54 protein-coding genes, 1 tRNA gene and 1 CRISPR repeat array (1 of these 56 only partly in view) are annotated in these 56,355 nt (G+C 67.8%); of the genes, 21 read left to right on the plus strand and 34 right to left on the minus strand.

Annotated features, from left to right (window positions below; genetic code table 11):
- Positions 1-400: 400 nt before the first annotated feature.
- The 3 genes from LP52_RS05005 to LP52_RS05015 form a co-directional block, all read right to left on the minus strand.
- A complete protein-coding gene (locus tag LP52_RS05005; RefSeq protein ID WP_040271197.1) occupies positions 401-1,333 on the minus strand; it encodes an SDR family oxidoreductase in 933 nt (310 codons plus the stop codon).
- A 229-nt stretch (positions 1,334-1,562) separates the two neighbouring features.
- Entirely contained in the window at positions 1,563-2,288 is a 726-nt protein-coding gene (locus LP52_RS05010) for an SdpI family protein (RefSeq protein WP_040271198.1), read from the minus strand.
- Between the two features lie 47 nt (positions 2,289-2,335).
- Positions 2,336-2,674, minus strand: coding sequence for an ArsR/SmtB family transcription factor (locus LP52_RS05015; RefSeq protein WP_052809442.1), 339 nt, complete (start codon positions 2,672-2,674; stop codon positions 2,336-2,338).
- Between the two features lie 178 nt (positions 2,675-2,852).
- On the opposite strand from LP52_RS05015, the gene LP52_RS28225 reads away from it, so the two are divergent.
- From LP52_RS28225 to LP52_RS05035, 4 genes are all read left to right on the plus strand, one after another.
- Positions 2,853-4,109 carry a sensor histidine kinase gene (locus tag LP52_RS28225; protein ID WP_052809443.1) on the plus strand — a complete coding sequence of 419 codons (1,257 nt, stop codon included), beginning with the start codon at positions 2,853-2,855 and terminating at the stop codon, positions 4,107-4,109.
- A gap of 65 nt (positions 4,110-4,174) precedes the next feature.
- On the plus strand, positions 4,175-4,804 hold the full coding sequence (locus LP52_RS05025) for a response regulator (RefSeq protein WP_052809498.1): 630 nt from the start codon (positions 4,175-4,177) through the stop codon (positions 4,802-4,804).
- Complete coding sequence (locus LP52_RS05030; protein ID WP_040271200.1) at positions 4,801-5,010, plus strand: methyltransferase family protein; 210 nt, start codon at positions 4,801-4,803, stop codon at positions 5,008-5,010. Before LP52_RS05025 ends, LP52_RS05030 begins: the two co-directional genes overlap by 4 nt.
- Positions 5,011-5,225: 215 nt before the next feature.
- Positions 5,226-6,206, plus strand: a complete 981-nt coding sequence (locus LP52_RS05035; RefSeq protein ID WP_202966044.1) for a DUF6994 family protein — start codon at positions 5,226-5,228, stop codon at positions 6,204-6,206.
- A gap of 648 nt (positions 6,207-6,854) precedes the next feature.
- Here the strand turns inward: LP52_RS05035 and LP52_RS05040 are convergent.
- The 12 genes from LP52_RS05040 to LP52_RS25600 form a co-directional block, all read right to left on the minus strand.
- A complete protein-coding gene (locus tag LP52_RS05040; RefSeq protein ID WP_040271201.1) occupies positions 6,855-7,607 on the minus strand; it encodes a hypothetical protein in 753 nt (250 codons plus the stop codon).
- Positions 7,604-8,392: an ABC transporter permease gene (locus LP52_RS05045; RefSeq protein ID WP_040271451.1), complete on the minus strand. Its 789-nt coding sequence runs from the start codon at positions 8,390-8,392 to the stop codon at positions 7,604-7,606. The genes LP52_RS05040 and LP52_RS05045 overlap by 4 nt, the downstream gene beginning before the upstream one ends.
- Before the next feature lie 5 nt (positions 8,393-8,397).
- The gene (locus tag LP52_RS05050; protein ID WP_040271202.1) at positions 8,398-9,111 is read right to left on the minus strand and encodes an ABC transporter ATP-binding protein; all 714 of its coding nucleotides are present in this window, start codon (positions 9,109-9,111) and stop codon (positions 8,398-8,400) included.
- 159 nt (positions 9,112-9,270) lie between these two features.
- A complete protein-coding gene (locus LP52_RS05055) occupies positions 9,271-11,157 on the minus strand; it encodes an ABC transporter ATP-binding protein (protein ID WP_052809445.1) in 1,887 nt (628 codons plus the stop codon).
- Positions 11,158-11,214: 57 nt separating this feature from the next.
- Positions 11,215-11,646 (minus strand): lasso peptide biosynthesis B2 protein, encoded by a 432-nt coding sequence (locus tag LP52_RS05060; RefSeq protein ID WP_040271203.1) that lies wholly within the window; start codon positions 11,644-11,646, stop codon positions 11,215-11,217.
- The gene (locus LP52_RS05065; protein ID WP_084722902.1) at positions 11,643-11,909 is read right to left on the minus strand and encodes a PqqD family peptide modification chaperone; all 267 of its coding nucleotides are present in this window, start codon (positions 11,907-11,909) and stop codon (positions 11,643-11,645) included. Before LP52_RS05065 ends, LP52_RS05060 begins: the two co-directional genes overlap by 4 nt.
- A gap of 50 nt (positions 11,910-11,959) precedes the next feature.
- Positions 11,960-13,846: a lasso peptide isopeptide bond-forming cyclase gene (locus LP52_RS05070; protein WP_084722903.1), complete on the minus strand. Its 1,887-nt coding sequence runs from the start codon at positions 13,844-13,846 to the stop codon at positions 11,960-11,962.
- Between the two features lie 90 nt (positions 13,847-13,936).
- A complete protein-coding gene (locus LP52_RS27045) occupies positions 13,937-14,062 on the minus strand; it encodes a lasso peptide streptomonomicin (RefSeq protein WP_103055249.1) in 126 nt (41 codons plus the stop codon).
- Positions 14,063-15,275: 1,213 nt separating this feature from the next.
- Positions 15,276-16,889: an endonuclease NucS domain-containing protein gene (locus LP52_RS05075; protein WP_084722904.1), complete on the minus strand. Its 1,614-nt coding sequence runs from the start codon at positions 16,887-16,889 to the stop codon at positions 15,276-15,278.
- A 782-nt stretch (positions 16,890-17,671) separates the two neighbouring features.
- A CRISPR array of direct repeats spans positions 17,672-17,995; the repeat unit is 37 nt; unit sequence GTGGCGGTCGCCGTGAGCGGCGGCCGAGGATCGCAAC.
- Between the two features lie 338 nt (positions 17,996-18,333).
- Positions 18,334-19,020, minus strand: a complete 687-nt coding sequence (locus tag LP52_RS27050; protein ID WP_169775343.1) for an MAE_28990/MAE_18760 family HEPN-like nuclease — start codon at positions 19,018-19,020, stop codon at positions 18,334-18,336.
- Positions 19,017-20,120, minus strand: coding sequence for a DUF262 domain-containing protein (locus tag LP52_RS26170; protein WP_169775344.1), 1,104 nt, complete (start codon positions 20,118-20,120; stop codon positions 19,017-19,019). Before LP52_RS26170 ends, LP52_RS27050 begins: the two co-directional genes overlap by 4 nt.
- A gap of 212 nt (positions 20,121-20,332) precedes the next feature.
- Positions 20,333-21,571, minus strand: a complete 1,239-nt coding sequence (locus LP52_RS25600) for a pentapeptide repeat-containing protein (protein ID WP_052809446.1) — start codon at positions 21,569-21,571, stop codon at positions 20,333-20,335.
- Here LP52_RS25600 and LP52_RS28695 point away from each other — a divergent pair.
- The gene (locus LP52_RS28695; RefSeq protein ID WP_274518783.1) at positions 21,570-21,704 is read left to right on the plus strand and encodes a hypothetical protein; all 135 of its coding nucleotides are present in this window, start codon (positions 21,570-21,572) and stop codon (positions 21,702-21,704) included. The genes LP52_RS25600 and LP52_RS28695 overlap by 2 nt on opposite strands.
- Positions 21,705-22,309: 605 nt before the next feature.
- Here the strand turns inward: LP52_RS28695 and LP52_RS05085 are convergent.
- The 3 genes from LP52_RS05085 to LP52_RS26175 are packed head-to-tail and all read right to left on the minus strand — an operon-like array spanning position 22,310 to position 26,216.
- Positions 22,310-23,977: a DUF262 domain-containing protein gene (locus LP52_RS05085; RefSeq protein WP_040271208.1), complete on the minus strand. Its 1,668-nt coding sequence runs from the start codon at positions 23,975-23,977 to the stop codon at positions 22,310-22,312.
- Between the two features lie 8 nt (positions 23,978-23,985).
- Positions 23,986-24,936, minus strand: a complete 951-nt coding sequence (locus LP52_RS27055; protein WP_157036210.1) for a hypothetical protein — start codon at positions 24,934-24,936, stop codon at positions 23,986-23,988.
- The gene (locus LP52_RS26175; RefSeq protein WP_040271211.1) at positions 24,936-26,216 is read right to left on the minus strand and encodes a DUF3696 domain-containing protein; all 1,281 of its coding nucleotides are present in this window, start codon (positions 26,214-26,216) and stop codon (positions 24,936-24,938) included. Before LP52_RS26175 ends, LP52_RS27055 begins: the two co-directional genes overlap by 1 nt.
- A 359-nt stretch (positions 26,217-26,575) precedes the next feature.
- On the opposite strand from LP52_RS26175, the gene LP52_RS29085 reads away from it, so the two are divergent.
- Positions 26,576-26,737, plus strand: coding sequence for a hypothetical protein (locus LP52_RS29085; RefSeq protein WP_449336603.1), 162 nt, complete (start codon positions 26,576-26,578; stop codon positions 26,735-26,737).
- A gap of 70 nt (positions 26,738-26,807) precedes the next feature.
- On the opposite strand, the gene LP52_RS29090 is transcribed toward LP52_RS29085, so the two are convergent.
- Both LP52_RS29090 and LP52_RS05105 read right to left on the minus strand, forming a co-directional pair.
- Complete coding sequence (locus LP52_RS29090; protein ID WP_449336604.1) at positions 26,808-26,984, minus strand: hypothetical protein; 177 nt, start codon at positions 26,982-26,984, stop codon at positions 26,808-26,810.
- 310 nt (positions 26,985-27,294) lie between these two features.
- Positions 27,295-27,365 (minus strand) — tRNA-Gly (locus LP52_RS05105).
- 117 nt (positions 27,366-27,482) lie between these two features.
- On the opposite strand from LP52_RS05105, the gene dcd reads away from it, so the two are divergent.
- Positions 27,483-28,079, plus strand: coding sequence for a dCTP deaminase (gene dcd, locus LP52_RS05110; RefSeq protein ID WP_052809448.1), 597 nt, complete (start codon positions 27,483-27,485; stop codon positions 28,077-28,079).
- Between the two features lie 141 nt (positions 28,080-28,220).
- Here the strand turns inward: dcd and LP52_RS05115 are convergent, their stop codons facing one another.
- Both LP52_RS05115 and LP52_RS05120 read right to left on the minus strand, forming a co-directional pair.
- The gene (locus LP52_RS05115; RefSeq protein WP_040271213.1) at positions 28,221-29,225 is read right to left on the minus strand and encodes an SDR family NAD(P)-dependent oxidoreductase; all 1,005 of its coding nucleotides are present in this window, start codon (positions 29,223-29,225) and stop codon (positions 28,221-28,223) included.
- 110 nt (positions 29,226-29,335) lie between these two features.
- Entirely contained in the window at positions 29,336-29,962 is a 627-nt protein-coding gene (locus LP52_RS05120) for a rhomboid family intramembrane serine protease (RefSeq protein ID WP_040271214.1), read from the minus strand.
- A 534-nt stretch (positions 29,963-30,496) separates the two neighbouring features.
- Between LP52_RS05120 and LP52_RS05125 the strand changes: the two genes are divergently transcribed.
- The 3 genes from LP52_RS05125 to LP52_RS05135 all read left to right on the plus strand — a co-directional run bounded on the left by LP52_RS05125 (position 30,497) and on the right by LP52_RS05135 (position 34,100).
- Entirely contained in the window at positions 30,497-31,834 is a 1,338-nt protein-coding gene (locus LP52_RS05125; RefSeq protein ID WP_193789953.1) for a quaternary amine ABC transporter ATP-binding protein, read from the plus strand.
- Positions 31,831-33,072 carry an ABC transporter permease gene (locus LP52_RS05130; protein ID WP_040271216.1) on the plus strand — a complete coding sequence of 414 codons (1,242 nt, stop codon included), beginning with the start codon at positions 31,831-31,833 and terminating at the stop codon, positions 33,070-33,072. The genes LP52_RS05125 and LP52_RS05130 overlap by 4 nt, the downstream gene beginning before the upstream one ends.
- A gap of 74 nt (positions 33,073-33,146) precedes the next feature.
- Positions 33,147-34,100 carry a glycine betaine ABC transporter substrate-binding protein gene (locus LP52_RS05135; RefSeq protein WP_052809449.1) on the plus strand — a complete coding sequence of 318 codons (954 nt, stop codon included), beginning with the start codon at positions 33,147-33,149 and terminating at the stop codon, positions 34,098-34,100.
- A 637-nt stretch (positions 34,101-34,737) separates the two neighbouring features.
- Here LP52_RS05135 and LP52_RS05140 read toward each other — a convergent pair.
- The 3 genes from LP52_RS05140 to LP52_RS05150 form a co-directional block, all read right to left on the minus strand.
- Positions 34,738-35,250 carry a hypothetical protein gene (locus tag LP52_RS05140; protein ID WP_394298183.1) on the minus strand — a complete coding sequence of 171 codons (513 nt, stop codon included), beginning with the start codon at positions 35,248-35,250 and terminating at the stop codon, positions 34,738-34,740.
- A 306-nt stretch (positions 35,251-35,556) separates the two neighbouring features.
- Positions 35,557-36,513: an alpha/beta hydrolase family protein gene (locus LP52_RS05145; RefSeq protein WP_084722907.1), complete on the minus strand. Its 957-nt coding sequence runs from the start codon at positions 36,511-36,513 to the stop codon at positions 35,557-35,559.
- A gap of 535 nt (positions 36,514-37,048) precedes the next feature.
- On the minus strand, positions 37,049-37,885 hold the full coding sequence (locus tag LP52_RS05150; RefSeq protein WP_040271217.1) for a pentapeptide repeat-containing protein: 837 nt from the start codon (positions 37,883-37,885) through the stop codon (positions 37,049-37,051).
- Positions 37,886-38,539: 654 nt separating this feature from the next.
- Between LP52_RS05150 and LP52_RS05155 the strand changes: the two genes are divergently transcribed.
- Both LP52_RS05155 and LP52_RS05160 read left to right on the plus strand, forming a co-directional pair.
- Positions 38,540-39,052 carry a hypothetical protein gene (locus LP52_RS05155; RefSeq protein WP_040271218.1) on the plus strand — a complete coding sequence of 171 codons (513 nt, stop codon included), beginning with the start codon at positions 38,540-38,542 and terminating at the stop codon, positions 39,050-39,052.
- 105 nt (positions 39,053-39,157) lie between these two features.
- Complete coding sequence (locus tag LP52_RS05160) at positions 39,158-40,213, plus strand: maleylacetate reductase (RefSeq protein WP_040271219.1); 1,056 nt, start codon at positions 39,158-39,160, stop codon at positions 40,211-40,213.
- Positions 40,214-40,364: 151 nt separating this feature from the next.
- Here the strand turns inward: LP52_RS05160 and LP52_RS25610 are convergent, their stop codons facing one another.
- Together LP52_RS25610 and LP52_RS25615 are read right to left on the minus strand one after the other, a co-directional pair.
- A complete protein-coding gene (locus LP52_RS25610) occupies positions 40,365-41,069 on the minus strand; it encodes an AMIN-like domain-containing (lipo)protein (RefSeq protein ID WP_052809451.1) in 705 nt (234 codons plus the stop codon).
- A 412-nt stretch (positions 41,070-41,481) separates the two neighbouring features.
- Positions 41,482-43,122: a serine/threonine-protein kinase gene (locus LP52_RS25615; protein ID WP_338011615.1), complete on the minus strand. Its 1,641-nt coding sequence runs from the start codon at positions 43,120-43,122 to the stop codon at positions 41,482-41,484.
- A 262-nt stretch (positions 43,123-43,384) separates the two neighbouring features.
- Here LP52_RS25615 and LP52_RS05175 point away from each other — a divergent pair, with 262 nt between their 5' ends.
- The 4 genes from LP52_RS05175 (at position 43,385) to LP52_RS05190 (ending at position 46,671) form a co-directional block, all read left to right on the plus strand.
- Entirely contained in the window at positions 43,385-43,939 is a 555-nt protein-coding gene (locus LP52_RS05175; protein WP_193789954.1) for a histidine kinase, read from the plus strand.
- Between the two features lie 80 nt (positions 43,940-44,019).
- Positions 44,020-44,814 carry a DUF4097 family beta strand repeat-containing protein gene (locus LP52_RS05180; protein WP_040271221.1) on the plus strand — a complete coding sequence of 265 codons (795 nt, stop codon included), beginning with the start codon at positions 44,020-44,022 and terminating at the stop codon, positions 44,812-44,814.
- A gap of 100 nt (positions 44,815-44,914) precedes the next feature.
- Complete coding sequence (locus LP52_RS05185; protein ID WP_040271225.1) at positions 44,915-45,883, plus strand: daunorubicin resistance protein DrrA family ABC transporter ATP-binding protein; 969 nt, start codon at positions 44,915-44,917, stop codon at positions 45,881-45,883.
- On the plus strand, positions 45,880-46,671 hold the full coding sequence (locus tag LP52_RS05190; protein WP_040271226.1) for an ABC transporter permease: 792 nt from the start codon (positions 45,880-45,882) through the stop codon (positions 46,669-46,671). The genes LP52_RS05185 and LP52_RS05190 overlap by 4 nt, the downstream gene beginning before the upstream one ends.
- Before the next feature lie 135 nt (positions 46,672-46,806).
- On the opposite strand, the gene LP52_RS05195 is transcribed toward LP52_RS05190, so the two are convergent.
- The 5 genes from LP52_RS05195 to LP52_RS05215 form a co-directional block, all read right to left on the minus strand.
- Entirely contained in the window at positions 46,807-47,457 is a 651-nt protein-coding gene (locus LP52_RS05195; protein WP_169775345.1) for a GPR1/FUN34/YaaH family transporter, read from the minus strand.
- 435 nt (positions 47,458-47,892) lie between these two features.
- Positions 47,893-48,174, minus strand: coding sequence for a type II toxin-antitoxin system RelE family toxin (locus LP52_RS05200; RefSeq protein ID WP_040271228.1), 282 nt, complete (start codon positions 48,172-48,174; stop codon positions 47,893-47,895).
- Positions 48,171-48,449 carry a type II toxin-antitoxin system Phd/YefM family antitoxin gene (locus LP52_RS05205; RefSeq protein WP_040271229.1) on the minus strand — a complete coding sequence of 93 codons (279 nt, stop codon included), beginning with the start codon at positions 48,447-48,449 and terminating at the stop codon, positions 48,171-48,173. Before LP52_RS05205 ends, LP52_RS05200 begins: the two co-directional genes overlap by 4 nt.
- Before the next feature lie 59 nt (positions 48,450-48,508).
- Positions 48,509-48,760, minus strand: a complete 252-nt coding sequence (locus LP52_RS05210; protein WP_040271231.1) for a Smr/MutS family protein — start codon at positions 48,758-48,760, stop codon at positions 48,509-48,511.
- Between the two features lie 202 nt (positions 48,761-48,962).
- Positions 48,963-50,261: an MFS transporter gene (locus tag LP52_RS05215; RefSeq protein WP_084722909.1), complete on the minus strand. Its 1,299-nt coding sequence runs from the start codon at positions 50,259-50,261 to the stop codon at positions 48,963-48,965.
- A gap of 73 nt (positions 50,262-50,334) precedes the next feature.
- Between LP52_RS05215 and LP52_RS05220 the strand changes: the two genes are divergently transcribed.
- Positions 50,335-51,261 (plus strand): LysR substrate-binding domain-containing protein, encoded by a 927-nt coding sequence (locus LP52_RS05220; protein WP_052809455.1) that lies wholly within the window; start codon positions 50,335-50,337, stop codon positions 51,259-51,261.
- A gap of 150 nt (positions 51,262-51,411) precedes the next feature.
- Here LP52_RS05220 and LP52_RS05225 read toward each other — a convergent pair whose 3' ends face one another.
- A complete protein-coding gene (locus LP52_RS05225; protein WP_052809456.1) occupies positions 51,412-52,422 on the minus strand; it encodes a hypothetical protein in 1,011 nt (336 codons plus the stop codon).
- 188 nt (positions 52,423-52,610) lie between these two features.
- Between LP52_RS05225 and LP52_RS05230 the strand changes: the two genes are divergently transcribed.
- Positions 52,611-53,798, plus strand: a complete 1,188-nt coding sequence (locus LP52_RS05230) for an FUSC family protein (protein ID WP_052809457.1) — start codon at positions 52,611-52,613, stop codon at positions 53,796-53,798.
- A gap of 140 nt (positions 53,799-53,938) precedes the next feature.
- Here LP52_RS05230 and LP52_RS05235 read toward each other — a convergent pair whose 3' ends face one another.
- Positions 53,939-54,385, minus strand: a complete 447-nt coding sequence (locus LP52_RS05235; protein WP_052809458.1) for a MerR family transcriptional regulator — start codon at positions 54,383-54,385, stop codon at positions 53,939-53,941.
- Positions 54,386-54,571: 186 nt separating this feature from the next.
- On the opposite strand from LP52_RS05235, the gene LP52_RS05240 reads away from it, so the two are divergent.
- The 3 genes from LP52_RS05240 to LP52_RS05250 form a co-directional block, all read left to right on the plus strand.
- A complete protein-coding gene (locus tag LP52_RS05240; RefSeq protein WP_040271233.1) occupies positions 54,572-55,174 on the plus strand; it encodes a class I SAM-dependent methyltransferase in 603 nt (200 codons plus the stop codon).
- A gap of 92 nt (positions 55,175-55,266) precedes the next feature.
- The gene (locus LP52_RS05245; protein WP_040271235.1) at positions 55,267-56,058 is read left to right on the plus strand and encodes an IclR family transcriptional regulator; all 792 of its coding nucleotides are present in this window, start codon (positions 55,267-55,269) and stop codon (positions 56,056-56,058) included.
- A 165-nt stretch (positions 56,059-56,223) separates the two neighbouring features.
- Positions 56,224-56,355: the 5' portion of a zinc-dependent alcohol dehydrogenase gene (locus LP52_RS05250; RefSeq protein WP_040271238.1), read on the plus strand. Its footprint extends 900 nt past the window's final position; 132 of the gene's 1,032 nt are visible here — the first part of the coding sequence; the start codon lies at positions 56,224-56,226; its stop codon lies beyond the right edge, outside the window.

Here is a 56,355-nt window from a genome sequence, read left to right on the forward strand (position 1 = left end):
GGGACTGACCACCTTCTCACTCACGGATCCATCACCAAGCGTGCTCCGGGGACGTTAGCTCCTTACCCCGGCAGTCCCGGGGAGTACGGCGAAGGTCATCGAACCACGCATCGGGGACGCTCGGAAGCGCGCCGACCGTTTCCGGACATGCACGGCCCGCACCGGAACCCCGCCACGTCGGGCAGCGTCGAACATCCCGATGGGCGGAGCACATGCTGGCCCCTGCCTGCCCAGTCCGCGGCCGCCTGGGCCGGCATCGGTACCGCCTACTGCTCTTGGGCGGCGGCTGTCGCGCGCCGTGCTCAGCGGAGCAGGTCCGGAAGGCCGGTCCCTCGCTACACAGTCCGAAGCCGAGCCTCAAGCGAGACATCGGCGTCCCCAGCCACCGGCCGGTCCCGGGTCAATACGTGCTCCACACGTCGGGCTGTGCGCCGTCGATGTCGGTGAACCCGTACTCCCGGGCGAGGAGAGCGGAACTGACCGAGCGCTGGTTCCACCGCGCACGTTCGGGGTCGGCGGCCAGGGCCGCCACGGCACGGCCGACGAAGCGCGGGGACTCCGAGTGCTCGAATCCGGCCGGGGCGCCGGGACGGTCGTCGCTGCGATCGGGGGCCAGGGACTCGCGCCACGAGTCCTCGGTCACACCGAAGTCGTCCAGCATCATCTCCGAGCGCAACCAGCCCGGTGTGAGCGCGACCGCGGTCGCGCCGTAGGGGGCAAGCTCGTGGCCCTGGGAGAACCCAAGCCGGTTCACCGCCGCCTTGGCCAGGTCGTAGTACACCGAGATCCGGTACCGGTCGGCGTTGAAGTCGGCCGTGCCATCGGTGACCTCGACCAGCAGCCCGCCGGGGCGCTCGATCAGCAGCGGCAGCAGGTGATGGGAGGTGATCAGGTGCGTATCGATCGCCAGCCGCAGGATGCGCAGGCCGGTGTCCAGGTCGTGCCGCCAGATCGGGGTGTTCCACGTCGGCGGCGGGCCCTTGAGCGCCTCGGCACCCCAGATGTCGTTCACCAGCACGTCAAGGCGCCCGTGCTCCTCGCGGACGCGCTCGGCCAAGTGCCGCACCTGCTCGGAATCGAGGTGATCGACCTGGTCGGCGACGCCGACACCGCCGAGCCGGGTGACGAGTTCGGCGGTCCCCTCGATCGTCTCGGCACGCTCATAGTCCGACCGGATCGCACCGGTCCCCGCCGTACTGGTGCGCCCGGTACACACCACCGTGGCGCCCGCCTCCCCCAACGCGGCGGCGATGCCGCGCCCGGCACCGCGGGTCGCCCCGGCCACCAACGCCACGCGGCCCCGCAGCGCACCGGAGTTCGGCAACCGATCCATGCGGACAGCCTCCCAGCGTCGGCCTCCGGACATCGCGACCTGATGCCAATGTACGCAGCGGAAGCCGGATGCGGGCAGTCGTCGAAGCCTCAGCGGGCACGTGGCACGCGGCCGAGGACCGCAACCGCCCGGTGGATCCGAGCGGTCCCGACCCCTTGAGCGAGGTGCCCGCCGCAGCGCCCGCCCCGTCGCCGCCCCGGCCTATCCGCCGACCGGGGCGCGGCGCTTCCTAAAAGCCTTCCGAGTCCGTCCCGGTGCCGTACTCGCCGTATTCTCCGTCGGCGCCGAGGAGCGTGCGCACGGTGCTCAGCGCCATCACCGCGAACGGCAGCAGGACCGACAGAGCAGCAGCGCCGCCGACCAGCACGGCTGCCGGACCGGACTGCGGGACCAGGGTGTGGGCGGCCGGTACCGCAACCAGCAGAGCCAGGCCGAGGGCGGACATGGCGCGCCCGCCCGGCCGATGCGCCTGCGCCCACGCCCACACCAAGCGGCGTGCCTGAGGGGAGCGGGGCAGGGACACGGCTCGGCCGATCGCGGGCATGGCGGCTCCGAGCGCGACCAGGAACGGGCCGAGTACCGCGAGCACCGCGGGCAGGACCGGTATCGGGGCGGATGCGAACAGCAAGGCGACGAGGATCTGCAGCGCCAGCAGCAGCCCTGACACCAGGACCAGGGTCAGGTCGAGCGCGCGCTGCTTGCCGACGTTGCTGTCGGCGCCGAACCGCAGATCGAACCGGCGCTCGAGAACGCGCTCTGTGCGGGGGGCCAGCATGAGCAGGCCGGTGATCACCACGCCGGCGGCGGGAAAGGCGCTCAGGATCACCCACCGCGGCACTTCGGTGGCGTCTCGCTGCTGAGCCGCTTCGCGGGTTGTCACGATCTCGGGCACCGAGTCCCATGCGATCCAGGAGACGGCGACCATCGCGAACAGGAGCACCGCCGTGCCGAGCATCCCCGCACGCGAAGGCTCAGCGGCGCGCGTCCGACTCTCTCCTGACGTCATCGGCGGCCCCCGTCCATCCGGATCCCTGCTGCGGCCGGCGCCCATTCGTTCCTCCCGCCGCCGTCGGGTGCGGTGCCGACGAGGTCGCAAAGGGCCGTGATCTCCCGGCGAATGCGTTCGGCGTCGATACGGTAGAAGACACGGATTCCCGAACGGCGTGCGCTGACGAGCCCGGCATTCTTCAGGATGTTGAGATGGCCGGAGAGAGTGGGCTTGTTCGTTTTCAATTGTTCGGCTATATCCCCGGCCGTGTACGCCTCTCCCGTGCGCAGCAGCGCGAGCACCGCCCGGCGGGTCGGGTGCGCGAGGGCGTCATAGAATCGATCGTCCTTCATCGGATACCTCCGATCACTGGAAACCACCCTCGATAAACCTAGACGGGGGCGCCCGCACGGTCATCTCCCGTACGCAACAGGGGCGGCACAAATCCGAAGGCGGTCCCTGTGACTCTGGGCATAGACCATTGTCATATAAGTGGTTGCGGAAATAATCCGAGAAAGCTAAGCTGACTCCATGGTCGCCGATGCGCACAATGCGGGCCTGCTCGGCTGGTTGGAATTAACGGAGAACCGCCCTCCGCGCATCCTCAGCTTATTCTTCTGGGGGGCGATCGGGGCCACGGTCCTCGTCGGTGCCGCATCCTTTATTTCCGAGAACCCGCTCACCTGGCCTCCGCGGTCCCCGCTGCTGGTGGTCGGCGTCCTCAGCACCGTGCTCGTGTGCGCCACGTGGCTGGTCATCCCGTGGACCCCTGCAGCCCCCGCCCGGCGCAAGGCCATGACGGTCGTCTTCCTCGCAGGAACGCTGTTCGCCATGCTGTGGGGCAACTTCACGGCATTCGTCCTGATGAGCCTGGCCATCGGCAACGCGCTCATCGTCCTCGGAGTCGCAGCGGCGTTCGGCTACATCGCGCTGGCCGCCCTCTTCCATCTCGTGGTCAGCCTCGCCAACCCCGCCCAGACACTCATGGACGCGGCCCTGAACACGTCTGTGGCGCTGATCCAGTCGGGAGCGGTTCTGCTCGTGTTCCTGGCACTGTTCGAGGCGTCCCGCACCGCCCGCCAGACCCGTCGCCTCTACACCGAGCTCGAAGAGGCCCACGCCGAGTTGCGGCACTACGCCGACCGGGTGCGCGAGCTCACGGTGACCGAGGAACGCGCCCGCATGGCCCGGGATATGCACGACTCCGTCGGCCACCACCTGACCGTGGTCAACCTGGGATTGCAGAACGCCCGGCGGTTCCGCCGGTCCCGCCCGGAGGAAGCGTGGCAGGAGGTGGCCGAGGCGCAGCGGCTGACCGAGGAAGCGCTGCAGGACGCCCGCCGGTGGGTGCGGGCGCTACGCCCGCTGCGCCTGGAGGGGCAGACCGTCCCCGAGGCGATGCGCCGCTTGACCGAGTCCCTTTCCGGAGCGGGTGTGGACGTCGGATTCACCGTCAGCGGCGTATGGCCGGGGCTGGCGCAGGACGTCGATACGGCGTGCTACCGGGCGGCGCAGGAAGGGCTGACCAACGCGCTGCGCCACTCCGGTGCCCGGCGCATCGACGTTTCGGTGCGATGCGGGGACAGTGTGGTCGTCAGCGTCTGCGACGACGGTCGCGGCGCGGAGGCCGAGGCGGTGCGCACCGGCCCCGGATTGCGTGGGCTGCGCGGCCGTATCGAAGCACTGGGCGGGGACATGGAGTGCCTGCCACAAGGGGCGCTCGGCGGGACGGAACTGCGCGTCGCGTTTCCGGTGAATGCCGGCGCGCAAGCAGAGGTGCCGCAGTGAGCCGCGAGCAGAGCGGGACCGAGCAGCCGCCCGTCCGCGTCCTGCTCGTCGACGACCAGACCCTGATGCGGCGCGGCCTGCGCCGACTGCTGGACGCCGAACCCGGGATCGAGGTCGCGGGGGAGCGCGGCGACGGTGTCGAGGCCCGGGAGTTCATCGCCGCGGCGCCGGTGCCGCCCGACGTCGCCCTGGTCGACGCCCGCATGCCGCGTATGGACGGCATCACCCTCGTCGAGCTGCTGGCACACGACCACCCGGAGGTGGCTTCGATCATCCTCACCACCTTCGACGAGGACGAGTACGTCTTCGGTGGGCTGCGGGCCGGGGCCCGCGGGCACCTGCTCAAAGACACCTCGCCCGACGACCTGGTAGCCGCCATCCTCCGGGCGCACCGAGGGGAAACCGTCCTGGGAGCCACCGCCGCCGAACGGCTGGTAGGCGAGTTGCGGAGGAGCCGGCCGCACGCGCCCGACCAACCGGGTCCCGACGCTCCCGCCGATCGCGGTTCCTCGCCTCTGTCCGAGCGCGAGTCCGAGGTGGCCCGGCTGGTCGGAGCGGGCATCGACAACCGGGGCATCGCGCGGCGCCTGCACCTGTCCGAGGGCACGGTCAAGAACCACATCGCCAACATCCGCCGCAAACTGGCGCTGCGCGACCGAACGCAACTGGCGGTGTGGGTCAACCGCTCGGATTGAGATATGGACCTGGACCGCAGCTCATCACGAAGTCGGCGGTCGGCGCCTGGGAATCGGAGGTCCTTTTCACCCTCGCGGAACTGGACATCGTCACCGTCCTCGCCGCCGAGTCCCTGACCGCCCCCGTCCTCGCCGACCGCCTTGGCACACACGCAGACGCCACTTCCGCGCTCCTCGACGCCGGAGTTGCGCTCCGCCTGTTGTGACCAAGGCGAACGGTCGCTACTCCCCACGCAGCCGGCCCTGGGCCGGGAGGGGGCGACAACGGCCCGATGTAGTGGTCCACATCGAGGGCATGCGACGCACGCACATGTGGTCGGCATCGCGGATCAGCAACGCCTTGGCCAACGACAGTAGACATAACCCTGGCGCCGCACCTCCGCAACACTGAGGCCAAGCAAAATCGAAGGGGAGCACAGATATGGACGATGAGCGGGACCTGATCGCATACGAGGAGCCCCGAGTCCTGGGCGAGGTCTTCCCCGACCGGAATGCCGACGATCCCGAGTACCGAATGTGCTCCACATGCAGGGTCGTCCTGCCCGCTGACCAGTTGACCGTCATCAAGCATCGTCACGCCGGGCAACCGAAAGGGCATCTACGGATCTACTGCCTCGACCATTTCGCCCGTGCCGACGAGCGGGCCGAAGGCAGTGACTCCGAACCTGCGACTGGCCCTCCAAGCAGGTCGCGCCCGCTGGACGACCGCGTGATCGACACAACGTATGACTTCCAGACCGACACTCCCCAGGGCAAGGACCCCGACGCCCACAGCGACACGCTGCACCGCTACCACCGAGCGCTCTGGAGCAAAGAACTTCCCGACGGGACGCGCCTCGACCTCGCCGATGGAAGGCCGGGAAGCTACCTCGACCACGAGTCGGAGAAAGGACGGTTCTGGCTCACCAGCGACGCCGTCATCCCCACGTTCCCGCACAAGGCGGGGGACATCGTCGCGAAGCTCGACGACGGCGAGTTCGAGGAGTTCCATAGCCTGGGCTACACGATCGGCGGGATGATGATCTGGCCGGGCAACAAGATCGGAAACAAGCAGACGATCAACGGCGCTCGCGGTTTCCACCCGCGGATCGCCGACCGGTTCGATCTCACAGTCGAGTGCATCCGTCGCCACTACGCAGGTCAGTCGAGTCCACTCAGCGACGTCCTCGCCCGGTACACCGACTTCTTCGCCCTGTTCGAAACCTTCGAAGGGTTCATCGACCACTTCCTCCTCCACGACCTGCTCGACGGCGGGCGGGTCCGGTTCGCGATGCCGTTCGACGAGTTCGGTGGGCCGTCGGTGCCGCAGGACCTGGCGACATACCGCCGCTATATGGAGGCGAGCATGGAGTTCGTCCACGCCAGGAACGCCCGCATCGCCGCGTCCACCAGGACTCTCTAGCCTCGGGCTCTCATGGAGGGCGAGACCGGGGCGCCGTCAGCGGGCGTGGGATAGCTCCGAGCCTCTGAAGGTCCTTAGGGCCGGCGCCCTGCGTCCGTGCACCCTGGTGCACCCTCGCCGCAGGGCTGGATGACGGGAGGGAGTCTGCACAGCGGCCCGTCGGCGCGAGGTCGTGCATCCTCGCGTGCACCCTGGGCAGCAAGAAAGCCCTGCCTGTTCGGTTCGGTACCGCAGGTTAGGGCTTTTTTCGTACAGAGCGGATGACGGGAATCGAAGGCTGCAGGGGGAGTTCGCTGACCTGCGAGTATTCGAGTATCCCCAGGCTGTGGACGAGGTGCGGGCCAGGTTGTGCGCGGATGCGCCGGGACGGATAGCGAGATGTGCACCCTGGTGTGTGCACCACCTCCGCAAATTCCGTGCACCCTCCGGGGGCACGAGCCCTTCGATCGCCTTGGGGGGATCCTGGACGATCGCCGGCATGGCAGCGCCAAACAGCGGGCCCCCAGTAGGCTGGGGTGTCGGCGCAGCCCGTTGTGTGGCGGGCTTCGGAACCGGAAGCTCATGGATTTCCGGGGGAGATTGCTGGGACCTACCTGAGTGGGTGCTCACGTTCAGGCGGGCCGACTCGCCGCGGTGCGAACCCCCGGCTCAGGCGTCGCGGCGAAAGAGGCAGTAGCCGCCCGCCGCCGCAGCGAGAATCCCCCATCCGACGAGGATGGCTGCGGCCGCGCCCGGGTGGAGTTCGGTGACGCTGTAGGCCGGGGTGCCAACCAGGCTCAGGCTCGCCTCGTGCGGGAGCAGCCGGATCACCTCCGGCACCTGGAATACGCCGGTGGCCACCAGCACGGGAGCCAGAACCAGGAGAGCCGGCGGCGCCACCACGGTGCGTGTAACGATCGCGAGCCCGAAACCGATCACCGGCAGCACGATGTAAACCGCGTACCAGCGCAGCAGTTCCACCGCGATATCCGGCTCGGACGTCTCCCCGAGCAGGAGAGCCAGGCGGCCGGGGGTCACCACTGCAACGGCTGCGGGCACTGTCACAGCCAGCAGTGCCGCGAGCTTCGCGGCGTACAGCCGCAGCCGGTCGGGCACCGCGGTGAGCGTCACGCGCAGTTGTCCATTGTGGTACTCGCTTCCGGCCGCGAAGACCGCGACCAAGACGAACACGTAGACCGGCGCCATCAGCACGCCACCGAGGTCGGAAAGTGCCACAGCGCCGCCACCGGTGCCGATGCGGATGGCGTCGGTCGCGGCGGCGGCGCCCAACCCGGTATTGAGCACCAGTGTGGCGGCGATGGCCAGCCACGTCACCGGATGCGTGACGATCTTGGTGGCTTCAGCGGCGAACAGGTCGCGTCGGCGCAGGGTCGCGACTGCTGTGGTGGCTTCGGCCGTCATCGGGCGTCTCGCAGGCGGATCGCGACCGCAGCCCCGGCAACGGTGGCCGCCGCCCAGCCGGTCAGTACGGTCGCTCCGTGCAGCGGGCTCGCGCTGAGGACATTGGTCGTGGGCTCCAGCAGCAGGTTGCGCGCGGCGCTCAACGGCAGTAGGGCGTCGATGGCCGGTACGGTGGCGAACACTTGCGCCATCGTCAGCGCGATGATGGCGGTAACGGCGATAATCCCCACCAGGGTGCGCCGGACCAGCAGTGTGATGGCGAATCCGACCAGGGTCACCGTGACCGCGTACAGCAGGAACCGCCCTTGCCCGGCCAGCGCCTCAGCGCTCCACAGGATGCCGGGATTCCAGTCGCGGACCCCCAGATACATGAAGAAGGTCGACAGCGCCGCGATGACGACACCGACGATGAGGGCGTACAGCGCGGTCGCGATCACCTTGCCGAGGACAAGCTTCCCCCGGCGCGGGACGACCGAAACGCTGACCCCCAGGTGGCCGGAACGGAACTCCTGTCCGGCGATGATGGCGCCGATGATCGGCAGAAACAGCCCTGGTTGCAGTGAGGACGCCACCAGCAGCCCCAGAACCACGGGCTCGGCCTGCTGGCGGTGGCCGGTGAAGAACTCGATAGTGCCGTCGGGGCGCATGCCGGCGAGGGAGTCGGCCAGCATGCCTAGCGGCTGGACCAGTACAACCACGGCGAGCAGCAACAGCGCCGCCGTGGCGATCAGGACGCTGGGCAGTGTGGTGATCTTTGTAAGTTCTGAGCGTACGACGCTGGTCACGGTCCTCACCACCCTTCGCCTGGCGTGCCACCGGTGAGCTCGAAGAACGCCTCCTCCAGCGAGGCGTTCCCGGCGGTGACGTCGGCGAGCGTCCCCTGGGCGATGATGCTGCCGCGGTTGATGATGACCACGTCATCGACGGTTTCGGCGGTCTCACCCATCAGGTGGCTCGACAGCAACACGGTGTTGCCTTCGGCCGCGTAGGACCGCAGAAACGTGCGGACCGTGCGGATGCCCTCGGGGTCGAGGCCGTTGGCCGGCTCGTCGAGGACGAGCGTACGGGGCTCGCCTAGCAGCGCAGCGGCCAAACCCAAGCGCTGCTTCATGCCAAGGGAGTACTTGCGTACCCGTGTCTTCGCCGCGTGGGAGAGACCGACCTGCTCCAAGACCTCCTCCACCCGCTTCCGCGGGATCCGGTTGGACTGGGCGATCCACCGCAGGTGGTCGGCGCCGCGCCGTTCGGGCACCGGCCCGGCGCCGTCGAGCAGGGCGCCGACGGACCGAAGCGGCTGGGCGATCCTGCTGTAGGGGACGCCGCCGATCAGCGCGGTGCCGGAGGTGGGGCGGTCCAGACCCAGCAGCATGCGAAGGGTTGTGGATTTGCCGGCGCCGTTGGGCCCGAGGAACCCCGTGACCCGGCCGGGCGCGGCAGAGAAGGACACGTTGTCGACGGCCTTGTTCGAGCCGAACCGCTTGCTGAGTCCGGTAATCGCAATCACGTTATTCCACGGCTCCTCAATACCGTTTCGCATCGTCAAGAGATCCCATAGCGCCCGATCCCCATCGGCTATAGATCGACTGCGGGACGCCGTCAGGTTCCTCTCCTAGCCGGCACCTCACACGGCCCCGAGTTTTGCACATCATCGGGGGGCGGTCCATCAGGCGTCCAGGAATTGCCGTTCCGCCAACCCCCGATACAGTTCTGAGCTGCGCAGAAGCCGAGAATGGGTGTCTTGGGCCACTACGTGCCCTTCGTCGACTACCACGATGGTGTCGGCCGACTGCACGGTGGCCAGGCGGTGGGCGATGATCACGATTGTGCGGTCGGGTCCGGATGCATTGAGCACCTCTTGTACGACTTCCTCATTGCGGCTGTCCAGATTCGAGGTGATCTCGTCCAGCAACAGGACCGGCGAACCCACGGCGAACGCGCGCCCCACGGCCAGCCGTTGGCGCTCGCCGCCGCTGAGTTGCTCGCCCAACTCGCCGACCTGCCGGTCCAGCAGCGCGACCGCGGCGTCGCGGTCGGCGGCCAGATTGACGCGCACCAGCGCCTCGGCGCAGGCGTCGTCGGACAGGGCATGATTGCCGATCGTCAGGTTCTGGCGCACGGTGCCCGACAGCACGGGAGCATCTTGCTCGACGTAGGACAGTTGGGAACGCAGTTCGTCCCGGGAGACGGTGCGCACGTCGCGGCCGTCGAAGAGGATGCGACCGGAAGTCGGCTCGTAGAAGCGCTCCAGCAGCGCGAATATCGTCGATTTTCCGGCACCCGAAGGACCGACGATCGCCGTCGTAGCACCGCGCGGAATGTGAAAGTCCACCCCTTCGAGCGCATTTTCTGGCTTGCCGGCTCCGTTCGTTCCGGGATAAGTGAAGTGGACCGCTTCGAACCGGAAAATCGCGTCGGTGGAGTCGTCATCGGGGCCTGCGGTGCCCATCTGGTCCGTAGAGGATTCGGGTCCTCCGGTGGAACCCGTTTCCGGCTTGTCCTTTTCTGTTTTGAGCTTAAGTACCTCCTGAATCCGGGTCAACGCGCCGAACGCTTCTCCCAGAAGAGAGAGGATGCTGCCGAACATTCCGATCGGCGCTGCGAGATAGAGCAGGTACATCATGTACGCGCTCAGGTCGCCGATGGTGATCGCGTCGGCGGCGACGCGCAGCGCGCCGACGCCCACGACGACGATCAGCAGAAGCTGGACGGCGACGCCGGTGAGGGTCTGGATCGCAGCCTTGAGAGACGCCGCGATCCGGCCGTGGCCCAGAACGTCCTGGGAGTGCCGTATTGCCGAGGCCACCTCCCGGTCGGTGGCCCGGCTTGCCCGGATCATGCGCAGCCCGCTGAGTCCTCGGCTCAGCTCGGCCGCAAGCTGGCCGATCGAGTGCTGCATGCTCAAGCCGGCTGGGCGGGTGCGGCGCCCCAGCATGACCACCGCCGCCAGCAGGCCGGTGACGACGATAACGGTGACCAGCAGGAGCACCGGGTCGATGATCCCCATCATCACGATGGAGACGGCGATGGTGATGCCGCTGGTCGCGATCTCGACCAGGCCGGAGCTGAGGATCGCTCGCGTGTGGGCCACATCGGCGGTGACTCGGGAGACCAGGTCGGCCCGCGGTCGGCCTTCCACCTCGGCCATGTCCAGGCGATAGAGGTGGTCGATGATCTTGGCGCGGGTCTCGTGCGCGAACCGTTCGGCCGTGCGCTGCAGGATGAGCTGTCGCAGACCGGTGAGTAGCGAGCTGGCGGCGAGCAGCCCGATAAGCGTCCCGATCCAGATCCGGGACACCTCACCGCGGAATCCGTCGACTATAGAGGAGACCACCAGCGGTTGCAGGGCGCTCGCCAGGGTGGCGACGATCCCGAGCGCCAACGCCAGCACCAAGGCGTTGCGGTAGGGCCGCAGCAGCGGCATGACCGTGCGGAACCCGGCCGGTTTGCTTCGGCCGGGGACCGCGTCCGCCGTCGGCGCTGCCGTCCTGCTGCCGACCGCGGTCGCGCTGTCGGTTGCCGCTGCATCGCCGGGCGGAATCGTCGCGGTCATCTCATGCCCCCTGGTGGTTTGCTGTGGTGGTCGGTTTCTTCGTTCGCTCGACCCTGATCACGCACTGGGGCGCGCCGAACCGGGATCGACTTTGAGTGTGGGGATGAAGTCGCGTACAGCCTCGGGCTCGTCCACAGGAACACCGTCGACCTCCACCCACGCGTGCGCGAGGAAGGGGTTGGGACGTATGCCGGCGCGCCAGGAGGAGACGGAACCGTAGGAGCGGGCCAGCAAGAACGTCGCGACCGACCGTGGTACGCACCCTTCTCCGGCACACCTGGCACTGACGCTCACAACGGCGCGGCGGCAGGAGGAGACGGTCTCGGGCGTCGCCGCGCGTCCGCCGCGCCCGGCCAGCCGGAGTGTCCCTACCAGCAGGCGCGGCGGCAGGGCGCTCATCGCCAGCGCGAGCGCGACGCAGACGCGCGCCCGTAGGCCCTTGTTCATCGGGGCGCTGCCGACGTCCTCGGGCAGGATCGGGGAGCTCATGAGTGCCGCACCTCGACCAGCTTGGCCTTGCGGAGCTGGTCCACCAGTTCGGTGAGGTCGTCCCGGACAGTCTGCTCGGGGGCGGAGGTTGCGGCGCTGATGTCCCGGGCGACCTCGTCGACGGTCTCACCGTCGGCTATGCGCGTGAGCATCGTGTACGCCGACGAGTTGAGGTGCCAGTATTCGCCGTTGCGCAGGTTGAGGACGAAGTTGTCGCCGTCCCGGGAAACGATCTGCACGTTGGGCCGCATCTGGACTCTCATGAGGGCTGCCACCTCCGAGGGAAGCGAAGATCAAGCGGATTCTGGTGGGTTCAGGCTGTTCCGGATGATTCGGGGAGGGCGTCGTGGAGTCGCACGGAGCGCACCCATTCCTCGGCGAACGCCAGGTAGGCCAGGTCGGTGTACTCGCGGCCGGTGATGGAGAACCGCTGGGCGCTTTCGAGTACGGCACGGGGGTCGACCAACCCCATGTCCTCAAGCAGCGAACCGTCGGCGAAAAGCTCCCCGATCCGGGTATTCAACGCCCGGTGCTGGTCGAAAACCTCGGCTGTGTAGTCGCCCTTGTCGCGTCTGGTGAAGTAGTCGAGGCTCATGGTCGGCGGGCGCGCGGCTGCCAGAAGCGGCTTCGCCGGATACTGCTGCGCGCGGTCGGCGACATCGAGCGACAGCGCGAGGTCGACCACGTGGCGGTCGAGATAAGGGCTGTCGAACAGGATCGGCACACTGTCGCGGCGGGATGGACCGACGGCCCGGTTCATGCCGCGGACCGCGGCGCCGTGCACGGTCAGATACTGCATGATCTCGTGTGTGGTCAGGTCGGCCGACAGCGGCTGAGGGTCGGCTCTGACGGTCGCCTCGACAAGGCTGTGCAGGCGTTCGCGTGCGGCTGCGGTCATGGCCGGGTGGATCCGGGGGCGGTTCACCCAGCGAGAGAAGTCGGCGATGTCGTAGGCGGCGCGCGCGTCGTCCAGGTGCCGGGGCAGATCCGCGAGGTCCCTTCGCAGCGAGCCGCGATGCAGCAGCATGCGCGACATCGCGAACAGCGGGTACCGGTTGAGGACGCGGTGCCGCCGGATTTTGCGCAGCCGCCCGGGGGTGTTGGAGCGCAGCAGCGACCAGGCGAGGCTGGGGACGGGACCGAAGAGCGCGTCGCCGCCGTGGCCGTTGAGGTGGATCCGGCTGCCGGTCGGTTTCAAAACGGACCTGATGCGAGGCGTGGCCGCGATCGCCACGGTCGACACGCCCGGCCCCTCGGGAAGCAGATCGACTGACGGTGCGGCGTCGGTGCCGAGAGCGTCGATGAACGTCTGGTAAGGCTGCTCGATGTGGTGCGATCCGATCTCGTCGGCGGCGCGCGACGCCCACTCGTGGTCCCGGTTCGCGCGGTTGACGCTGGCTAGGAACAGGGTGTGGTGACCGGCGGTTCGAGTCACGGAATCCTCGGCGAGTATGAATCCGAGGGTGGTGGAGTCCAGCCCGCCGGAAAGGTCGGAGCTGAAGTTCGGACGGCGCTGGATGCGTCGACTGAGGGCCTGCGACATCGCGGCGCGCAGTGGGTCGGCGAGGTCGGCCGTGGACCGGTCAGGACTCGGCGGCTGCCACCACGTGACATTCCGAGTTCCATGACCGGGCTCCCATGCGGTCCACGTGCCCGGGGGTGCCGTGCTGATACCCGACCAGACGGTGTGCTGGGCGAACGGGTAGCTCAGACCGAGGTCGGTCAGGCGGCCGGCCAGGACGTCGAGGTCGAGGTCCAGACCGGACAGCTGCGCCAGGGTGAACTGGTCGTCGCTGAAGACGGTGCCGGAGCCGCGCTCCGTCCAGCAGAACGCACGGGTCTGGAACACGGGGGCTTGAAGCCGCAGTCGGCCGCTCCGGGGCTCGCGGGCGACGGCGACGACGTCGGCTTCGACCAGCTCTGTAAGGGGGCGGTCGAGTTCGTCGATGCGGCGTCGCCCAGCGCAATCCCGGGCGAGGACGTCATCGGTGCGGTCGGTCGAGGTCCCGAACAGATATACCTCGATGTCGCGGTTACGCACGGACGCGGCCACGCCGTCCTCACGGGTTAGCAGCCACGGGTGCCCGGACTCCGTATTCGCCGCCGCCGAATACCCCTGGGCGGCCAGTTTCGAGCGCACCTCATCATCGGCGATGCCATCAGGAAGAACAACGATCGGCACGCAGGTGCCCCTTTCCATCGGGGTGGGCGCGGACGTGGGGATAACCTCGCGGATTCCTGCTCCACGCCCACCCCTAAACAGACCGGATTAACCGCTATAAAGCGGCCGTCACGGGTAGATGACGATCAGAGCCGGGTAGCCCAGGATGTCGTTGTAGGGGGAGCTGCCGAGGCTCTTGGTGACGTCCTTGAACTTGCCGATACGGGTGAGAGTGGGGATCTCGTAAGCGCTCATATCCCATTCCTCGTTTCGCTGTAGCTGCAACCGATCGCGTCCGTGAACCACGAACGCGGGTCACGTGATCCGCTATGCGGACTCGCGACTCGGACAGGACATTAGATGCGGAGGAAGAAGCTGGCAAGTAGTCATTCACCAGCGGATTTGTGAGTATTTCCTGGTTCCGCGCATGATCATATGTGCGGTAAAGCGCGTGTGATGAGGGCTGGGCATTAAACGGTCGGTGTCTACCCTGGGGATTATCGTGGATGGCCGGAGTCGGTCAGCATTTTGGGGTCTTGCAGCTGACGGCTCACGAAGGCGCGGCAGTCTCTAGCTGTACTGATCATGGAGGTTGGTAACAGCGGTCCCCGCTGACACACGCAAAGGATCTTGGGCCGTTCAAGGCGGTGACGATCTTCGGGAAGGCACGCCGGCTGCCGCATGATGATGCGCTGGGGCTGTAGTTGGGAACCGGAAGTACTCATGGGATTCCGGGTAGGTTCCTAAGGACATTCGGGGTGTCTTGGGTTTTCGTGTCCGGTTCCCATGCTTGGTTGGACGCATGACCCTCGGGTGTTTTCCAAGATCAAGCGCAGGTGGCGGTCGCCGCCCGCGGCGGCCGAGGATCGCAACCGTCGAGCGCAGATCACCATCAGCTCCCTGGCCGCCGGTGGCGGTCGCCGTCAGCGGCGGCCGAGGCGTTGGGCCAGTTCGGTGTGATGCTGCGGGGTTGCGGTCGCCGTGAGCGGCGGCCGAGGATCGCAACCCCCGGGGTTGCAGACCGGAACACAGCAGGACGTGCGAGGGTGGCGGGCGGCAGGCCAGGTGCGGGGCGACCCCTGAAGTCTCACGGGGGCGGCGGGCCATCCCGTGCACCCTGGTGCACCCTCGCCGCGGGGCCGGATGACGGGAGGGAGTCTGCACAGCGGGCCGTCGGCGCGAGGTCGTGCACCCTCGCGTGCACCCTGGGCAGCAAAAAAGCCCTGCCTGTTCGATTTAGTATCGCAGGTCAGGGCTTTTTTCGTACAGAGCGGATGACGGGAATCGAAGACTGCAGGAGGAGTGCGCTGACCTGCGAGTATTCAAGTATCCCCAGGCTGTGGGCGAGGTGCGGCCCGGGTTGTGCGCGGTTGCGCTGGGATGAATAGCGAGATGTGCACCCTGGTGGTGCACGACCTTTCCCGATTTCGTGCACCCTCCGGGTGCACCAATTGCTGACCAGAGGCTATTAGTGGTGTGTCATCCAGAGATGTTCCTGGACCAGCGTCTGGATCTGATCGAAGTGGGAGTGGACGAAGTCGCGCAGCATGTGCGGCATGAGACCGTCAGGGCGCATATAGGCGGTCTTGCTGGTTGGGCTGACGGCACGAACGATCTCGCCCTCCTGAGCCGTCCAAAGTTCCAGGACACCCTGTCGGATTCCCAGGGGGTCCACATCTATCAGGGCGTAGCGAAGTCCCCAGAGCGAGAGCAGGAGGGAGTCCAATTCTCCGATCTCTCCGCTGTGGCGGTACACCGCCCATCCCGTCGGTTCACGGAGCGGAGGGGGTGCCAGACGGGCCAGGTTGGAGCGCTGCCACCCGTCCCATACCAGGCAACCAAAAGTGGCCCGGGTACGGCCTCCGGTGTAGGTGGCCGTGGCCCGGAGCATAGGCGCGTACTTTTCGAGCGCTGACGATGTATCAGTCAGTCCGTACATCAGTGTCTGCAGGAGGTCACAGGGATTGTGAACGTAGATATCCACGTCCAAACATGACGAGTCCGCTTCGGCTTCGTCCAACCATCGTTCCATCAGAACGGACCAGTCGGCGTTCCCGGCAAGGGTCTGTCGAATCGACTCTCGTTCTGATGCCCACCGGGGTTGGATGTCCGGTACGGCAGTGCCCTGACGGCGGATCTGGGCGCCTCCGTACCTGCCTGCAACGGCTTGGTATAGGTCGTCGTCGGTCAAGAGCTCCGAGGTCGCGTAAGCACCGGAGCGGCGCACCGACCGAAGCTCCCAGTGGGGGTCGTCGGATATCCGGATGAAATCCTCGGGGGCGCCGTTCCTTGATACTCCGAGGGCCTTATGGGAGAGGCAGATGTGGTGCAGGGCCCGGTACTCGGCGGGGTGTTCGCGGTAGTAGTCGGGGACGTCGAAGAATGGGTCGTCCTCCTCATCGTGTGCGGGTACCACGTCCAGTGAGTCCTGGAGGGGTGCGAGGTCAGGATTGATCCGGCCGATCGCGAAGTACAGCAGATACTGACCGTCGACGAGTTCCGGTGCATCAATTCGATCGAAGTCGAAGCCGATCAAGTGGTGGGCTTGGGCCTGTGAAGCCAGTTCGATGATCTCATGCCAGCCTCGTTCACGTTCCTCAGCTGTCGCGTAGACCTCAATGCAGTGCACCCGTGAAGGATGATGGTTAAAAGGCTCGGGAGACCAAGAGACCCTTTCAATACCCGGGATCCTGCCGCTTGGCGCCGCGGAAATCTTGTAACCTCGCAGGTCATGCCCCCAGTCGCGGGCGAAATTGCTCGCTGAAGTATACAGATCATGCCAGGTTGTCGATAGGATGAGGGTGCGGATTCGGTCCTTGGGGAGGTTCATTTGATCACGAAGGAGTTCTGTGTACTTCGCGACTTCGTGAAGGGCTTGACGTGCGCTTGTATTTGTACGCTTTAATTCGATTACCACCCACATTTCATTCTTGTCTTTAGCAAGTATGTCGATGAATCCATCTGCCCCATTTGGGTTTGCGATTCTAAACTCGGTGGCGATCAGAGAGAGGCGGTGCTCTGGCTCAATAATCTGGAGGTTGGCAGCGAGGTAGTCTCGAATGTGTTTTTCGTGTGCCTTCATCGCCTCGACACTAGCGGACGTCGGTGACAGGGCAGCAGCAGATCCGTCTTTGGAACGGGCGGGTAGCCTCCTCGTTAGCCCCGAGCGCGTTACGCCTGTTCAGTCCAAGCGGCATGTGGGTGCCGCTGGGGTGTAGGGCGCCACGATCATCGGATCGCGAACTCAGCTCAGTCAGCTCCGATGGTTGTTTCAAGGACGTCGAACAGAATCTGGACAGATGATGAGATCCTCGCTTATAATATCCGGCTCGGGCGACCCGCAGTCGCCATCGTGGACGAGATGACTGCGCCATTGCCGACACACGACCGCTCGACCGTGATCGTCAGAGAAATCGTGCCGGATTTCCGGGGCGTTCGTGTTAATAGCCCAGGAGAGTGCCACTCTCCACTTTCGTGGCGGGCTGAACTGATGCAGGCCCAGTCCACGGTCCTCCGACGGCGGGCGGCACGTTCGGTTTCTGGGCGCGGTGCGCGAAGCCAGGCGAAGTGAGAACCCTGATGGTGCACGACACTTGGCGTTTGGGTGCACCCTCCGGGTGCACGAGCCTGTCGACCGCCTCGGGGGTCATCTTGGACGATCTCCGCCTGGCAGCGCCACACGGCGGGCCGGCCGGTAGGCTGGGCTGTGGGCGCAGCCCGTTGTGTGGTGGGCTTCGGAACCGGAAGCTCTCATGGATTCCCGGGGAGGTTCCGAAGTAGGTTCCTTCCTGAGCGGGTGGGTATGTCTGTTCTCGGTGCAGTGCGCGGCGGGGATCGTTTGGGCGTTTCGCCTGCTCGGGCGCTGTGGCGGTCGCCGTGAGCGGCGGCCGAGGATCGCAACCATCGTCTGACGGATGAAAAGACGGAATGGAATGGTGGCGGTCGCCGTGAGCGGCGGCCGAGGATCGCAACGGCGAGGGCACCGACGTCATCGTGTACGGCGAGGCGTGGCGGTCGCCGTGAGCGGCGGCCGAGGATCGCAACGTGACCGTGGACGCGTCGACTTCGGCGACCTGCCAGTGGCGGTCGCCGTGAGCGGCGGCCGAGGATCGCAACTGCGTCATCGCCTCCAGCTTGGCGTCGACGCCCTGGTGGCGGTCGCAGTGAGCGGCGGCCGAGGATCGCAACCCCCGGGGCTGCAGACCGGAACACAGCAGGACGTGGGAGGGTGGCGGGCGCCGCCAGCAGGCCGGGTGCGGGGCGAGGTCCGAAGGCTCACGGGGCCGGCCGGGCCATCCCGTGCAGCTCGATCCCCTCGATCGCCTCGGGGGGCATCTTGGATGATCGTGGGCATGGCAGCGTCACACGGCGGGTCGGCCAGTAGGTTGGGGTGTCGGCGCAGCCCCGTTGTGTGGCGGGCTTCGGAACCGGAAGCTCTCATGGATTCCCGGGGATGTTCCGAAGTAGGCGTCGAGGTAGCGACCGTTGGTACCAGACATCCTGATATTTTCTACTTTATTCGAAGCTTACCAAGGTGAGATCGTAAGTTTGCATATTCTCATCACTGATTGTCCAACTGCGGTATTTATCTCTCTGGCTAGATCTTGAACTAGGGCCACGTAGTCGTCCACATCGATATGCGTTGCAGACGCTGAGGCTTCGCCATGAGCTATGGCATTGCGCCTCGCGACAAGACCATTAACTCTATCGAGAAGTGGTCTTCGGTCGATCTTTTCGAGGTGTTGAAGGATGTCAACATCTAGTAGTGCTAGAAACTGGCAGATTTCTCGCGACCCCGGATTGTCCATCTGGCTGCATACGGTCTTCGCGCGAACCATTGTCGCTTCCAGAGTGGCGCCAGGTCGCCAGAGGAATGATTCAGAAGCAAACATATCCTTGATCTTGGGTGCACGAGCATTTTTGTCCTTAATGGATTCTATTGCTCTAAGGTGATCCTCGACGTGGAGTGCACGTAAAATAATGGGTAGATCATCCACGCAGGCCTTATTTGCAACGAGGAAATCGACTGCTTCGGCTGCAATGTCCTCCAGGAAGCCTTCCAAGTGAGCTGATAATAGAACGATACAGCTTCGGTTGATCGAATTGCTCACTGCGGGCTGTGATGTTTCCCCGGATCGCATAGGGTCAAGGTCCGAGAGCAGGCGGATTTCTGCCAGGCGATTCGCCAGATCCGCCCAGGCCGTGGATGTCATGCTTCTGGGAGATGAGGAAGGGAGGAGGGGATATCCAGCGATTTTAGCATTTCGCTGTACTTTCGAACCCTTCCGTGCATGCGTGTTCGGTCAGCCGTCGCTCTGCCGATGAAAACTTGAAATGTGGAGTCGCTCAGAAGCTCATGATGAGCTTCCCTTATTCTGGATTCCTTTCCGGTAATGGAGCCCAGGTCTGCAAAGGCAAAACTCAGGCTGACTGCATCATACAGTGCTCGGTTTACGTTGGTGGCCGGTTTTCCTTCCTCCTGTATGATGCGGAAAGCGCGACCGTCGAAGATGGAAGCAATGTGTTGCATTGTTGCATCAAAAATAGCAACTACCTCTTGGCTGGGGCGCCGTTGGCGGTTGCGTCGCATGTGTTCGTTCAGAAACTGAGTTACGGGCGGTTTGTAACCGGAAAGGTTCTCGTGTAGGGCCAGGAATCTCAGAACCATCTCTTCATCGCGCATGCGGGAATCTTTGCCCCGACCTATGGCTCTCCTGAAGCTATCCATTTGAGCCAAGTCTTTCAGGGTGTCATTGAAGGCGCCACGGTATATACAATTGCGTAGCTCATGCGGTGCTAGCTTGACTGCGCCAGTATTCAACCGCTCAAAAACGTCAAACTTAATATCCGGGTGTGACTCATCCGTGATGACAACAAATCGCAAAGTACGTGATTCTACTCGCCGCTGGTCGCGGGCAGATATTTCGCTGAACTGTTTGCCGTTTAATTCTGTTAGAACGGAGAGTCCGCGCAAAGCAAGGTCGTCCTTGAGAAAGCGAACGATGGAGTGGACCCTCTGGAGCCCATCAATAACCTCCCAAGTCCCGTCTTCGTTTTCGGCGAAGTAGCAAACCGGGATCGGCACATTTAGCAGGAGCGACTCGACCAGCCTGCTCGCTTTTGCGTCATCCCAAACATATTCTCGCTGATACGGGACTTCCATCAGTAGAATCTTGCGCTTGTCTACATGTGATGTTAGTTGGTCCACGGAATAGTCATAGGGTTGCGTTACAAGCTTACGCTCGCCAGCTGCGACATCCAGTGGTTCAGGATTATCCTCGAATTCGAAGGTGTTCTGTCCTTCTTGCTCCACCAAGTCTGTCTCCTCGCCTGAACGTCGTATGGCGCCAGTATAGACCTCGTACGTACTCAACATTGTTCCTCAAGCTTGGTTTGCCGCAATTGGCTAGGGGGATGGCGGAATATAAGGGGCGCCACGCGTGCCGGCGGCCACCTGACGCAGCCGACGATGCGCTCAAGCTTCTCGGCCACACACGGGGGACGCGCCGCTCATCCCCACATGTCTTAGGTGATCGCCGACGCCAACTGTTCCTTCGTGAGCACAAGCTTGCTCAGATCGACGCCCCTCAAATCAGCGTCTCCGAGTTCAGCGCCGATCAGGCGCGCGTCATCGAGGTGAGCACAGGTCAGGTCCGTGTGGTTGAGATGAGCGCCGGCCAGCGTTGCGGATTCGAGACGAGCGCCGGACAAGACTGCACGTTCGAGATGAGCGTCGGACAGGTGAGCATCTTCGAGGTGGGCGTCGGTCAGGATCGCGTTCTCGAGACGGGCACTAGGCAGGATCGCGTTGTCGAGGTGGGCGCTGCCCAGGTAGGAGCCCTCGAGATGGGCGGCGTTCAGGATTGAACTTGAGAGGTGGGCCCGGGCGAGAGTAGCGCCTTCGAGGCGGATACCGGCTAGGTTCGCGTTTTCGAGGTGGGCGTCGGTCAAGTCCGCGTCATCGAGGCGAGCGCGGGTCAGGTTCGCGTTCTCAAGGTTGGCGCGTGTCAGGATCGCTCTGTTCAGGCGGGCGCCGTTGAGGTCGGCGCCGCGCAGGTCGGTCTCCGGGAGATGGACTGGGTTCACCTCCTGGCGGTCGGGGCGTCGTCCGATCACGGTGAGCGCCGCTTGCACGTCTGTGGCAGGTCGAAGGCGTTGGTGCTCAGCTTCGGAAGTTCCGGTTGGCGGGTGCCGCCGGCCCCGGCCAGCTTCGGCGGGAGAAGGGGTCGGGCGGTGGGCGGGTGCGTGTTCGCGGACGAATGCCGCTAGAACCTCGATCACGGTCTCGTGGTCGCGCTCGGATTCGCGCATGATGTGCTCGAGGGCGTAGACGGCGGTGATGCGTGTAGCGATGCTGTCCGAACCGAGCTGTTCGCCGGCGTCCTTGAAGCGCTGGGCCTGCTGTCCCCGTTCGGTCAACTGGTAAGTCTGCTGCGTCACCTGAAGGGTGCGCTGGCCGACCTCGTGGTTGCGCTGGTTAACCCATGAGTTCATCCATGTGAAGTACAGCGCACCCAGGGCGGCGCCGCCCACGCCGATCTGGAGGAGCGTACGGCGGGCAGCATCCAGGGACACCGCCTGGTCCTTGGGCTCCATGTCCGCGAGCACCCCAGAGCCGACGAGCAGCCGTGCGATCGGTCCCAGCAGCAGGGCCAGGATCGCGGTGCCGACCACCGCCACCAAGACGGCCTTGGCGCCCGCCGACCATGCCTGCCCCCGCTCGACAGGGGCCTGTGGCGCCAGCCGGATCGTCACATTGCGCATGCGCATCTTCCTAGCAGAGGCGAGCATCCACCGGCAGGAGGCGGCCGCCCCCGGCCACCCGCTGCGGTCGCCGTCCGCGGCGGCCGAGGATCGCAACACGGTGGGCATGGCCGGGGCCGGAAAGAGCGTGTAGTTGCGGTCGCTGTCCGCGGCGGCCGAGGATCGCAACGCCGCCGAAGACCTCGAAGCGCGGCTGCGCGTGGTGGTGGCGGCCGCCGCCAGCGGTCCAGGTGCGGGGCGAGTCCCGAAGGCTCACGGGGTCGGCGGGGCGGTCCCGTGCACCCTGGTGCACCCTCGCCGCGGGCCGGATGACGGGATGGAGTCTGCACAGCGGGCCGCCGGCGCGAGGTCGTGCACCCTCGCGTGCACCCTGGGCATGAAAAAAGCCCTGCCTGTTCGATTCAACATCGCAGGTCAGAGCTGTTTTTCGTACAGAGCGGATGACGGGAATCGAAGACTGCAGGAGGGGTGCGCTGACCTGCGAGTATTCGAGTATCCCCAGGCTGTGGGTGAGGCATGGGCCGGGTTGTGCGCGGTTGCGCCGGGATGGATAGCGAGACGTGCACCCTGGTGGTGCACCACCTTCACCGACCTCGTGCACCCTCGGGGTGCACCAGCGACCCGAACGGGTAGCGGACCGCTTGCCACGGCCGACGACATGAATAGTTCAATAACTGGGAGCCCCTTGATCCCAGGTCGTACGCATGGAGAATGGTCAGCTGACCGATCACCGCAGGATTACTCAGTATCGATATCAGCCTCTCCAACTTGGTCGTCAGCGTGCTGTACGCCTAGCCCGCTCATGAATTGGCGTTCTCGCTCTGCCAAGAACTGTGTTCGAGTCTCGATAAATCCCTGGTCTTTCCCTAGGCGCAGGTACCTCACGGATTCCTCCGGGATACCATGTGACTTAAGGACACTTCGCCCTTCGTCGTCTAACGCCAGATCCACCAAAGTCTGGCGCAGTGAGGTGCCGGAGGGCGAAGACATGATCAGTCGATTGGCAGGGCTCGACACATCGGCTAACCTGCGATTCGTTACAGCATGACGGTAGGCCTCCGTGTGGGAGCGCGCGAGCAACTCTGCCGGCTTGATGGTCGTTCTGCGGTCCGAATCGATCCGATGCGGAAACTCCCGAAGTTCCCACAAAATAAAAGTGCGCACCCGTGCACTACGGAAATCGAATTTGCTTGGGAACGGTCGGGCACGTTGATCGTGGAAGTCCAAGGGCCCCTTACCGAGCGCGAAATCCCTCATCCTTTGCAGCGCCTCCCGCACCTGAGTCGTGTTCGCTCCCGCGAATGTCCCAGCCCAGGAGGTAGTCCAGAACCAACGCTCCAGATCTGCCAGTCGCTCTCGATCGGGCTCCGCGCAATAGTGGAAAAACGCAGCCAGTAGTACAACCTGCAGGTTGTACGGAATGAGGCGGGCAACGGGCACCCACACTGTATCGCGCAGGAATTCGATGGTCTTGTCCAGGGCGGCGTCGGCTTTTTCTACGGCATCGACTAACCCGCCTTCCACCCGCTTCGCTAGAACCTCCCAGCCGGTGCGCTGTATGTCCTCCTCGCCAGAAATCGCTAGAACGACTCGGAAGACAGTCAAGGAGGGGATGTCGCCGAATCCGGTGGCGGCAATCCGTTCCCGAATATCTTCAATTCGTTCGCTCAGGCTCTCCGGACCAGTCGTTGTGTAGGTTAGTGCGGAGACCATCTGATCGGGCGACATGGGTTGCCCGCTACTATTGACCCGCGAGAACACTTCGACGGCTTGCGAGAGGCTTCCGCCCGTGAGACGTACAATTGCCATCTGGTGGGACTTGAGTCGCGCCGCTACCGCCTCCGCGTCGGCGATGAGGTTATCCACATCTTCGTCCTCGGCACGCTGTTGGAGTTCCCGGGCGAAACCGAGGAAATCCATGGTTCGCAGAAGCGAACGCAAAGGCAGGAAGTGGAGCGGTGGCCTTGCTTCCGTTTTCCAGTGCCGGTAGCGGCTCGACCGGTCGTCACCGCTGCGTAGATCGCGATATACCCACCACATCCAATCTTTCTGGTCTGGGGATCTCCGAGCGTCGGCCGATCGTCGCAACGCCCCGTACAGCGTGGACAGTCGCTGGTGGCCGTCTAGAACGTAGGCTGTCTGGCGGTTCGATTCGGGAGGAGGGATGGGAAGGCCGCCGATTTCGTCCAGGCTTTCCAGCGGCAAATCCGTCTGCCAGATCAACAGACTACCGATAGGGTAGCCGCGCTCGATGCTGTCAAACAGCCCGAGCATCTGCTCGGGCCGCCATACGAAGGGCCGTTGGAACTTCGGAACTCGCAGGTCGCCCCTGCCGATAGAATCTAGCACTTGTTCCAACAACCAAATCTCTGGCTTGACCGAGATTTCGTCGTGGGTATCCGGCATGTGCCCCCCTAAATGATCCTCCGCAGCATGGCAAGTAGTCCGCGCAGTTCCTCGACGACCCCTTTCCCGATACTCTCAAAGTCGCTGGCGGTGATCTTGCCCGGCGCAGCCTCACGTTCCAGCAGCTTCGTCAGGTTGTCGCCGAATCCGCTACCAAGCACATCGACGGTCGTGTCCTCGAGATCACTGTACAGGTCTCCGTGGTTCGTACTAGGTTGCGGCTTTCCGGCGAATCCCTTCTTCATATCGAAGTACCCGCGTTGTTGCGCTGAGAGGAGCTTCAGTGCATCAATTCGTCTTCCAACTTGCTTGTGGGGGGTGACAGCAGCGAGTACCTTGTTGGGTACGTAGTTCTCCGCTTCGCGCAACTCCAGCACATGGACCCATGCTCCTAGTTGCCGTAACTCGTCGGCGGTTCGGTGGGACTTGGTGCTCTGACCCGGTTGAAGTCGGTCACTGTCGAGCAGCACCGCCACACGCTTGGTGCGCCTGAAGCGGTTGAGGTCTTCGGCACAGTGGTCCTTGACACGGCCACTTCCTCCACCGTGTTGAAGTTCCAGATGGTTTGTGGAGAGTGCGCGGAGAACGTCATTGCCGTCGAGGACATGCGCGACCGCAACGAGGAAGCTCCGATCGGAATACCTATCCTCCACGATCAGGTAGGCGGACTGGCGCAAGTCATGCACGTCATCATGCAGAGTCTCGCTGGTGACATTAACGGGTGGTTGAGTAGCACCACTGCCGGCCCATGCCTGGTTGACGCTGGCCTTGCGCGCGAACTCGGCGGCTGAGGATCCCAACCGCCCGAAGTTGCGGTGGCAGTAGTCGCCTGCGGTGACCGCGTCCCGAGGGTCGATGACCCAGTCGTGACGGCCACGGACGAATTCTTGGATGAGGTCGTAAATTTGCCGGGAATGCCCATCTGCTTCGAATAGTTTGGAGCAGAGCCGAACCCGCATCAGCGCTCCATCGATCTGCTCTGTGCCTCAGTAAGCGCCCGGGCCTCTTCAAAGTCCTCGGAGAACACGCCCGTGGGCCAGTAGTCGAGGTTGCCCAACCTATCTACCCCAACCCGGCGTGCCTGAGCCGAACCTTCGGAGTGCTCGACGAAGTAAATGGAGAGGTCCTCCGGAGCGATCTCGCCCTCGGCGACGCGACGGCGCAGCCGGAGTAGGAAGGTTTCGCTATGTGTCTCCACGAGATAGCGTACGGCGGTCTCACGGCTCCCGCGCAGCAATAGGTCCGCCACCATCGCGTGGGCCGAGGGATGGAGATGCAATTCCGGCTCCTCCACCACTTGCAGGACCGGGCGTTGGGGTGACTGCGCCGCATCCATTGCCCGTTGCGTCAACAGCGGCAACAATTGTGCAACACCGGTTCCCGCATCTCGAAGGTTAACTTTGACGTGTTTTTCGGTCAAAGCGCTGAGATCTAGCGTGAAGTGCCGGTCGTCAAGGCTGTGCACCTCGAATTTCCATCCAGGAAGATGCTCGGAGAGGAGATCGTTGATCTTATCGATGATCTGCCGTCGTCCCCGAACCGCATCGTAGCCGATCATGCCCAATGCTTCCTCTCCGGAACTACCCACTGCAAGGGGTGCACGCGAGGGCAGGCGGGCCACCCATTCCGGTCGTTCACGGAACGGGCCGAGGTAGCGGATCCGGTCGAATCCTTCCCGAATGACGGAAGCAGCAAAATCTGTTGGTGAAGAGGAAAGCGTGGGCTCCCGTATTTCGGCTGGCAGTAGTCCACGAAATGAAAGCGACTGAAGTGAGCTCTCGCACTCTTCGGGATTTCGCACTCGATATGAGCGCCGCGAACTCCATGCACTTTCGTCTTCCTTGTAATCCCAAGTCATTTGAGTCGCTGTGGAGTTCGCCCGCAAGACAAGTTCGCTTATTACCTGGGTTTGCCATTCATCAATGTTCTGGATTGTCGCCTCCAGGCCGAAGGGGCCGAAGGCTTCGTGTTCAAAGTCCAGTCCGAGCTGGACTCTGCCGTGGGGGTTTCCGCCATAGATGAGGTCGGAGAAGGTCGGCGCGGCGTCACCGAGTAGGTCGAGGTCCAGTGGCAGGGAAGACTGGGTCCGCACGCCCGTTGAGAGCACGAGAGGGGCGCGTACCAGCGCGCTCTTGCCAGAATTGTTCTTGCCCAAGACGACCGTGATGCGCCCGAGTTCGATATCCTGTCGGTCGTCGAAGCAACGGTAGTTCTCCACGGAGAATCGTGAGAGCGCCATGCGGTCGAGTCTAGACTGTCGGTGCGGGCCTCGCACCACCTACGCTGCTTGCGCAGCGGGGCGCGATGGCCACCGATAAGCGGGGGGTAGTGGTGGCTAGAGGCGCGACCCCCGATGGTGAACGAGTCCTCGATCGCCTCGGAACATCTTGAACGATCGTCGGCATGGCAGCGCCACACGGCGGGCCGCCAGTAGTCTGGGGGATCGGCGCAGCCCGTTGTGTGGCGGGCTTCGGAACCGGAAGCTCTCATAGATTTTCGGGGGGTTCCGAAGTAGGTTCCTTCCTGAGTGGGTGGGTATGTCCGTTCTCGTTGCACTGCGCGGCGGGGCTCGTATGGGCATTTCGCCTGCTCGGGCGCGTGGCGGTCGCCGTCAGCGGCGATGAGGATCGCAACGAATCCGAGAACGTCACGCGCGTCTCCGTCACCGAGGTGGCGGTCGCCGTCAGCGGCGACCGAGGATCGCAACTCTTCGGACCATCCCTGCCAGCGGCGCGGCAGGTGCAGTGGTGGTCGCTGTGAGCAGCGGCCGAGGATCGCAACTCCATCAGCCGGGTATCGCGGGCGATGTCCTCAGGAGTGGCGGTCGCCGTCAGCGGCGGCCGAGGATCGCAACAGCCCAGCCGGGAAGCGTGCGGACAAGGATGTCGTCGTGGCGGTCGCCGTCAGCGGCGGCCGAGGATCGCAACACGGGCTTGTCCTCGCCCTTCTCGGCGGCGGTGTCGTGGCGGTGGCCGTCTGCGGCGGCCGAGGATCGCAACTCCCTCATACGTCCGCGCACGTCCTGTCTCAGAGGGGTGGCGGTCGCCGTGAGCGGCGGCCTCCACCCGCATCCGGCGCTGTTCAGGTGGCGGGCGCCGCCAGCGGGCAAGGTGCGGGGCGAGCCCTCGCAGGCTCACGGAGCCGGCGGGGCCATCCCGTGCACCCTGGTGCACCCTCGCCGCGGGGCCGGATGACGGGATGGAGTCTGCACAGCGGGCCGTCGGCGCGAGGTCGTGCACCCTTGCGTGCACCCTGGGCATGAAAAAAGCCCTGCCTGTTCGATCTGGTATAGCAGGTCAGGGCTATTTTTCGTACAGAGCGGATGACGGGAATCGAACCCGCGCTATCAGCTTGGGAAGCTGAAGTTCTGCCATTGAACTACATCCGCGTGGCAGCAGAGGCTCTCGAGCCTCCGCCGACGTGTCCCAGTCTAACGGATGTGTGCGCGGTAGGGGTAACCGGCGCTGGGGCCTGCGGGTGTGGGTGAGGCGGTAGGTTCTGGAGGGTGCTGCTCTCCGATCGCGACATCAGGTCTGAAGTCGAGGCGGGGCGGGTCAAGATCGATCCGTACGATCCCGGGCTCGTCCAGCCGTCGAGCGTGGACGTCCGACTCGACCGGTACTTCCGGGTGTTCGAGAACCACAAGTACCCGCACATCGACCCTGCCGTGGAGCAGCCCGACCTGACCCGGCTCGTGGAGCCGGACGGGGACGAGCCGTTCATACTGCACCCCGGCGAGTTCGTGCTGGCTTCCACCTACGAGGTGGTCGCGCTGCCCGAGGACATCGCGAGCCGACTGGAAGGCAAAAGCTCGCTGGGGCGCTTGGGCCTGCTGACCCACTCCACGGCCGGGTTCATCGACCCCGGGTTCTGCGGGCACGTCACCCTGGAGTTGTCGAACGTGGCGACGCTGCCGATGAAGCTCTACCCCGGGATGCGCATCGGACAGCTGTGCATGTTCCGGCTGACCTCGCCCGCGGAGTTCCCCTACGGCTCCTCGCAGTACGGGTCGCGCTATCAGAACCAGCGCGGGCCGACCCCTTCGCGGTCGTACAAGAACTTCCGGTGGGGGACCGGCGACAACAGCCCCGCGGAGGCGTAATCGCGGATTGCCGAGGACGAGGCCCTTCCGACGCCGATCGCCGGCTGCCGGACCGTGGCACCGCCGGCCGGCGGCTGAAGGCCCGCAGAACCCTCGGCTCTTCGCACCCCGGTAACGGCTACCTACCGCCCCTCCCCGCCCCTACCGCGCGAACGCGTCCACGCCCGTCAGCTCGGCCGACAGGGTCCACAGGCGAGCGGCCTCCTCCGGGGCGACGGCGTAGGTGCGCACCCCCGACGGCGTGCTCGCGTCCCCGGTCTCGACCGCCTCGGCGATGTCGCAGTCCTCGCAGTACACGCCGCCCATCCCAGTGAGCTGAGGCGAGGTCGCCGCCCATACCTGGGTGGCCGCACCCTGCTCGGGGGTTTTGAACCGCGGGTTGATCTGGTTGCCCTCCTCGTCGATCCAGCCCGCGGCCACCATCTCCTCCTTCGGGAGATGGCGCTGTAGGGGAGTGAGGATCCCGCCGGGATGCAGGGAGAACGCGCGCACTCCCTGGTCCTTGGCCAGCGCGTCGAGGTGGACCGCGAAGAGCGCGTTGGCGGTCTTGGCCTGCCCGTAGGCCTCCCACTTGTCGTACCCCCGCTCGAAGTGCACGTCGTCCCAGCGGATGGGGGAGCGGTGGTGGCCGCGTGAGGAGACCGAGACGACGCGGGCGCCCTCGCCGTCGTCCTCGCCGCCGGTGATCGCCGGCCAGAGGCGGTTGACCAGGGCGAAGTGGCCGAGATGGTTGGTGGCGAACTGGGCCTCCCAGCCCGGACCGACGCGGGTCTCGGGGCACGCCATGATCCCGGCGTTGTTGATCAGGATGTCGACGCCGCGCCCCGAGGCCAGGAAGCGGTCGGCGAAAGCGCGGACGCTGTCGAGGTCGCCGAGGTCGAGCTCGTCCACCTCGACTCGGTCGGCGGCCTCCGCCCCGATCTCTGCGACGGCCTCCTCGGCGGCCGCACGGCGGCGAGCTGGGACGACGACGTGGGCGCCCGCCTCGGCGAGGGCCCGGGTGGTCTCCAGACCGAGCCCGGAGTAGCCGCCGGTCACGACGGCGAGCCTGCCGCCGAGGTCGATGCCCTCCAGGGCCTCCTTGGCGGTGGTCCGGGCTGAGAAGCCCGATCCGATCGGGCGTTGCGGCGATCGCTGTGTGGTCATGGCCGTGATGCTAGGGCTTAGAGCGCACTCCAACTCAAGCCCGCCGCGCCCCCGCCGCCCGCCCTTCTCACGTCGACCGCCCTCCGCCTTTCGCGTCGGCCGGCCGTCGGCTAGCCCCGAGGTGCGCCGTAGCCCCCGTACCCGCCGTATCCCGGAGGAGGGCCGGGCGTCACCGGGCGCTGCTTCTGGCGCCGGGGCAGCACGTAGGCCGCCAGGAGCCCGCCGAGGAAGCCGAAGAGGTGGGCCTGCCAGGAGATTCCGGACTGCTGGGGAAGCACCCCGAAGATGAGCGTCCCGTAGAAGAGGACCACGCAGATCATGATCACGATGTCGGCGGTGCGCCGCTCGATGATGCCGCGCAGGACCGTGTAGCCGAAGTAGCCGAACACCAGCCCGCTGGCGCCCACGGTCAGCGTGCCGGGGGCGGCGAGCAGCCATACGCCGGCCCCGCTGACCAGGATCACGATCACCGTGGTCCACAGGAACCGCCCCAGTCCGCCGAAGGCCACAAGCGCCCCCAGCACCAGGAACGGCAGCGAGTTGCTGAGCAGGTGGCCGAAGCCCGCGTGCATGAAGGGGGCGGTGGCTACGGCCCAAGCGTTGTCGACCGTCCACGAACGCAGCCCGAACACCGTGTCCAGCGCGCCTCCGAAGACGGTGTCGATGATCTCGAACACCCACATCGCGGCGAGCATGCCCGCGACGGTGAGGAAGCCGACTATGCGTGAGTGAGTCACCCCTACGACTCTATGCGACCGCTTCCAGCCGCCCCCAGGCCGGTTACAGGCTGTGGACGAGCATCCGCAACCCCCGGCAACCGCTCCATTAGCAGAAAATCACGGTATTCACATGCGGGCGGCCTGAGCGTAGCCGGTATGAGCAGCCAAGACGTTCGAATTGTGATGGCGATCACCGCGATGCGAAGTGTGGCGCAGATCACATTCGTGTGGCACTCGCTGGCCTAAGTTCCGTGCGCACGTCGGCTTTCCGGGTCCACCCCAAGGGTAAACGTGTTATCTCTCCGTGACGATGTCGGGGGCAAGTCTTCGCACTTCATCGGTAAGGTTCGTATCGCCATAAAAAGGACGTGAAGAGCGGTGAGGACTCGGCACATGCGCAGGGGGCCCCGACCCGGGTGGGCCTCGTGCCCAGGTGCGGACACGCGATCCGGTCACCGAACGTGATGACAACGCGTATCGCCGACGCGCGGAGGCCCGCCCGCGGGGCGGCCCGCTCTTCCGCGCGCCCCGGACAGACCCGAAGAGGAGACCGTGCCAGCAGTACGCGCAGACAAGCTCTACAAGATATTCGGCAGGCGTCCGACCAGGGCCGTCGAACTGCTGGCGGACGGCCGGCACCGCGATGAGATCACGTCGCTGAACGTCACGGCCGCGGTCATCGACGTCTCCTTCGAGGTGGAGCCCGGCGAGATCTTCGTGGTCATGGGGCTGTCGGGGTCCGGCAAGTCCACGCTGATCCGGATGCTCAACGGCCTGCTGCCCCACACTTCGGGCTCGGTCGAGATCGAGGGCACCGACATCACCAAGCTGGGCAAGTCCGAGCTGCGTAAGCTGCGCAGCGAGAAGGTCAGCATGGTCTTCCAGCACTTCGCGCTGTTCCCGCACCGCAGCGTCCTGGACAACGCGGCCTACGGCCTGGAGGTCCGCGGTGTCGCCCGCGACGAGCGCGACGCCAAGGCGCGCGAGGCGCTGGCGATGGTCGGTCTGGACGGTTGGGAGCACAAGGTCCCCGGCCAGCTCTCCGGCGGCATGCAGCAGCGCGTCGGCCTGGCGCGCGCGCTCGCCGCCGACACCGACATCATCCTGATGGACGAGGCCTTCAGCGCGCTGGACCCGCTGATCCGCCGCGACATGCAGACCCAGTTGCTGGAGCTGCAGGCGTCGCTGGGCAAGACGATCATCTTCATCACGCACGACCTCAACGAGGCCATGCGCCTGGGCCACCGCATCTGCGTGCTGCGCGACGGCCGCGTCGCCCAGATCGGCACCGCCGAGGAGATCCTCAACGACCCGGCCAACGACTACGTCGCCAACTTCGTCGAGGACGTCGACCGCACCCGCGTGCTCACCGCCTCGTCGGTGATGGAAGCCCCCATCCCGGTGGTCGACCCCGGCCAGGGCCCCCGCGCCGCGCTGCGGACCATGCGCGACAACCAGACGCCCTCGGCGTTCGTGGTGCGCCGCGACCGCACGCTGGTCGGCGCCGTCAACGAGAACGCGATCGGCGAGGCCGTGCGCGACAACGTCAAGGCGCTCGACGGGCTCGTCGACTCCCTTGAGCGCGTGACCCCCGACACCCCTGTCGCCGAGATGTTCGCCCAGGCCGCCGAGAGCTCCTACCCGCTGGCCGTGGTCGACGACGAGGAGCGCCTGGTGGGCGTCATCCCCCGAGGCACCCTGCTCGCCGCGCTGGCCACGCCCAACGGCGACGACAACGAGACGGGCGAGGAGCCGTCGCGGGGCGAGGTCGGCGAGTCCGGCACGACCGACGACACCGCCGGCACCGCCGAACAGCCGCACGAGGACGCGGCACAGTCCCAGCCCGATCCGGGCGGCGACGCCCAGGCCACCGAAGGGAGCCGGCAGTGAGCCCCGTTTCCTACGCCGTGCCGGTGCCGCGCATCCCCGTCGGCGAGTCCTTCGACAGCGCGATCAACTGGCTGCGGATCAACTTCGAGGTCGTCTTCGACTTCATCGGCATGGTCATCCAGATCTGTGTCGACAACCTCTTCAGCCTCCTCGCCGAAACCTCGGCCACCCAGTTCACCCTGGCCGCCGCTGGGGTGGTGGGCGTCGGGCTGCTGGCACGCAAGCGCTACGCGCCCACCCTGATCGCTGTGGCGATATGGGCCGGGTTCTACGTCGCCGAGCTGTCGGCGGGCCTGGCGGCGAGTGTGATCGCCTCGCTGCCCGCACCGCTGTTCGTGTGGGCGATGAACCTGTTCGGCTCCAGCTACGTCTACCCGCCGCTGGTCCTGGCGCTGCTGCTGTTCGCCGCTCTGGTGGCCCTCAGCTTCATCGTCACCCGCGACCGCGGCCAGCAGATCATCGCCGCGGCCTCGGCTGCGTCGCTGCTGGCGGTGCTCGCCCTGCACTTCATCGTGGGCGTGCAGCTCTCGCTCATCGTCGGCGCGCTGCTGGCGGTCCTGGCCTACTTCATCGCCGGCTGGGGCGTGGCGCTGTTCAGCGTGCTCGGCTTCCTGCTCATCATCAGCATGGAGAGCTGGAGCAACGCGATGAGCAGCCTGGCGCTGATCCTCGTGGCGACGCTGGTCGCCGTGGCGGTCTCGGTGCCCATCGGCGTGCTGGCGGCCCAGAGCCGCAAGGTCAGCACCGTGATCAAGCCGGTGCTGGACTTCATGCAGACCCTGCCCGCGTTCGTCTACCTGCTGCCGGCGATCGCCTTCTTCAGCATCGGCACCGTGCCCGGCGTCATCGCCACCGTCATCTTCTCGATGCCGCCCGGCGTGCGGCTGACCGAGCTGGGCATCCGACAGGTGGACAAGGAACTGGTCGAGGCAGGCGAGGCCTTCGGCGCTCCGGACTTCCAGATCCTGCGCCGGATCCAGATCCCGCTCGCGCTGGCCACGATCATGGCCGGCATCAACCAGATCATCATGCTGAGCCTGTCCATGGTCGTCATCGCCGGCATGGTCGGCGCCGGCGGTCTGGGCAACGACGTCTACACCGGCATCGCCCAGGGTGATGTGCCGGTGGGCTTCGAGGGAGGTATCGCCGTGGTCATCCTGGCCATCTTCCTGGACCGGTTGACCGGGGCCGTCACCCGCTTCTCCCCTGCGGCACGCGCACAGCGCGCGTCCGCCTAAGCCCCGCTCCCCGCTCCGCCGCCCTCCGCGTCGGCGGGGCTCCGCAGAATCACCCGCACACAAGAGGAGGAATCGTGAGCGACCGAAAGCGCTCCACGAAGCTGTTCGGCCTCGGCGCCGCAGCCCTGTCGCTGACGCTGCTGGCTAGCGCCTGCGGCGGCGGTGGCGGCGAAGGCGTCTCCACGGGCCCCGAAGAGGGTGAGGGCGGCGGTGACAAGGAGATCACCATCGGTCTCATCCCGTGGGAAGAGGACATCGCCGTCTCGCACCTGTGGAAGGCGGTCCTGGAGGAGAAGGGCTACGAGGTCACGCTCGAGAACGTCGACGTCGCCCCGGTCTTCCAGGGCACGGCCGACGGCGACATCGACCTGTTCATGGACACCTGGCTGCCCAACACCCACGGCGACTACATGGACAAGTACGGGGACCAGGTTGAGGATCTCGGTGCCTGGAACGAGAACGCCAGCCTCACGCTGACGGTGCCCTCCTACATGGAGGACATCAACTCCATCGAGGACCTCCAGGGCGAGGCTGACACCTTCGGCGGCGAGATCATCGGCATCGAGTCCGGCTCGGGCCTGGTGCAGACCACCGAGGAAGAGGCCATGCCGACCTACGGCCTCGAGGAGGACTACAAGCTGGTCAAGTCCTCCACCCCGGCGATGCTGGAGGAGCTGCGGACGGCGATCGAGGACGAGGAGCCGATCGTCGTGACGCTGTGGCGTCCGCACCTCATCTACGCCGAGCAGGACCTCAAGGACCTTGAGGACCCCGAGGGCGCGATGGGCGACGCCGAGTCGATGAACGTCATCGCTCGGGACGGCTTCTCCTCGGACCACCCGGACGTCAGTAAGTGGCTGAGCGACTTCCAGCTGTCCGACGACCAGATCGGCAGCCTGGAGCAGACGATCATCGCTGACCACGAAGGCGAAGAGACCGAGGGGGCCAAGGCCTGGCTGGCCGACAACCCCGACTACCTCAATGAGGTCATGGGCGACGACGCCGAGGGCCTGGACTTCAGCTCCTAAGGCGGGTATGCCTCGTAGCGTCTGACCTTGGACGCCGCATCCATTCGAAACACCGCGGGTCGTGTTCCTAGGAACACGACCCGCGGTTAATTCCTGCACCCCCGGTGCTGGGCGACCCGGTTCGCGGGAATCAGCTTACCGGAGTTCCATGGGTGCCCTCGTTTGTCAGGTTGATCGTGGTGTGGCCGTCCGATATCCGATCGGATGCTGGTTGTGGACAGCCCTAGAAGTACGTTGTTCTAGGGAAAGTAAAGGTCCAACTGCCAGACATCCTTATAAATGGGAATGCAGCGCCAAGTGCTAGCGTCGTCGCGCTGTCTGACAAGTGACACCCCTGTATTGTTGCACGCTTTGTTGGTCGAGTACTGGGCCCAGGGGTACCAGCCCTCCAGGTCCGCAGTGGTTTCCGTTGCGAGCGCGGTTCCCGTTGCGAGCATGGCTCCCGTTAGGGCCACGATTGTGACTGCCGCGGTCCGGCGTGCCAGGGACTTGACCAAAAAAGCACCTATATAGGGAATTTTATTTTCTGTATTCGATAGACTAACAAAGTATTGGTTGCAATCAAGGGGCAGTGAAGGCGACGTGTTTTTGCTAGTCATAAATGAATGCCCTGGTCGGATGATGCTTTTCGCGGTCCTCAGCGCCCCGAGGTCAGCGAGCGGTCGCGCGGGGGGATCCCCGCGGTGCTCATGAACGCGTCGACCTTGGCCGGGGAGGTCAGGCCCGTCAGCGGAAGGTACGGGCGGCTGGCGCGGCGCCCCTGGACGGAGGGGAACTGGCGCGGTCGGCCCGCGACGTCGCACAGCCCCAGCGAGCGGGTGCGCCCGCGCAGCACGTAGTAGGAGCCGACGTCGGCGAAGGGGATGCGCACGATGTAGCGGCCGCGGGTGTAGCGGAACTCCCCGTCCTCGACCTCCAGCACGGGCACCCGCAGCCGGATGCCGTCGATCAGCAGGACGAGCCCGCCCACCAGCGCCGCGGCGCCCAGCGCCACCGCCGCCCATGCCCCCATTCCCGGATCGGCCGTCCCCCACAGCCCGCTCAGGCCCGCGGCCGCCGCGACGGCGCCGATCGGCAGTAGCAGGGCACCTGCCCACAATTCCGCCCGCTTGCGGCCCATCGGGCAGGTCAACCGAACCTTCTCGGACACGGGGGTTGCCTCTTTCGCTGAGCGTGGGGATGGACGTGGATACCGCGGCCATCGGAACCATATCGGTTCGGAGGGCGGCCGCACGGCGGTTTGCGGTGATCGGCGGCGCCGTTTTCCCGTCTGTCCCGAAAGGTTCCGGTGCGCGCGGAACAGCGCCTCGGCACCGCCCCCGCACACACCGACGGCGGCCGCGCGCGGCGGCCGCCGTGGTGCTGCTGCAGTGCTGCTGTCCGGATGTCCCCCCGGCGTCCGCCCCCGGCTTTCAGGGGATGGAGGGGCGGGCGCCGGACTCAGGAAGCGGGCCGGTTACCAGGGCCAGCCGCCGCCGTCACCGCCGGAGCAGTGGGTCTCGCGGGAATCCGAGAGGTCGGAGCCCCAGCCGCCGCTCTCCGGGGCCGGGCAGAGGAACTGCTCGTAGCGCTGGTCCTCGTCCACGTACAGCTTCAGCCAGGAGATGCTGTACTTGGCGATGGTGGTGTTGTTCGTGTTCGGCGCGAAGTGCGACGCGCCGTCCAGTTCCAGGTACGCCTTGCCGGGCGAGCTGGGCAGGCTCTCGTAGAACGGGATGGAGTGCCTGCTCACCGAGGCGATGGAGTCGTTCTCGGCGCCGATGATCATGGTCGGCACGTCGACGCTGCCCCAGGTCTTGTCGCTGTGCCACGGCGTCAGCGGGATGGCCGCCTTCAGCCCGGGCCGGTCCTCGGAGACGGCCAGCGTGCCGCCGCCTCCCATGGAGTGGCCCATGACCGCCAGCCGGTCCTCGTCCACGATGTCGGAGACGTCGCTGTCGTCGGTCAGGTAGTCCAGGGCGTCGTCCATCTGGCGGCCCCGGCTGTTGGGCTGGTCGTAGCGGGTGTTGGTGTCGATGGTGAACACCACGAAGCCCTGCGAGGCCAGCCGCGGGCCCAGCCACGACATGGTGCTGGAGCTGGCGGTGTAGCCCGGGGCGACGACGACACCGCCGTAGGTGTGGCTGTCGTCCTCGGGGTAGTAGATCGTTCCGCCGCCGAACCCGCTTACCAGCGAGGAGACGCTCTCCTCGTCGGTGTCGAACGGGCCGGTACGCGCCTCGATGCTGTCCTCTGACGGGTCGGGGCCGATCTCGTCGGCGTGCGCCGGAGTGGCGACGGCGGCGGTGCCGCTGACTGCCAGGGTGAGGGCGGCGGCGATCCGACCGAAGGCCCGCAGGGGGCCTCGGGCCGCGGATGCGGTCTCGGACGCGATGGTCGCCTCCGGTTGCTCGGTGGCGTGCTTTGCGAACATGGGGAATGCTTCCTTTGCCTCGGGACGGGGAGCGCTGCTCGGCTCGCACGGGGGTCCGCGGGCGCTACCCGCTGTCAGTTCCAAGGGGAGAGGATCAGCGGTGCGGAGGCGGGCGGGGTAGGGGATGGGGGGATGGAGATTCCGCCCGGTCGCTGCCGCTGTCTACCGTCTATCGGGGGATGTTCGAGCGCCCGCGTGAGCCGATGCTGAGCGCGGGCACTTCGTAACTATCCGCAATCGCGGCTTCACCGAATATCCGTTGATTCACCAGTGTCCGCGTCGTCGCATGTGAGGCGGGGGAAATCGGTTCTCGGCGCGAACGGCGCCGGCCCCGAGCAGTCGTGCCGGGGCGCTCCGCCGGCGGCGCCGAGTCGGCTCTCCGGCCGGTGCCGATCCGGCCGCGCTGACCGAAACGTGACGGGTTTCGGCGAGCCGCCCGAGCTCGACGGTTTCGGCGCGGTGGGCCGCAAGCCGTAGCCGGGAGCGGTTCGCGCGAAGCGGCGTGCCGCGGGTGGTGGGGGCCCGCCGGCCGCGGCTACCAGTGCTCGGGGCGCTCCAATGCCCGGGGCAGCCGGGTGGCGGCGTCGCCCTGGGCGGCGTTGGCCTGGGGCTGGGTCATGAACAGCGCACCGGTGAGGTCGGCGCCGCCGATGCGGGCGTCACGCAGATCCGCGCCGATCAGGTCCGCCCGGCGCAGATCGGCGCCGCGCAGGTCCGCGGCGATGAGCAGGGCGCCGCGCAGGTCCGCCGCGCGCAGGTCGGCCTCGCGCAGCTTCGCTCCCATCAAATCCGCACCGGCCCGATTCTGCGCCGTGCCGGGCTCGTGCTCGCGCGCGAGCACGCTCGCCCGCCGCAGCAGCGGCTTGGCGCGCTCGCGCAGCCCGTCCGGGTCGGCGTCCCGCAGTTCCGCGGCACCGGCCTGTGTCAGCAGCGCGGTCTCCTCCCGTACGGCGCGCAGTCCGGCGTCGATCGGCTCCGATGAGGGCAGCGAGCGGGCCTCGTCCAGGTACCACAGCAGCTCGTGCAGCCGGCGCATCACCCCGAAGGCGTCGAACACCGCACGCGCGGTGCCGGGGTTCTCGCGCCACGAACGCCCCGCGAAGGTCACCTGCGAGACCTGCTGACCCGCGCCGAAGCAGTCGAACACGGCGCAGCCGCGGAACCCCTCGTCGCGCAGCCGGGTGTGGATGGTGCAGCCGTAGTCCTCGCCCAGATTCGAACACGGCTGCCCGGCCGGCTTGTCCACAGGGAAGTCCGCCGAGACCGAGAACGGCAGGGCGGTGCAGCACAGCCCGAAGCACGACGAGCAGTCCGCGCGCAACTCCAGGCGACCCGGCGCACCCGGCCCCCCGTCCGGCTGAGTGTCTGCCAATGCGTCCTGCCCTCGTGTGCTGGGGTGCCCCGGTGCGCCCGCTTCGGGATCCGGCATCGAGGCCACGTACGGATTCCGCAACCGAGTCTAGATTCCGGTGCAGGTCCCGACGACCGGCGACCGGCGACCGGCGACGGCAGAAGCCGGTCGCGGTCCGGTCCGCGGCTCCCTCCGCCCTCCGGTCGGCGACGGACCTCGCCGACGACGATTCGACGACGATGCGGGCCCGCTCAGCCATAACCTGTCGGGTGCACTCTCCCGCCGCGCGCACCGAGGCAGCCGACAGGGCGGCAAGGCGGTGGGACGGCCGGGCGGTCCGGGGGCGGGGACGGAGAGCCTCGGGAGTGTGACGCTGCGAAGGTGGGACCGACGACCGTATGCAGGGAATCCGTGCGGAAGTCGGGAAGAGATCGCGACGTTTTCGAGAGGCCCGGTTGTTAGGGTTGCGGCCGGTTGCCCGGACATGTTGTGCGCATCTGCGCACAGAATCCCCCACCGGACGCCGCGACGGATTGGATCCCCCCAGTGAAGAGGCTTTCGTCGGACTCCCGGTCCAGCCCGCCCGCACAGCCCCGATTCGAAACCGGGATCGAAACCGGGGACGGTTCCCGACCGGAACCGACCGTCCCGCCTGACGGCGGCCCGGAATCCGCCATGCCCGAGAGCGCCGCCGCCGTCGCGCGCGAGCACCGCCTCGGTGTATCCGTCAGTGTGCACGCCCATCCAGACGTCGACCACCGGCGCGCGGCGGTGTACATGCTCGCGGCCGGTGCGACCGCGGCGGCGGTGCTGCTGGCCGCCGAGTCGTCCGCCGCCTCCACCTACTCCGAGCTTCCCCGGATCTCCCGGGTGGTCCTGCTGCTGCCCGTCCTGCCCGCCGCACTGTGGATGGCCGCCGTACTGCGCGGCCGCAGGGGCGTCTACCTCTTCGAACGCGGCCTCGTCGTGCGCGAGGGGCGGCGGTTGCGGGCGGTGCCGCTGGCCGAGGTCGCCGCGCTGAAGCAGATGCCCAGCGACAGCACCGAGGGCGACCTCAAGCTGTGGGTCCGCAACGGGCGGCCCCTGGTGATCTCGGGCCTCTACACCCCCGACTCCGCCCGACTGTTCGCCGTGCTCCGCCGCTACGCCGCCCGGCACGGCCTGCCGGCCAAGCGGCCCAAGCACTAGGACTCCGCCGGTCCTGTACTCGTGTCGTCCTCGGCGTCCGAATCGACTACACATGCAAGATCAGCTCGGCTCGGAGCGGCCGCCCAGCGACGACGAGGGAGAACCATGCGCGACAGCACGCCCGCCGGCGTCACCGTGCACGAAACCCTTCCCTGCCGGGTGCTTGTGGGGCTCGGCGCCCGCCATGGGATCCCGGAGGAGGTCGAGCGGCTCGGCACCCGGCGGGTGCTGCTGGTGGCGACCCCCTCCGCCGGCGGCGCCGCGGACGAGCTCGCGGCGGCCCTGGGCACCCGCCTGGCGGCCCGGTTCGGCGATCCCGTCGTCCACACCCCTGTGGAGGTGACCCGCGAGGCTATGGCGGTGGTCGAGCAGGCGGGCGCCGACAGCGTGGTCGCCATCGGCGGCGGTTCGGCGATCGGGCTGGCCAAGGCGGTCTCGGCGCGTGCCGGCCTGCCGCAGGTCGCCGTGCCCACGACCTACGCCGGCTCCGAGGTCACCCCCACGCTCGGGGAGACCGAGAACGGGGTGAAGACCACGCGGCGCGATCGGGCGCTGGCCCCCGGCACCGTCGTCTACGACGCCGAGCTCACCCGCACGATGCCGGCGGGGCTGACCCTGACCAGTGCGCTGAACGCCTTGGCGCACGCGGTCGAGGCGCTGTGGGCGCGCGACCGCACGGCCGCCAGCGACGGGCTGGCGTCGGAGTCCGTCGAGGGCGTCCTCGCCACGTTGCCGGAGGTGCTGGAGGACCCCGCGGCCACCGCCCCACGCGAGCGCCTCCAGTCGGCGGCCTGGCTCGCCGGACTCTGCCTCGCCCAGACCACGATGGGACTGCACCACCAGCTGGCGCACGCCCTCGGCGGAACCTTCGACCTTCCCCACGCCGAACTCCACGCGCTAATGCTGCCGCACGTGATGGCGTTCAACCTGCCTTCGGCGCCGCACGCGGCCCGGCGGCTGACGCGCATCGCCGGCCGCGACCCGGTCGCCGCCGTGGCGGACCTGGCGCACAGCCACGCGGGACCGACCAGGCTCAGCGAGCTGGGCGTGCCCCGCGACGGGCTGCGCGGCATCGCCGAACGGGTCGTCGCCAAGCCCTACCCCAACCCGCGGGAGGCGGACGTCGACGCGCTCACCGGGCTCCTGCACGAGGCCTGGTAGACGCTCGGGCACGCAGGCTCGGCGGGGTCCCTACCGTGCCGGCGCCGCGGCTGCACAGTGGAGGCGGCGGTACGCGCCGGGGCGGCCCGGTGATCGCTCTCGGCGCGCTGCGGAGGGCGAGAGGCGGGCCGCCGCCGGAGGGGCGGACGACTCACCCGGGGCTGTGGGCGACGTCGAGGACCACCGTGCGCACGCCCTCGTCCTCGTCTGCACGCGAGAACACGCGGAACGGCAGCTTCTCCCGCGCACCGACGGCGATCGTCGTGACCGCCTCGAACGAACCGGCGTAGCGCACCGAGCGCAACGCGTCCCAGGAGGCCAGCTCGCTCTCGGGAACCAGGTGCTCCCGCGCCTTCGCGAGCGGCTCCTCGTCCATGCCGCCGCCGGGGGTGCCCCGCGCGGGGGAGTACACGATGAGCTTCAGCGCGGCGCCGCCCGCGACGGGCACGGGCCTGCCGCTGCCCGGCTCCTGGACCTCGGGCCGGTACTCCGCACGGAAGCCGGTCTCGGCGGTGCCGCCGATGTCGAGGACCACGCGGTCGAAGCAGTCGTGGCGTCCCGCACGCACGTCGGTGATGGGATCGCCCGAGTTCCCCTCCCGTACGTCGGGGCGCAGCGTCCAGTTCTCGGTCGTCCCGCACGTCGGCGATGCGGCGCCGTCGTCACCGCCGCCTGCGCCGTCCGCGGGCGCGTCGCCGGCCGTGGACGTACCGGTCTGCGTGGCGGTGCCCGGAGTCGGCGACCGCGGGGTCTCGACCGTTCCCGTGCCGTCCGGCGACTCGGGTCCGTCCCCGCCGCCGCACGACGCGAGCGGCAGCACCAGCGCGGCGGCCCCGAGGGCGGCGAGTATCCGCATGGCGGGTGCCCACCCTTCCGATGTCGGCGCCATGGGTTGTTCCGCGTGCTACCCGGGGTGCCCGGCCCACATGCCCTCGGGTCCGGCGGTGCGTCTCCGCCGGATGCCTCCGTGCAGGTGGGCCGGTAGCGGACGGGTGCGTACAGGCGCGAGGCGCCGCCGCAACCACCGGTGGTGCCGACAGCAGACGCCGCGAAAGGGGTACCGGGCGGTTGCGCGGCCGGGGCGGGTGCCTCACCGCTGATCTTGTACCTACGGACACGGAGAACGATTTCCAGTGACAGTGGGTACAAGATCAACGGGGCTCGGCGGAGTCGGGACCGGCGGTCGGCCGTGTGGGGAACGCACCGCCGGGAGCGCCGAGGCGGCCAGTCCGTGCAATGCCCCGCATACCCAGCAGGCACTGAGGCGGTCAGTCCGTTCGGGTGAGCGCGAGTGTCGATTTGGCGCCGGGGACCTTCTCACCCCATGCGTACTCATCGAAGAAGTCGATGGTCATGCCCGCTCCGGTGATGGTCAGGTCAACCTCGTCGCTCCAGTCCCACTCCTCCCCGCTCACGCAGCTGAGGGACGAGGCGCCCTCGTCCATGCCGGTGAACGCGATGTGCGCCCGGTAGGCGTCGCCGTCGTCGTTCTTGCCGAGCAGCCTGATCGTGGTCGAGCACGCCTCGTCGTCGAGGGATTCGAGGTCGGCGGCCGGCTTCCCGGCCTCGATGTGGGCTTCGAAGCGGGTGCCGGCGTCGGTGACGCCTTCCCACGTCCCGGCCTCTTCTTCCGAGAACCGCTGGTCGTCGGAGGCGACGCCGCCCCCTTCGCTGCTTCCGCTCGCATCATCTCCCCCGGCGTCGTTTCCCGCTGCGTCGCCTCCGTCGGCGTCGGCGCTCGCTGCTTCTCCGCCACTGTTGCCGCCCGTGCCTTCTTCGCCGCCCTCGGCGCCGTTCGGCCCCAGGGCGTTGCCGAGCAGCACACCCGTGCCCACAAGCGCGACGGCGGCCACCACGGCGCCGGCGCCCAGTAGCCAGCGGGATCGGCGTTTGCCTTGCCTGGGTGGGCCGACGGCGTCTGTTGCGGGTGCCGTGGTGGGTGTGTGCGGTCCGCCCGCGACGGTGGCCGAGCCGCCGCCGTGCGATACGGCCGTGTGCGCCTCGCGCATGGCTTGGCTGAGGCCGGCGGCGTCGGAGGGGCGCCCCTGGCGGCCCAGCAGAGCCATCAGCACGTCGACCGCGGTGGGGCGTGCTGCGGGGTTTTTGGCCAGCGCCGCGGCGATCAGCGGGCGCAGTGTTTCGGGCAGCGCTCGCAGGTCGGGTTGGGCGTACAGGACGTTGTGCAGCACGTTGGGGACCGTTCCGCCGTCGAAGGGGGAGGCGCCCGTGGCGGCGCAGACCATAACCGAGCCCCAGGCGAAGACGTCGGAAGCGGGTGTGACGTTGCCGTGGGCGATCTGCTCGGGCGCCATGAACGACGGGGTGCCGATGCTGGAGTCGGTCAGGGTGCCGGTGCCTTCGGTCATCTGGGCGATGCCGAAGTCGATGACTCGGGCGCCGCCGTCGCCGAGCAGGACGTTGCCCGGCTTGAAGTCGCGGTGGACGATGCCGGCCTCGTGGATGGCGACGAGGGCGGTGGCGGTGGCCACGGCCAGGCGGCCGAGGTCGCCGCCGCCCATGGGGCCGTCCTGGCGCAGGAGCTGGGACAGGGATCGGCCTTCGACGTATTCGCTGACGATGTAGGGGGTCTGGGCGTCGAAGTCGACGGCGAGTACGGCGGCGGTGCAGAAGGAGGCGACTTGGCGGGCGGCGTCGGCTTCGCGGATGAACCGCCGGCGGACGCGGGGGTCCTCCAGCGCTTCGGCGCTGAGGCGCTTGACGGCGACGTAGGGCCCGCCCTGGGCGGATCGGGCGAGGTAGACGGTTCCTTGGCCGCCCTTGCCGAGGCGGCCGAGGAGCCGGTAACCGCCGATCTCGGCCGGGTCGTCGTCGGTCAGGGGCGCGGGTTCGGGCATGCCGGATGCTCCATGGGGGGATAGACCGGTGCGCCGGCGGGCGGGACGGTGCAGGACGGCGACTGCGGGTGCTGGAAGATTTTAACGTCGCCGAGTGCGCTCCGGCTGTGATTCGGTGCGGCCGCACCGGGCCAACGGCGGCGACGACGCCCTGTGCCGGCGCCCGCACCTGCTCGGGTCGCGAGCCGAGTCGACGGCGGGTGGTGTCGGAAGTCGAGGGCCTCCGTCGGCGCGCACTGGGCGGAGCGGCAGGCGTGGCGTCAAACCGAGTCAGATGGCGCTTGACTTGACATCACTATGACGTCATAGTGAAGTCATGGATCTGCTGCCGTATATCGACACCCTCCGCCGCCAGCTCGTGGTCGCCGCCGAAGCCGGCGACGAGGACGCCCGGGCGGTCGCCGAACGCCTGACCACGGCATTGGAGCCGGCCGCACGGCTGGCTCTGCTGGACGCGCTGTCCGCCGCCACGGACGAGATCACCCGCGACCTGGCCCCGGGCTCGGTCGAGGTCCGGCTGCGCGGGGGGCAGCCCGACTTCATCGTGACACCACCTCCGACCGACGTATCGTCCGAAGACGGCACCGGCGGCGGCGCCGAGGCGTCGCATGGCCGTCACGATGACGTCACTGGGGAAGCCCGGGGGGCGGCGGGTTCGTCCGACGCCGACGAGGGGGGCACCTCTCGGATCACCTTGCGCATGCCCGAGAACCTCAAGCTGCGGGCCGAGGAGACGGCCCGCCGCGAAGGACTGTCGGTCAACGCCTGGCTGGTGCGCGCCGTGGCCGCCGCGCTCGACTCCGGGACACGCCGGGTCGGCCGGAGCGCGAGCCGCCAGGTCGGGCGCAACTACACCGGCTGGGTCCGCTAGCCGCACCCCCGCCCCACACCACCTCCACCACGTCTCCCACCAGCGGAGACGCCCAGCAGCGCCATGACCGGGAGACATCTATGCCGAATTTCGATACCCCCGAACCGATCACCGCCGAGATCGACCTGTTCATCGGCACCATCCAGATCGACGCCGGCGACCGCGCCGATACGACGGTCGAAGTCCATCCGCGCGATGCCGCCAAGGACGCCGACGTGCGCCTGGCAGAGCAGATCCAGATCGAATACGGCGGCGGGCGGCTGGTGGTGAAGGATCCCAACAACACCGGCCTGGGCCGACTGCTGCGAAAAGGCGTGGCCGACGTGACCATCGAGCTGCCGGCGGGCTCGCAGCTCCAGGTCGAGGCCGACAACGCCAACATCCGATGTGACGGCCTCCTCGGCGACTCCCGGGTCACCGCCTCCCTCGGCAACCTCGTGCTGGACCGGGTGGCGGGACACGCCGAATTGACGTCGACACACGGGCTGATCCGCGCCCGGGAGATCGACGGCACCGCCGCGGTCAAGACCACCCACGGCTCCATCACCCTCGGCACGGTGACCGGCCGACTGCGGATGAAAACCGCGCACGGCGACATCGTCGTCGACCGTGCCCTGGACTCCGTCGAAGCCAAAACCGCCCACGGCGGCGTCCGGATCCGCGAGGTGGTCCGCGGCCGCGTGGACCTGGAGACCTCCTACCGGGAACTGGAAGTCGGCATCGCCGAGGGCACCGCCGCCTGGCTGGACGTGGGCTCCAAGCACGGCAGCGTCAGCAGCTCCCTGGAAGCGGCCGAGGACCCGGGCGATGCCGGCGAGACCGTCGAGGTCCGTGCCCGCACCAACTACGGCGACGTCGTGGTCCGCCGCGCCTGAACCGCAGGCCCTCCGCCGCCGCGCGGCTGCGCACGGCCCGGTCCGAACACCCGTAGCACCACACCACCGCCGCTCGCGGCGAAGGAGAAACGAGGCAGAAATGGCACCGCACGCGTCCCAAACCGCCATCACGGCCACGGGCCTGCACAAGTCCTTCGGCGACCACGCCGTACTTGAGGGCATCGACCTGGAGGTGCCGGCGGGGACGGTCTTCTCGCTGCTGGGCCCCAACGGCGCCGGCAAGACCACCATCGTGAAGATCCTTTCCACCCTGATCAGCGCCGACAGCGGCCACGTGCGCATCCTCGGCCACGACTTGGACGCCGAACCCGACGCGGTGCGCGCCGCCATCGGCGTCACCGGCCAGTACGCGGCGGTGGACGGCCTGCTCACCGGCGAGGAGAACCTGATGCTGATGGGCAGCCTGCACCACCTGGGCCGCCGCCGCGCCCGGCAGCGCGCCGCCGAGCTGCTGGAGCGCTTCGACCTGGTCGACGCGGCCAAGAAGCCGGCCTCCACCTACTCCGGGGGCATGCACCGCCGGCTCGACCTCGCCATGACCTTGGTCGGCGACCCCCGCCTCATCTTCCTCGACGAGCCGACCACCGGACTGGACCCGCGCAGCCGCCGCGGCATGTGGGACATCACCCGCGAGCTGGTGGCCGACGGCGTCACCGTCGTCCTCACCACGCAGTACCTGGAAGAGGCCGACCGGCTCGCCGACCGGATCGCGGTTCTCGACCACGGCAGCATCGTGGCCCAGGGAACCGCGGACGAACTCAAGCGCCGCATCCCCGGCGGCCACATCCGCCTGACCTTCGCCGAGGCCGGCGACTTGGAGTCCGCGGCCCGCACGCTCGGCGGGTCGCGCGACGACACCGCACTGGCGCTCCAGGTCCCCAGCGACGGCGGCCTCGACTCGCTGCGGGCCCTCATCGACCGCGTCGACGCCGAGTCGATCGAGGTCGAGGAGCTTTCGGTGCACACCCCCGACCTCGACGACGTCTTCCTCTCCCTCACCGGCCACCCCACCACCGAAGACGACCAGCGGAAGGCAGCCTCACGATGAACACACTCACCCGCGCCACCGGCGACTCGGCCACGATGGTGGGCCGCCAGCTGCGGCACCAGCTGCGCTACCCCTCCATGACGATCATGCTCGCCGGCATGCCGATCGTCCTGCTACTGGTGTTCGTCTACGTCTTCGGCGGTGCCATGGGCTCCGGAGCCGCCGGCGCCTCCGACGCCCGCGCCCAGTACCTCGACTACATCGCCCCCGGGATCATGCTGCTCACCGTGGCGATGGTCGCCCAAGGTACGGCGATCTCCGTGGCCACGGACATGACCCAGGGCATCATCGCCCGGTTCCGCACCATGGACATCGCCCGCGTCTCCGTGCTGACCGGCCATGTCGTCGGGGCACTCGTCCAGACGCTGTTCGCCCTCGCGATCGTGACCGGGGTGGCGCTGCTCCTCGGATTCCGGCCGACCGCCGGCCCCGTCGAATGGACCGCGGCCGCCGGCCTGCTCGTCCTGGTCGCCTTCGCGCTGACCTGGCTCACGGTCGCGCTGGGTCTGGTCGCCGACAGCGTCGAGACCGCCAGCAACACGCCCATGCCCCTGATGTTCCTGCCGTTCCTCAGCAGCGGCTTCGTGCCTACCGACACGCTGCCGACGGGGCTGCGGTGGGTCGCCGAGTACCAGCCCTTCACCCCCATCAGCGAGACGCTGCGCGGGTTGCTGATGGGCACCGAGATCGGCGACAGCGCGGTGCTCGCCGTCGCCTGGTGCGCCGTCATCGCGCTGGCCGCCTACATCTGGGCCAAGAGGCTCTACAACCGCGACCCCGCACGGTAGCCCCACCGGTCCTCGCACCGGGAACCGCCCGCCGCAGCCGCGCCGTACCCGCGCGACGCTGGGGTGGGCGGTGAGCTGCGCATGGAACGAGGTGTGCGTTCGGCGGTTCCGGCGCGGGCGGCGGCCGCCCCCGACTCACAGCTGCTCGCGCACGCCCGCCTCGCGTTCGATCGTCGACGTCTGGTCACCGAGATTGCCCCGCATCGAGGCACGGCCGTCACCCCGGCGCAACACGGGCAAGATCGTGCGCTTGCTGATGTCCTCGATGAGCAGGGCCAACGCGCCGTAGAACGCAAGTACGCACAACAGCACCCCGGCGAGGCCGGAGATCGTCGCCCACAGCGGCGTGCCGGCCAGCTCGTAGCCGCCGGTCAGTGCGAAACGTGCCGATGCGGTCAGCAGCACTGCCGCAGCCAGCAGCTTGCCCTTCGCCGCGCCTACCGCGGCCACGAGGAGGCCGACCGACACGGCCAGCATCAGTACACCCAGCGTGGGGGTGGTCGCCACGCCCGGCGGGGAGTTCAGGGACACGACCGCGGTCGCCAGCCACGTGCCGCCCAGGATCCCCATCGCGGTGCCGACCACGACGTCCCGGCCCAGGAAGCCGAATATGCAGCCGAGCATCTGCAACGGGAACGCGAACGTGATCAGCACCATGGACACGTGATCGCGCTCGCTGTCGGGCAGCCAGCCCAGCTGCAGCGCGCTGAGCATCAGAGTGGCCACGGCCAGGGCGACGAAACCCACCGGGACGGGGCTGGCGATGGGGCGCAGACCGATTCGCACAGCCGACGTCTCCGGATCGCTCCCGTGGTCCGGCGAGCTCTGGGGTGCGGCTCCGGTCACAGTGACTCCCGTGGCGAATCGCGTGCACATCCCGGTGCCGCGCGTCGCCGGCGCGTGCCCGGATCGGCCGGGGCCCGGTGCGTCCGGCCTCGGCCGGGCGGGTCGAACCGGCATGTTCCAGGCCGAACTGCCTTCTCGGACCGTAGCACGCAGCGCCACCGGCGGTTGCGGCAGTCGGCTGGGGGCCGCCGTACGGGCGGTCGGCCCTGGCCGTCGTCCCGGTAGAAGACCGTGCACTTCTCGCCGAGCACGCTTGCGGTGCCGGGGACGCCTCTCAACGGAGGGCCGCCGGGGAAACGGCGCTCCTCACTTCCACTGAAGTCGACGAAGACCCTGCCGAGACACTTACCGCGATGTACGTATGAAGGTCGGGTCTCAGAGCTTGCGGTAGACCTCGCGGCGATGGGCCACACGCAGCGCCACCACGAGCAGCCGACCATCGTCGATCGAGTAGACGACCCGGTGGTCGCCCACACGGATGCGCCACAGCCCCGGATAGCCGCTGAGCTGACGGCACCCATCGGGACGCGGCTCCTCCACCAACGCCATCGCGGCCGAGTACACGCGGCGAGCGACGGGTTTATCCAGGTTGCTGAGTTCTTTGCGAGCCCGACTGTCGAACACGACCTCGAAGGCAAGCGATCCCTCGTCCGTCACAGGCCGAGTTCCCTGGCCACATCCTCAGCGGACACGACTTCGGCGTCACCGGACCGGATCTCCTCCAGCCTCTGGTGAGCGATTCGCCCGTCCGCGAGATCGATTATCTCCTCGTAGGCCTCGACCAGCTCGATCGGCACGATCGCGGCGACCCGCTCGTGCTTACGCCCGCGCGTCACATAGGTGACCTCGTCTCCATAAGCGGCTCTGTTGACACGTTCGGAGAAGTGGTCGCGGGCTTGGGCTACGGACAGCTCGACACGCTCAACGCTCATGCCATCCATTATGCGCCAAGTTGGCCAAGTTGGCCAAGTTGGCGACCCTCAGATGAGTATCAATGGCGAAAGTGGACCCACAGGCGGCCGAAGTTCGTGGAATCCTTGTCGATCCGGTGGTAGCGGCTCTTGACGTCCTTCCGGTCGAGGAAGCGCAGCACCCGCTTCTTCAGCTGGCCGGACCCCTTGCCGGGGATGATCTCGACGGTCTTGGCCTTGGTGCGTTCGGCCTCGTCGATGATGTCGTGCAGCGCACGCTCGATGTCCCGGCCGCGGTTGTAGATGTCGTGCAGGTCCAGCTTCAGCTTCACGGTGTCCGTCCCTCCCGGCGGCGCCCCCGGGCAGCGGCGACGCGCCACGCACGAACGAGAGTAAGAGGCCGCGTCCCGTTGGGGAAGGAGGCCCCTCCGTCGGCCGCCCGCCACTGAAGGCCGCCGATACCCGGCCCCGGCGCGTCGGCGGTCCGGAAACGGGCCCGCGTCGCCGAACCCGCTGCACTCGTGCACCTGCTTCTCACGCACCCGTGCTCACGGCGTCGACCTCGGCGGGCGCCACCGCTCCTTTCCTCCCTCGGCCTTCGCTCCTGTTGAGGACCGGCGTCTGGACGAGACCGGGGACCGGCAGGAACGCGACGGTGCACAGCACGATCACCATGCTGACCGCCTGTATCGCGGTCATCAGCGGCATCGCCAGGGACAGCAACCCGACCCCCACAGCGGGAATGCCCGCGCCCGCGTAGAACGAGAGGTACAGGGCCGCCGTCACACCCGCGCGGTGGCGTCGTCCCACGAGAACGTCGACCTCGCGGGCCGCGCCCCAGTAGCTGATGCCGTGACCGCAGCCGCACACGACGGCCGCCACCGCCATCACCCCCAGGGCCCAACCGCCTGAGAACAACGGCAGGTAGGAGCCGACCAGCAACGTCATCCCGATCGCCAACGCGGTCAGGCCGATGGACTGCGCCGCGCGCGGCTCCAGCCGCGAAGCCGCCGGCTGGCTCAGGGCCGAGCACAGCAGCAGAGCGCCCACCACCGCGCCGGAGGCCGCGGGACTCGGTGCGGCGGTGACGGCTTCGGCCACCGTTGGCAGCAGTGCCAGGAAGATGCCGACCACCGCCCATCCCAGGAAGCCGGTGACGCCGGCGATGGCGAACGTCCTCCGCACGGTCGGTGGGACCGCGGGACGCGTGGGTCGCCACCGCCGTCCCGCGGGAAGGGTCGGCCCGTGCAGTGTGAGTACCAGCAGGCCCACCGCGGCCACCAGGCCCAGCATCGCGACGAAGGGGGTCGTGGCCGGGGCCGGCAGACGCTGGGCGAGAAGTCCCGCCATCAGCGGCCCGCCCCCGCTTCCGCCTACGAAGGCCAGTGTCGTCAGCGTCGATCCGCGCGTGGGGCGCTGCGCCGGCGCGGACTCCACCATCACCGCGATCCCGGCGCCGGTGCCCATTCCCAAGGCGACTCCCAGCAGGAGGCGCCCCAGGAACAGGCCCGCGATGCCGCCGCTCGCGGCGAAGAGGGCGGTTCCCGCGAAGGCGCAGGCCAGACCTGCGATCAGCACCGGCTTGCGCCCCACGGCGTCGGCGGCCGCTCCGAACAGCAGCAGCGAAGGTACCGCCGCGGCGGCGAACGTGGCGTACAGCGCCGTCATCGTCAGGTCGGACATGCCCAGCGACTGCTGGTAGGCGGGGTACAGCGGGCTGGCCATGTTGGCCGCGGCCGACAGGACCGCGAGGGCTGCGCCCGCCACCCACATCTGCCAGGCCGGGCCCCGAGCCCTGGCGGCGCTGCCGCGTCGGTGTCCTGTGTCGTGCATGGTCCCAGCATGGAGGCCACGCACTATGCTTGAAAAGCAAACGTTGTTGAAGTAAATCGTTCGGTGAGGCCACATGATCGACCACCGGCTCCGAATGCTGCGCATGATCAGCCACCACGGAACGGTCACCGCGGCGGCCCAGGCGCTGAACTACACACCCTCGACGGTGTCCCAGCAGATCAAGCAGCTGTCCCGCGAGTTGGGGGTGCCGCTGCTCAGCCACCATGGGCGCGAGGTCCGGCTGACATCGGCCGCGCGGACCCTGCTGACCCACGCCGACGTCCTCTTCGCCCAATGGGAGCAGGCCCGCGCCGAACTCGACGCGCACGTGGAGGAAGTCACCGGAACGCTGGGCCTGTGCGGGTTCTCCACGGCGGCCGCCGCGCTGCTGCCCCCGACCATCGCGGCCCTCGAAGAGCGGTACCCGCGGCTGCGTACCCGCGCCATCGAAGCCGAGCCCGCCGAATGCTACGACCTGGTCCTGTCCAACGAGGCCGACCTGGCGCTGGTGGTGGTGACCACCACGACTCCGCCGACGTCCGATCCGCGTTTCGAGCAGCGCCACCTCATCGACGACCCGCTCGACCTGCTGGTACCTCTGGACCACCCGCTGTCCGGTCGAAGCGGTGTTTCCCTGTCCGAAACCGCCGCCGAACCCTGGATCGTCGCCAGGCCCGGCACCACCTACCACCAACTGGTCATGACCGCCTGCGCCAGCGCCGGGTTCACCCCCGAGGTCGCCCACTACGCCAACGAGTGGGAGACGGGAACGGCGATGGTCGCCCGGGGATTCGGCGTCTGCCTGGTCTCGCGCCTGGCCCGCTGGTCCGACCACCATCCTGTGGTCCGCATCCCGCTGCGGGGCGATCCCACGCCCACCCGCCGGGTGCTGGCCGTCACCAACGCCGGCGCCGCAGCGCGCCGCCCGTTGGACTTCGCACTCGACGTCGTCGCCGACGCCGCGGACACGCTCGTCACGTCGCTGGTGTCCCAGAGGTGACGGCCACGGGTTGCGACCTGCGAAAACCCCGTCCGCTCCCGCATGGGTGAACCCGGTCCGCGCGTGTCCCGGTGCGGTCCGGACCTGCCGGTGCGGGGTCGGCTGCCCGTGCCCGTGCGCCCCGCCCCCACCACCCCCGCCGGCCCGGGGTCAGGCGTGGCACGCGGGGCACGCGGCGCGCGTGCGGTGGTAATGGGAATAGGCGGCCACGGCCAGGCCCAGCCCCCACAGAACGTAGGCGGGGATCGCCACCCAGAAGAACGCCTCCGGCAGGTCGAGCCCTTGCTCGGACGCGAACGCCCGGCGCCCGTTGAGGCGCTCGTAGACCATGGTGACCAGAGTGGAACCGAAGTAGGCCAGCAGCCCGCCGGATACGCCCATCGCCGGTCCCAGCACAAGCCACCGCGGGACACGGCCCCCGGCGAGCCCGAGGACCCATCGCGGCCACACCCGCCCCCATCCGTGCACCAGAGCGAGCGGCAGCAGCACCCCGGCCAGCACGAACCCGACCTCGAACAGCAGCAGGGACGCGCCGCCGGCGAAGGGAACGGCGTCCATGCCGACCGCCACCTGGGCGAGCACCCGCAGCAGCCAGCCGAGGACCGCGAGGTAGGCCGCGGCGTAGGCCCAGCGGGGCGTGGCCGCACGCAGATGGGCGGTGGGGGCGGTGCGGCCGCAGCCGGGACACCCCAGTCCGGGCATCCGGCGGTAGCGCAGCGCGAGCATGGTGAGCAGGGCGGCCACTCCGAGGCAGCCCAGCCTGCTCAGGGCCCCCAGCGGGTAGAAGCCGATCCCCAGACCGGGCAGCAGCGCACCCACCACGTCCAGGAGGAGCGGCGTGGCGGCGACCACCAGGGTGCCGGAGATCCCGACCGCGCCCAGCAGAAGCGGTATGCCGGGAACCCGACCCGCACCCGGCCGGCTCAAGCCCAGGGCGAGCAGCACGGCCGCGGCGCACAGCGCCACCGCCGGCCATCCGGAGAAGACCGTCAGGTCGTCGTCGACCGGCGACATCTTCCCGGGCAGGCCGACGATCCGCCAGTAGGCCTGGAGTCCGCCGTAGGCCGACGCCCACGCGACGGTGGCGACGGCGAGCCGCCGAAGCCGGGCGCGGCCGTCATCGGAGCGACTCGGCGCTGGGAAGGATGCCGTGGTGTCCATGGTCTTCACGGTTCCAGGCGGAGGAGCCGCCCGACCTCCCCCGCGCGTGCGGGATCACTCCCCCGCACGGGGGATCGAGGGTGAGCGCGCTGCGTCGGCATCGGGCGCCATGCGGGCGCGTGGCTCCGGCCGAGCCGGGTAGCCGTGGGTGCGTTGCCAGGTTGCCGAATCGACCCGAGGTGCGTGCCATGTCTCGAACCGTCTCCCCGGCTGACAGCGACACCTCTCCGCTCACGACCAGGGCCCTGCTGGCCGCCGGCACGCGGCGTGCGTGGAGCTACGCCGGTCCGGAGCGCACCGTCGTGATGACCGTCGCCAAGTCCGCCTTGGCCGCCACGGCGGCCTGGGCCGTGTCCAATACGCTGCTGGAGGCGGGTTCGCCGGCCTTCGCCCCCTTCGCGGCCGTGGTGATGATCCACGTCACGGTGCGGGAGTCGTTCCTGCAGTCGATGCGGTTCGTCGTGGCGGCGGTGCTGGGCGTGTGCCTGCAAGGTGTCCTGGGCTTCGTGTTCGAACCGCACCTGTGGACGTTCGCGGTCGTGGCGGTGGTCGCCCTGATCATCGGACGGTGGCAGAGGCTGGGCACTCAAGGGCAGTTGGTGACCACGGCGGCGTTCTTCGCCTACTCGGTGTTCATCTCCGACGACGGCCTCGCCGACCGGGCGAGCATGCTCGGTGAGCTGGTGGGGCTGGTGCTGATCGGATGCGCGATCGGGTTGGCGGTCAACGTCCTCGTGTTTCCGCCGCTGCGTTACCGCCGCGGCGAGTACGGCGTCATCAACCTCGCCCGTTCCTCGGCCGACCTGGTCGGAGACGTCGCGGGTGTTCTGCAGGAGCGCCTGCCCGACCCGAGTGAGACCGGGGACTGGTGGCGGCGGGCGCGCAACCTGGAGTCGATGGGCAGGCGGGTGGAGGAGGCCCTCGACGAGGGGCGGCGGAGCCTGCGGTGGAACCCGCGTCGCTTGCTGATGCGTACGCGGCCGTCGCTGGAGAGCTACTTCGAGTTGGCCGACCGCCTCGCCGCCGCGGGGGAGTGCACCCGCTCGATCATGAGCATTCTGCGCAGCCTCGGCCGGGGCAGCGACGAGGTGGAGCCGGCGCTGCTGCGCCGTTACGGGGAGTTCCTGGCGCAGTTGTGCAGGAGCTTGGAGGAGTTGGCGGAGATCGATCCGGACCGGCTGGACCGGGCGCGCGTGGGACTGGAGCGGGAGAACTCCCGCGCGCGGGAGTTGCTGGATGTGCTGGTGCAGTCGGATTCGGAAGGCGGCGCGTTCAGCGACCGCATCCGCGGCGGGCTGCTGCTGGAGGCGCAGCGGTTGATGTCCGAGATGGAGGCCGTCGAAGACACCATGGTCCCGTCCGGGCAGCAAGCCTGAGCGAACTCCGCCGAGGGAGGGGCACCTGCCGGCTGCCGCGGCCACCGGCGAACCCTGGGCGGGGTCGCGGACGGTGGCGTTGCTCCGCGAAATGGTGATCCCGCCTCCGCTCGCCTCGCACGGACTCGGTTCGGCGCCCCCTATGCGTCCTGGGCGTCGCCGCCGGTAGGGCCCTGCGGCGGCGCGGCAGTGCCCTCGATTATGTCGGCGACGCCCGCGGCGAAGTTGGGACAGGTCGCGACGTCGTGGGCACGGCACCGCAAGGCGTGCAGCGTCATGTCTCGGGAACGGGTCATCTCGGCCATCCGGCGGTCCAGATCCCGGATGTGCGCGGTGAGCACCTCGTGGCGATCGGCGGTCTCACCGTCGAGGAGGGCGCGGATCCGCTCCAGGCTCATGCCGGCGGCCTTGCTGCGGACGATGACCGCTACACGGGTCACGTCGGATTCTCCGAACCGGCGCCGTCCGGCACTGTCGCGCACCGGGATCAGCAGCCCGGCGTCCTCCCAGTGGCGGAGCACGTGGGTGCCCAGCCCGAAACGGGCGGCGAGCTGCCCGATCGACCAGTCTGCAGCGTTTGACTTCATGTCGACATGAACTCGCATCCTGAGTCCTAAGGCAAGCCCCTGCGGGCTCACCGTCCACAGCGGACGCTCCGTCGGCCGTCGCGCCGGCTTGCCGATCACCGGCGCCGGCCTCGGTCCGATGGCCGGGTCGGCGGCCTGTCCCGCGACCCGAAGGGCCGCCTCGGGTCCCCGCGAAGGGTGGAGAGAATGGACGCACAGTATTGGGAAGACCGGTACCGCAGCCGCGACCGCGTCTTCAGCGGAGCCCCCAACGGGGTGCTCGTCGCCGAGGCCGCCGACCTGCGGCCCGGGCGAGCGTTGGACGTCGGATGCGGTGAGGGCGCCGACGCTCTCTGGCTGGCCCGACGCGGATGGCTGGTCACCGCGGCCGACATCTCCTGGACCGCGCTGCAGCGTGCCGCCGCTGCGGGCACCGACGTCGCCGACCGCGTGGCGTGGACACGTGCCGATCTCGCCGCCATGCCGCCGCCACCCGCTGCGTTCGACCTGGTGTCCGTCCAGTACTTCCCGCTCCCGCGCCGACCCGACGCAAGCGCAGTGCACGGTCTGCTGGACGCCGTCGCGCCCGGCGGCACCCTCCTCGTCGGCAGCCACGACCTCGCCGACCTTCCTACACGCCGCGACGGGGACTTCGATCCCGGCGACTTCCACCAGCCCGCCGACATCGCCGAACTGCTCGATCGCCACTGGACCGTCCAGGTCGACGAAACCCGCCCGCGGAGCGCGCCCACGCCCGCGGGCACGCATCACACGCACGACACCGTGCTGCGCGCCCGACGCCAGGGGTGAAGGCGCTGTGGAGGTCGGGCCTGAGGCCGGATCCGACCGCCTCTGAGCGGCCATAAGGTGTGCGCACGGCAGACTCGGGCGAAAGGGGGTCGATGGTGACAGCGGCAGAGCAGACGCCCAAGAAGGTCAAATCCGCCGGCAGGGCGCTGGAGATCGTCGACTTCGTCGCCGAGCACGGCAGCGTGACCTTCCAGGACGTCGTCGACTACGGGCTGCCCAAGTCGAGCGCGCACGGCCTGCTGGCCACGCTCGTGGAGTCGGGATGGCTGGAGCACTCGACGCAGACGCGCCGCTACCGGCTCGGGCTGCGCGCGTGGCAGGTCGGCCACTCCTACCAGGGCCACCAGATCCTGCTGGAGACCTCGCAGGACGTCATGGACGACACCGTCGCCCGGGTCGGCGAGACGGTGCAGCTCGCCCGCCTCGAAGGCATCGAGAACGTCTACATCGCGATCCGGCTCTCGCCCAAACCCATGCGCATGGCCTCCACGGTCGGCATGCGTCTGCACGCGCACGCCACCGGGATCGGCAAGGCGCTGCTGAGCACGCTCGACCCGGGCGAGGCCCGGCGGCGGCTCGAGTCGGTGGCGCTGCCGCGGCTGACGCCGAACACGGTCACCGACGTCGACGAGCTCATGCGCGTCATCGGCCGCAGCCGCGACCTCGGCTACGCCGTGGACGACGAGGAGTTCATCGAGGGCTGCCGCTGCGTCGCGGTTCCCGTGGCCGCGGAGGACGAGACCGGTGTGTGCGCGGCCATGAGCGTCACGATGCCGACATCGCGGACCGACGACCGGTGGCCGCATTCGATGTATCCGGTGCTACGCGAGGGCGCGAACCGTATTCGCAGCGCAATGGGGCTATCGGGGGCGCTGTCGCCCTGACCCCGGGCTCCCTTGTGTGATCTGAGACAAGGTGCCATACTCCCGCAGCTTCATGACCGGGAACTGTGTTTCACGAATGTGAACCAGGGTCGAATCGAGGGGGATGCACATGAGGGGCCCGTGTACGGCACCGACCGGGAAAGTGGGCCGCCCGGGGGGAGCCCGATGAAGGCGCTCCAGCTCGCCGACTTCGGACGGATGGAGATCGTCGACCTCCAGGCCCCGGAGCCCGGCCCCGGCGAGGTCCTCGTCCGCATCGTCGCGACGGGCGTCTGCGGCTCGGACCTGCACGGATTC

It is taken from the genome of Streptomonospora alba, assembly GCF_000826685.1.
Taxonomy (GTDB): Bacteria; Actinomycetota; Actinomycetes; order Streptosporangiales; family Streptosporangiaceae; genus Streptomonospora; species Streptomonospora alba.

What these genes read in the sequence shown, in the direction of transcription:
- LP52_RS05005 (WP_040271197.1), bottom strand. Translation starts at nt 1,333, where the DNA reads ATGGATCGGTTGCCGAACTCCGGTGCGCTGCGGGGCCGCGTGGCGTTG.
- LP52_RS05010 (WP_040271198.1), bottom strand. Translation starts at nt 2,288, where the DNA reads ATGCTCGGCACGGCGGTGCTCCTGTTCGCGATGGTCGCCGTCTCCTGG.
- LP52_RS05015 (WP_052809442.1), bottom strand. Translation starts at nt 2,674, where the DNA reads ATGAAGGACGATCGATTCTATGACGCCCTCGCGCACCCGACCCGCCGG.
- LP52_RS28225 (WP_052809443.1), top strand. Translation starts at nt 2,853, where the DNA reads ATGGTCGCCGATGCGCACAATGCGGGCCTGCTCGGCTGGTTGGAATTA.
- LP52_RS05025 (WP_052809498.1), top strand. Translation starts at nt 4,175, where the DNA reads ATGCGGCGCGGCCTGCGCCGACTGCTGGACGCCGAACCCGGGATCGAG.
- LP52_RS05035 (WP_202966044.1), top strand. Translation starts at nt 5,226, where the DNA reads ATGGACGATGAGCGGGACCTGATCGCATACGAGGAGCCCCGAGTCCTG.
- LP52_RS05040 (WP_040271201.1), bottom strand. Translation starts at nt 7,607, where the DNA reads ATGACGGCCGAAGCCACCACAGCAGTCGCGACCCTGCGCCGACGCGAC.
- LP52_RS05055 (WP_052809445.1), bottom strand. Translation starts at nt 11,157, where the DNA reads ATGACCGCGACGATTCCGCCCGGCGATGCAGCGGCAACCGACAGCGCG.
- LP52_RS05060 (WP_040271203.1), bottom strand. Translation starts at nt 11,646, where the DNA reads ATGAGCTCCCCGATCCTGCCCGAGGACGTCGGCAGCGCCCCGATGAAC.
- LP52_RS05065 (WP_084722902.1), bottom strand. Translation starts at nt 11,909, where the DNA reads ATGAGAGTCCAGATGCGGCCCAACGTGCAGATCGTTTCCCGGGACGGC.
- LP52_RS05070 (WP_084722903.1), bottom strand. Translation starts at nt 13,846, where the DNA reads ATGGAAAGGGGCACCTGCGTGCCGATCGTTGTTCTTCCTGATGGCATC.
- LP52_RS27045 (WP_103055249.1), bottom strand. Translation starts at nt 14,062, where the DNA reads ATGAGCGCTTACGAGATCCCCACTCTCACCCGTATCGGCAAGTTCAAG.
- LP52_RS05075 (WP_084722904.1), bottom strand. Translation starts at nt 16,889, where the DNA reads ATGAAGGCACACGAAAAACACATTCGAGACTACCTCGCTGCCAACCTC.
- LP52_RS27050 (WP_169775343.1), bottom strand. Translation starts at nt 19,020, where the DNA reads ATGACATCCACGGCCTGGGCGGATCTGGCGAATCGCCTGGCAGAAATC.
- LP52_RS28695 (WP_274518783.1), top strand. Translation starts at nt 21,570, where the DNA reads ATGCGCATCTTCCTAGCAGAGGCGAGCATCCACCGGCAGGAGGCGGCC.
- LP52_RS25600 (WP_052809446.1), bottom strand. Translation starts at nt 21,571, where the DNA reads ATGCGCAATGTGACGATCCGGCTGGCGCCACAGGCCCCTGTCGAGCGG.
- LP52_RS05085 (WP_040271208.1), bottom strand. Translation starts at nt 23,977, where the DNA reads ATGCCGGATACCCACGACGAAATCTCGGTCAAGCCAGAGATTTGGTTG.
- LP52_RS27055 (WP_157036210.1), bottom strand. Translation starts at nt 24,936, where the DNA reads ATGCGGGTTCGGCTCTGCTCCAAACTATTCGAAGCAGATGGGCATTCC.
- LP52_RS26175 (WP_040271211.1), bottom strand. Translation starts at nt 26,216, where the DNA reads ATGGCGCTCTCACGATTCTCCGTGGAGAACTACCGTTGCTTCGACGAC.
- LP52_RS29090 (WP_449336604.1), bottom strand. Translation starts at nt 26,984, where the DNA reads ATGAGGGAGTTGCGATCCTCGGCCGCCGCAGACGGCCACCGCCACGAC.
- LP52_RS05115 (WP_040271213.1), bottom strand. Translation starts at nt 29,225, where the DNA reads ATGACCACACAGCGATCGCCGCAACGCCCGATCGGATCGGGCTTCTCA.
- LP52_RS05145 (WP_084722907.1), bottom strand. Translation starts at nt 36,513, where the DNA reads ATGTTCGCAAAGCACGCCACCGAGCAACCGGAGGCGACCATCGCGTCC.
- LP52_RS05155 (WP_040271218.1), top strand. Translation starts at nt 38,540, where the DNA reads ATGCCCGAGAGCGCCGCCGCCGTCGCGCGCGAGCACCGCCTCGGTGTA.
- LP52_RS05160 (WP_040271219.1), top strand. Translation starts at nt 39,158, where the DNA reads ATGCGCGACAGCACGCCCGCCGGCGTCACCGTGCACGAAACCCTTCCC.
- LP52_RS25610 (WP_052809451.1), bottom strand. Translation starts at nt 41,069, where the DNA reads ATGCGGATACTCGCCGCCCTCGGGGCCGCCGCGCTGGTGCTGCCGCTC.
- LP52_RS05175 (WP_193789954.1), top strand. Translation starts at nt 43,385, where the DNA reads ATGGATCTGCTGCCGTATATCGACACCCTCCGCCGCCAGCTCGTGGTC.
- LP52_RS05180 (WP_040271221.1), top strand. Translation starts at nt 44,020, where the DNA reads ATGCCGAATTTCGATACCCCCGAACCGATCACCGCCGAGATCGACCTG.
- LP52_RS05185 (WP_040271225.1), top strand. Translation starts at nt 44,915, where the DNA reads ATGGCACCGCACGCGTCCCAAACCGCCATCACGGCCACGGGCCTGCAC.
- LP52_RS05190 (WP_040271226.1), top strand. Translation starts at nt 45,880, where the DNA reads ATGAACACACTCACCCGCGCCACCGGCGACTCGGCCACGATGGTGGGC.
- LP52_RS05205 (WP_040271229.1), bottom strand. Translation starts at nt 48,449, where the DNA reads ATGAGCGTTGAGCGTGTCGAGCTGTCCGTAGCCCAAGCCCGCGACCAC.
- LP52_RS05215 (WP_084722909.1), bottom strand. Translation starts at nt 50,261, where the DNA reads ATGCACGACACAGGACACCGACGCGGCAGCGCCGCCAGGGCTCGGGGC.
- LP52_RS05220 (WP_052809455.1), top strand. Translation starts at nt 50,335, where the DNA reads ATGATCGACCACCGGCTCCGAATGCTGCGCATGATCAGCCACCACGGA.
- LP52_RS05225 (WP_052809456.1), bottom strand. Translation starts at nt 52,422, where the DNA reads ATGGACACCACGGCATCCTTCCCAGCGCCGAGTCGCTCCGATGACGGC.
- LP52_RS05230 (WP_052809457.1), top strand. Translation starts at nt 52,611, where the DNA reads ATGTCTCGAACCGTCTCCCCGGCTGACAGCGACACCTCTCCGCTCACG.
- LP52_RS05235 (WP_052809458.1), bottom strand. Translation starts at nt 54,385, where the DNA reads ATGAAGTCAAACGCTGCAGACTGGTCGATCGGGCAGCTCGCCGCCCGT.
- LP52_RS05240 (WP_040271233.1), top strand. Translation starts at nt 54,572, where the DNA reads ATGGACGCACAGTATTGGGAAGACCGGTACCGCAGCCGCGACCGCGTC.
- LP52_RS05245 (WP_040271235.1), top strand. Translation starts at nt 55,267, where the DNA reads ATGGTGACAGCGGCAGAGCAGACGCCCAAGAAGGTCAAATCCGCCGGC.